Source organism: Aquisphaera insulae, assembly GCF_011064615.1.
Classification (GTDB): domain Bacteria; phylum Planctomycetota; class Planctomycetia; order Isosphaerales; family Isosphaeraceae; genus Aquisphaera; species Aquisphaera insulae.
Genome location: NZ_JAALJH010000077.1, coordinates 1 through 45,400 on the forward strand (window position 1 = coordinate 1; position 45,400 = coordinate 45,400).

A 45,400-nucleotide genomic window follows, 5' to 3' on the forward strand; every position below is an offset into this window, starting at 1 on the left:
CGATCGAATTCACCCCCCTGAATCCCCCCTTCGTAAGGGGGGAAGTAAATGCGGGCCGGCTTCCCTGTCGGCGGTAAGAACCCTATTACGGTGAGCTTCTTCCTTGCCGAGGTAATATACTCGCGTGAGCCACCGTCCCCGCAGGATCCCGATCATGCCGAGCCCCGCCAACGACTGGATCGAACGCCTGCCGGACGACCGGCTGATCGCCGAATTCTCGCTCTGGTCGGCGGATCTCCTGCGGCTGGAGGCGGAGATTGCCCGCGTGGAGCCGCACGCGGATCTCTTCCACGTCGACGTGGCCGACGGCCACTTCTCGCGCGCCCTCCTCTTCTTCCCGGATCTGGTCGCGGGGGTGCGTCGTGCCACCGGTCGGCCGATCCACGTCCATCTCATGGTGGCCGACGACGTCTTGCTCGACCAGGCGGAGCAATTCGCGGCCGCGGGGGCCGACCTGATCAGCGTCCACGCCGAGAACGCCGCCGCGGCGGCGGCGTTGGACCTCCTCGATGACCGAGGGGTCGCGGCCGGCCTGGTCCTGAACGTCGAGACGCCGGTCGCGGCGGCCTGGCCGTTCCTCGACCGGATTCGGTTCCTCACGCTCCTCGGCACGCCGATCGGCGTGAAGGGCAGGGGGCTCGATTCGCGGTCGATCATTCGCATGATCGAGGCCGGGGTCCTGATCGCGCCGTCGCGGGGCAAGTGCCGTAGGCTCCTCGCCGCGGACGGCGGGATCCGCGAGGAGACGGTTCCGCTCCTCCGCAGGGCCGGGGCCGATTCGGTGGTGATGGGGTCGCTGGCGTTCGCGGCCCCATCGCTCGAGGATCGCATGAACTGGTTGAAGGGCCTGTGACCCGCGAGCCCGAAGGTGCGGGGGTCAGGGCCTGCTTGCCACCCGTCGTCCGAATCGCCGACGTGCCGCGAGCGTCGCCGCGGCGATGAGCGCCAGGGCGATCGAGCTCGGCTCGGGGATGACCGAGATGGCCCCGAAGAGGCCATGGCGCTCGTCGTCGATCCCGGCGGCGAAATAGAGCGTGTTCGGGTCGCCGTTGAGGCCGCCGGTCCCGAACGCCAGGCCCCAGAGGCCGGTGTTCGCGATCGGCTTGCCGTCGGGGCCGGTGAGCTGGCCGAGGTAGGCCCCCGTCGTCGGGTCGAAGGCGCTGATGTGGCCGTCCTCCTCGTTGCCGACCAGGAGATCGCCGCCGAACTGGCCGAACGACTTGGGGGCCAGCGCCATCCCCCAGGGCGAATCGAGCGGCCCGCCGTCGGTGTTGGAGGTCAGCCTCTTGATGAGGTTGCCGTTGAGGTCGAACTCGTTGATCACGCCCCCCCCGGTGGCCTCGTTCTCGTAGGTCACGAAGAGCTTCCCGCCGATGTTCTGGATGTTGTAGACGGTGAAACCGCTGGGCAGGTTGGGATCGGTGAAGGAGCCGGCCAGGGAGGTGGCGCCGAACGTGCCGTTGAAGACGTCGATCTTGTTGTTGCGTGCATCCGCGGCGTAAAGGAAGCTGCTCCCCCCGTTGGTGGCCAGCGCCAGGCCCGTGTAGACGGCCCCCGAGGGGGACACGCCGATCTGGGCGACCGTGCCGGCGGTCGGGTTCCAGCCCGAGATCGTCCCGTTCAGGTCGGCGAAGAGGAAGAGGGCCTTGCCGCCGTTCGCGAGCACGAAGTCGTTCGACGTGTTGAAGACCTGCCCCGTCGGGCCGTTCGGACCGCCGACGATGGTCGGCGTGGTGACGACGAGCGGCCTCGCGGTGCCGTCGCCCGTGTAGAGCGTCGAGGTGCTGGTCCCCTGGTTCGAGACCCAGAACGGACCGCCCGTGAAGGACGAGATCCCCCACGGGTTCTTCAGGTTGGGATCCGTCGTCAGGGCCATCCCGGGGATGTCCGAGACGAGGTTCGTCTGGATGTAGGAGCCGGCCCGTGCGGCCAGCGGCACCGGCCCGAAGGCCGACACGATCGCGATCGTCACCAGGGCTGGGAATTCGAACCGCCATCGCCAGGGGCTTTCGGCATGCCGCATGAGGATCGTCTCCATCGAAAGTCGAGTTGTCGAAGGGGTGCTCGCCACGGGCCGGTGATCCGGCCGCAAACCAGGACGGCTTCCGACGCGGCAGCCCGCCAGCAATCCCCGGGCTTGGGCCGGCACCACGCCCCATCCCCCGACCACACGGCTTGCCGCCAGACGACTTGCGACCGAATTGGCCGAACGGTCTGGACCCCGCCCCGGTGCCTCGGTATGTTCTGTCTCGACGCGGACGTGGCCGCAGTCGTCCAGGTATCCCGCAGTCGTCTCGGCGTTCGCCGTCGATCGGGCCGAGCCCAGACTTTCATGTCAATACAAGTGCAAGTGGGGCCGGTGCCACGGACGGCACCCAGGGGCAAGGATGCCCCGGGCCCCCTTGACTCTCCTCCATCCCTCCCGCCACTTCCGCCGGGCCCGCCCGGCCGGACTCGCCGGCGCCATTCCTCGCGATTTCCGTCGAGAGCCCTTTCCTCCTCGATGCCGTGCACCTTATAATTGCTGCTGAGATTGAATCTCAGTCTGTTGAGCGGCAATCATCGAGCGTCCCAGTCGAGACGAGGCCAGGAATGAAGGCATCGGGGCATACCGCGGGGGCGGGAGTCATGGCCGAGGTGGTTCCTCTGGGCTCGCTTCGCGCCGGCGAGCGCGGGCTGGTGGGGGAGATCCTCGGCCGTTGCGACCAGGTGCATCGGCTCCGGGAGCTGGGCATGCACGACGGGGCCCATGTCCAGATGATCCGGCCGGGCAGCCCGTGCATCATCGGCCTGAGGGGCCAGCGCCTGGGGTTCCGGATGGACGAATGCGCCTGCGTGCTGGTCCGCCCGATCCACGCCGCATCCTGATCCGGGACGGCACCCGCTCGCGGCGGCCCTGATTCACGAAGTCTTTCCCCCGGTCCCCTTCATGCCGCCCGCCACGCCACGTAGCCGCTGGACGATCGCGCTGATCGGCAACCCGAACACGGGCAAGTCCACCCTCTTCGGGGCGCTTTCGGGCGTGCCCCAGCGGGTGGGAAACTATCCCGGGGTCACGGTCGAGAAGACCCTCGGGACGATCCTCCACGAGGGCATGAACTGGACCCTGGTGGACCTGCCGGGGACCTACAGCCTGGCCCCCCGGTCGCCCGACGAGATGGTCGCCGTCGACGTCCTCCTCGGCCGGCTCGACGACCTGCCCGCGCCGGACGTCGTCCTCTGCGTGGTCGCGGCCAACAGCCTGGAGCGGAATCTCTACCTGCTCAGCCAGGTTCTGGAGCTGGGCCGGCCCGTCGTCGTCGCCCTGACCATGGGCGACATCGCCGAGTCCCAGGGCGTGCGGATGGACATTCCCGCGCTGGCGGAGCGGCTGGGCGTGCCGGTGGTCCAGCTCCAGGCCCATCGCGGGATCGGCCTGGACGAGCTGAAAGAGGCGCTGGCGAAGGCCGGCGAGGAGCCCGGCCCGGCCGTCGAGGGGCTCTTCCCCACCCCCTTCCGGCAGGAGACCGAGCAGCTCGATCGGCTCCTCGCCGGTCATCGCACGCTCGCGGGCGAGCATGGCTTGCCGCGATACCTGGTCGAGCGACTCCTCCTGGATACCGGCGGCTACCTCGAACGCCGGCTCTACGGCGACGGCGACGGCGAGGCCCACGCGGTCCATGCCGCGCTCGCCGACGCCAGGGGACGTCTCGCCGCCGCGGGTTGCACGGTCCCCGCGGTGGAGACCGGTGCCCGGTATGCGTGGATCGCCCGGATCGTCGACGGGATCCTGAGCCACCCGGATGCCCCGGTCGCGACCTGGGGCGATCGGCTCGACGCGATCCTCACCCATCGGCTCTGGGGGTTGCTGGTCCTGGCGGCGGTGCTGCTCCTGATGTTCAGCGCCGTGTTCTCTTGGGCGACGGTGCCGATGGACGCGATCGACGCGGGGATCGGCTGGATCTCCGGCCAGGTCCAGGAGCGGCTCCCCGACGGGCCGCTCGTCAGCCTCCTCACCGACGGGATCATCGGCGGGATCGGCGCGGTGGTGGTCTTCCTCCCCCAGATCTTCATCCTCTTCTTCCTGCTGACCAGCCTGGAGGAATGCGGGTATCTCTCGCGGGCCGCCTACCTGATGGACCGGCTGATGGTCAAGGTCGGGCTCTCCGGCAAGTCGTTCATCCCGCTCCTGTCGTCCTTCGCGTGCGCGATCCCCGGCGTGATGGCGACCCGGGTGATCGAGGACCGGCGGGATCGACTGACGACGATCCTGATCGCCCCGCTCATGAGCTGCAGCGCACGGCTGCCGGTCTACACCCTGATGATCGCGGCGTTCATCCCCGACCGCCGGTTCCTGGGGGGCCTGCTCGGGCTCCAGGGGCTGGTGCTCTTCGCGATGTACGCCCTGGGCGTCCTCGTCGCGGCGATCGCGGCCCTCCTGCTCAAGAGGACGCTGCTGAAGGGCGAGGCGCCGTCGTTCCTGATGGAGATGCCGGTCTACAAGTGGCCCTCGCCGCGGGTCGTCTTCCAGAGGATGTTCGAGCGCGGCTGGGACTTCCTCAGGAACGCGGGGACCATCATCTTCGCCGTCTCGATCGTCATGTGGGGGATGCTCTATTACCCGCGACTGTCCCCGGAGCGGATGGCCCCGCTCGCGGCCGAGCAGTCCCGGCTGGAGTCCGAGCGGGAGCGGGCGCGGGCGGCCGGAGATGCGGAGGAGGAGAAGTCCGCGGCCGAATCCCTGGCGACCCTGGCCAACCACATCGAGGGCGAGCAGAAGCGTCAGAGCGTCCTCGGGCGGCTCGGGCACCTGATCGAGCCGGCGGTGAAGCCGCTGGGCTGGGACTGGCGGATCGGCAGCGGCGTGATCGCGTCGTTCCCCGCCCGCGAGGTCGTCGTCGCCACGATGGGCGTGATCTTCGACGTCGGCGAGGACGTCGAGGAGGACGCGGGCACCCGGCGGCTGGGCGAGGCCCTCAGGTCGGCGACCTGGCCCTCCGGCAAGCCGCTCTTCGACGTCCCCGTCGCGCTCTCGGTCATGGTCTTCTTCGCGCTCTGTGCCCAGTGCGTGTCCACCCTAGCCGTGATCGGCCGCGAGACCGGGACGTGGACCTGGCCGGCCTTCACGTTCGTCTACATGACGGCCGCGGCGTACGTCGCGTCCCTGATCGCCTATCAGGGCGGGACCTGGCTGGGACTCTGACAGGCCGACTCGCCCGCTCGCCCCGGAGGAAATCTCGTGGAATTCGGCTGGCAGGACCTCGTCGCGATCGCCATCGTCCTCGCCGCGGCCGGCTACCTGGCCAATCTGGCCGGGTCCGCCGTCCGCCGGGGAAAGTCGGGGAGCTGCGGGGGCGGATGCGCGAAGTGCTCGACGGGCACGCCCCAGGTGGTCACCATCGGCGGGGCGGCGCCGCGCGAGACCTGATTCCGGGATCGGTGGTCGGTGGGATTCCGCGCGCGGCCGTGGTAGCCTCCTGTTGCGGGCGACGGGAACGACGAGCGGTTTCCTGATGGGGCGAGCGCGTGGCGGGCGAACGATCCTGGTTCATCTCGGAAGACTGGCTGGCCGTCTGGCTGGGTGCGGTCCTGGTCCTGCTGGCGATGCCGGCGGCGGCGGGGCATGACCTCCTGGGCTGGATCGCGGCCCCGCAGGTCTGGTTGGATCCGACGGCGGCGATCAAACCGGTGTCGAAGGCGTATGCGGGGGTGGCACCGGCGCTCTCCGCCCTGCTGACGTTCTCCTTCGTCGCCACGCTGGTCGGGGTCGGGGCGAAGGTGCTGGGGTACGACCCGCGGAGGTTCCTGCCGCGCTTCGCGGTCCTCTACGCCCTGAGCGCGCTCTGCTGGGTCGCGGGGCACAATGCCTACATCGCGGCGACGCCCAACCAGCGGCCGGGGTTCGGGATCTCGTGGTCGCTCGGCCTCACGGGAGAGGCGGGCTTCCTGGTGGCGCTCGGGGCCGGCCTGGCGGTGAGCAACCTGCTGCCGGGGCTGGCGGCGTGGCTCTCCGCCGCCGCCCGGCCGGAGTGGTTCATCAAGACCGCGATCGTGATCTTCGGCGCGGCGATGGGGGCGAAGGCGGCCGACGCCGCGGGGCTGATGTCGGCGATCATGTTCCGCGGCCTGGCGGCGATCATCGAGGCCTACCTGATCTACTGGGCCCTCGTCTACCTGCTGGCGCGGACCGTCTTCGGCTTCAGCCGGGAGTGGGCGGCGCCGCTCGCCTCCGGGATCTCGATCTGCGGCGTCTCCGCGGCCATCACCACCGGGGCCGCGATCCGCGCCCGGCCGGTCGTGCCGATCATGGTCTCGTCCCTGGTGGTCGTCTTCAGCGTGGTCGAGCTGCTGATCCTGCCGCTGGCGGCGCGGGAGTTCCTCTGGCGCGAGCCGCTCGTCGCCGCCGCCTGGATGGGCCTGGCCGTCAAGACCGACGGCGCGGCCCTCGCCTCCGGCACGATCACCGAGTCCCTCATCCGCGCCAAGGCCCAGGGGGCGGGGCTGGTCTGGGATCCCGGCTGGATGCTCAACACCACGGCCACGGTGAAGATCTTCATCGACGTCTTCATCGGCGTCTGGGCCCTGGTGCTGGCGGTCGTCTGGGCCTACGGGATCGACCGCAAGCCCGGGGCGGGCGTCCCGCTTCGCGACATCCTCCGCCGCTTCCCCGCGTTCGTGATCGGCTACTTCGCCCTCTTCCTCGCGACGCTCCTGATCGCCCTCAGGTGGCCGGGGACGATCGCCGGCCTGAAGGCCGCGACGGCCGAGGTCGACCCGCTCCGCGGGCTCTTCTTCGCGCTCACGTTCTTCACCATCGGCCTGGCCACCAACCTGCGCAAGCTCTGGGCCGAGGGGATCGGCCGGCTGGCGGTCGTCTACGCGGTCAGCCTCTTCGGCTTCATCCTCTGGATCGGCCTGGCGATCTCGTGGCTCTTCTTCCACGGCGCCATGCCCCCGACCACCCCGGGGGGACACGGAGGCTGACATGAACGACCACCGACCGCAGCCTGTGGTTGAGCCCGCACCGACGCTGGCCGACGAGCTGGCGAAGATCGAACACGAGCCCCTGCTGCCGATCGAGAAGGCCCTCATCGCCGGCAGCCTGACCCTCGGCCTGGTGCTGCTGGGGATCCTGCTCTGGATCAGCGCGACGTTCTACCCGGTCCGGTAGCGACGAAGGAAGATCGGGCGGGACGCGGCTCACGCGTCCCTCAAAGCTTGCTCCAGGTCTCCACGCAGGTCGTCCGCGTCCTCGATCCCGACGCTCAGGCGGATCAGGCCGTCGTCCACGCCCCGGGCGGAGCGGATGTCGGCGGGGATGCTCGCGTGGGTCATGGTCGCGGGATGGCAGACCAGGGACTCGACGCCGCCGAGGCTCTCGGCGAGGCTGAACAGCCTGGTCCGCGTCAGGAATCGGCGGGCGGCGGGGCCGCCCCCCTCGACCCGGATGCTGATCATGCCGCCGAAGTCCTTCATCTGGCGGGCGGCGAGGGCGTGGCCGGGGTCGTCGGGCAGGCCGGGATAGTAGACGCGCTCGACCCGCGGATGCTCCAGCAGCCAGGCCGCGAGTGCCCGGGCGTTGGCGCAGTGCCGATCCATCCGTACGGCCAGGGTCTTCAGCCCTCGGAGCGTGAGCCAGGCGTCGAACGGGCCGGGGACGCCCCCCGCGGCGTTCTGGTAGAACTTGATCGGCTCGATCAGGTCGCGGCGGCCGGCCACGGCACCGCCGACCACGTCGGAGTGGCCGCCGATGTACTTCGTCGTCGAGTGCACGACGAGGTCCGCCCCCAGCGCGATCGGCTGCTGGAGGTAGGGCGAGGCGAACGTGTTGTCCACGGCCAGGATCGCCCCCCCGCGGTGGGCCGCCTCGGCAATCGCGGCGATGTCCAGGATCCGGAGCAGGGGATTCGTCGGCGACTCGATCCAGACGAGCTTCGTCCGCGGCGTCAGGAGCGCGGCGAATGCTTCCGGGCGCGGGTCGTCCGTGTAACGCGCGACGATGCCGAGCGGCCGGTAGACCTTCTCGAGCAGGCGATACGTGCCGCCGTAGAGGTCGCTGGCGGCGACGACCTCGTCGCCGGGCTTCAGGAGCGAGAGCACCGCCGACGTCGCGGCCAGGCCCGAGGCGAAGGCGAGCCCCCGCTCGGCCCCCTCCAGCGAGGCCAGGCAGGTCTCGAGCGCCGCACGCGTCGGGTTGCCGCTCCGCGAGTACTCGAAGCCCCTGTGCTCGCCGGGGGCGGACTGGGTGAAGGTGGAGGTCGCGTAGATCGGCACGACGGTGGCCCCGGTCGCGGGGTCCGCGTCCTGGCCGTCGTGGATGGCACGGGTGGAGAAGCCGGCCCGGCGATGGTCTGCGCTCATCGGTCGCCTCATGGGGGACGGTAGGGAACCAGCGTTCCGCGATGCGATTCCTCAGGACGCGTCGAGCTGCTTCCAGTACTGGACCAGGTCGATGCGGGTGACGATGTCCCGGACCGCCCCCTCCTCGGTCGCGAGGACGCCCGTGTTGCCTGCCAGGAGCAGGCGGTAGGCCTCGTCCAGGTGGGTCGTCGTCTCGAGCTGGGGCAGGGGCCGGGCCATGACCTGGCCGACCGTGACGCCCGACGGCTTGCGCCGGTCGTGGAGGATCCGGGCCAGGGTGACCTCCTGGATCGACCCCACGGAGAGGCCGTCGCGGAGGACCGGGAGCTGAGAGATCCCGGAAGACTGCATCAGCTCCACGGCGGCGGCGACCGTGGCCTCGGGGTCGATCGTCGTGAGCGGGCGGGGCCCGCGGGACTCGATGAGGTCGGCGATCGAGCCGGGGCGGGCGGGCTCGACGACCAGGTGGTTCTCCGCCAGCCACTGGTCGTCGTAGAACTTGCTCAGGTAATTGCGGCCGGTGTCCGGGCAGATGACCACGATCAGGTCGTCGGGCCCGAGCCTTCGGGCGAAGCGGACGGCCGCGGCGATGGCGGTGCCGCTCGAGCCGCCGAGGAGGATCCCCTCCCTCCGCGCCACGGTCCGCGCCGTCTCGAAGGCCTCGGCGTCGCCCACGCGGACCCACTCGTCGACGACGTGGCTGTTGAGCGTCTTGGGCACGAAGTCCTCGCCGATCCCCTCCACCTTCCAGGGCCGGGGCGAGTCGCCGGATAGGATCGAGCCCTCGGGGTCGGCGCCGACGATCTTCACCCGCGGGTTCCGCTCCTTGAGATAGCGGCCCACGCCCGAGAGCGTGCCGCCGGTGCCGGCGCCGGCGACGACCGCGGTGACCTTGCCGCCGGTCTGGTCCCAGATCTCCGGGCCGGTCGTGTGGTAATGGGCCCCCGGATTGGCGAGGTTGGCGAACTGGTTGGGGCGCCAGGCGTCGGGGATCTCCCGGGCCAGGCGATCGGCGACGCCGTTGTAGCTCTCCGGCGAATCGGGAGGGACCGAGGTGGGGGTGATCACGATCTCGGCCCCGTAGGCGGAGAGGAGGCGGATCTTCTCGCCGCTCATCTTGTCGGGCATGACGAAGATGGTGCGATATCCCTTGACCGCGGCCGCCATGGCCAGGCCGACCCCCGTGTTCCCGGCCGTGGCCTCGATGATCGTGCCCCCCGGCCGGAGCCAGCCCTGCTGCTCCGCCTCCTCGATCATGGCGATCGCGACCCGATCCTTGATGCTGCCGCCGGGATTGAACGCCTCGACCTTGAGGAGGATCGGGACGCGGCTCGGGGGATCGAGCCGGCGGAGCGGGATCAGCGGCGTCTTGCCGACGAAGTCAAGAATGGTCCCCGGCATCTCGGCGTCTCCTTGCCAGGCCGCGACGTGAATGAGGACGGCCCGGGCGCCCGCCCGATGCCGAGCACGCTCGTCTCCGACAAGTCAGGATTTACCAGATCCGCGGGGATTCCACCAGTTGAGCCGGCATCGTGGCTCGCTCAGATCACCCAGTCCGGGGCCGTGGCCCGCTTCGCCAGGTCGGCGACCGAGGTCCGGGTGAGGACCCGGGTCTCGGAATCCCGGAGCTGGTCCCAGATGCTGGCCAGATAAGGCGCGGCGGGACTCTGGGGATTGCGCGGAGTGATCGCGTAGCCGTCCATCACGCTGAGGATGTCTCCCAGGGTGATCTCCTCCGGCGGCTTCGCCAATCGGTAGCCGCCGGAAGACCCCCGGGTGCTCTGCACGATCCCCGCGGCCTTCAGCTTCAGCAGGATCTGGGTCAGGAATGGCTCGGGAATCCCCCGCGATCCGGCGATCTCGCGGATCGGCATCGGCCCGTCCTCCTGATTCCGCAGGGCCAATGCGACCACCGCCAGGCACGCATACTCCGCCTTGGCCGAGATTCTCACCGATTGCTCTCCCCGCCGGGCTCCATCCGCCGGCTCGTCAGTTCCAGGACGGCTGCGTCATCCTCTGAAACCACGAGGGCGCCAGCGCCGCCCGCGCCTGCTCGTAGGCCAGCCGATAGATCTCAGCCCACGCGCCGGATACAGCCAGGCTGCCGCCCGGCCCCACCATCAACCCGCAGGCCATCGGGGCCGCCACCACCGGCGCGGCGACTTCCAGGCTCCCACGCGACGACTCGACCAGGCTGGATGTCCCGTAAACTCGATTCGACATGGCTGGCGATCCCGAACTTGGAGGTTGATGGCGTTTGTCCCCTGAATCATTACTATCCCCATCGACTCTGTCAAGTTGAGACTTCAGTTTCTCGATCAAGATAATAGTGAATGCTCGCAAACCATTTTCCACGATGACTTTGGACGCGGACCGATGACCCGAGGGACGCACCGCCACTTCGCACCGAGAGACCGTTACCACGTCCCGGGGCCACAAACAGCGACATGCACGCTTGGATGCGTCTTCAACGAATCCTCACGCGTTCACTGAGCCCTGTGCAGCAATGGCGACTGCGTGGGCCAGCACGGGCGACCGTCTCGCAGGTCGGACCGCGGCAGAGGAGAGCTCAACGCCACTCGTGGATCGAGATGATGCGACAGGGAGGAACGACGGTCGCTGAGGACCGAGAGGAATGCCGAGAGCTCTGGAAAGGGGACGGGGACTTTCACGGCGGATCCGGGGGGGTCTTGCTTGATGAGTCTCGTGTCTTGTCGCGGCAAGTCTGTGGTGTTGGCTACGGGAGAGGGTTGGCCACGCGACAGGTTTGGCTACGGGACCGTCAGGAACGCCTGTCCTCCGAAATCACCCGTTCCGTCGATGCCGGCGATGAGCCATCGACTCGACGGACGACACGCGGCCAGCACGCATGCATACGGATGCCGTCTCGCGCCGAATCCCGATCATCCTGATCAGGTAGGTCATGTTACATCAAAGATTCTTTATTTTTATGTTGCAAACATAGCTGGCCCGTGCATAATGATCTGCGTTGGGGGCCGTGAGCATGGCCCCGGGAGATCCAGCCGGTTACCAGCACGATCGGGGAGCAATCGAGATGACCAGCGCCATGATGATGGAGCGGATGGGGATGGGGATGCCCGGCATGGGGATGGGGATGCCCGGCATGGGCGGCGGGCCGATGGCCGGCGCCGGCGCGATGGCGACCGCCCCGCAGATGATGATGGTCCCGCGGTGCACGATCAAGATGGAGAAGTGCAAGGGCGGGATGAAGATGACCTGCTCGAGCGACGACGCGATGACGGCCAGCATGATGCAGAACCTCTGCACGATGATGGCCGGCGGCATGTGCTCGTGCTGCATGATGATGAACGGCATGATGATGTGCTGCTGCAACATGATGATGGGGATGTGCAAGTGCGAGACGACCGAGAACGGCGTCTGCATCACCTGCACCAGCGGCGACGAGGCCTGCTGCAAGATGATCCAGGCCTGCTGCGACAGCATGATGGCGATGTGCGACGCCGGCTGCACCTGCTGCGTCTGCATGAACGGCATGCCGGTCTGCTGCGGTTGCTGAGGCGAGTCGACCCGATCAACGACGATGCGGAACTGCCGGCCCTGCCCCACCCTCGGATGGGAGCAGGGCCTTTTCGTTACGGTACGTCACCGGGATTCGGGCACGAACCGGCCCGTGGATTGCATGGTCTGGTCCGGGAAAAGTCGCGACTTGAGTCCTGGCGAACGCTATAACGGACGAACGGAGGGGGACGCGCCGATCCGAATTGCTGTAGCATCCCTGCACTGACGCGACAGCCTCGACCTCGTCCCAAATGCCATGAACAGGAATACGGATATCCGCAAGATCGCCTTCATCGGGAACTACCTGCCCAGGAAATGCGGCATCGCGACGTTCACGCACGACGTTTGCACCTCGGTGGCCACCCAGTTCCCCGGCTCGGATTGCTTCGTGATGCCGGTCAATGACCTTCCGGAGGGCTACGATTACCCCCGGGAGGTCCGGTTCGAGATCGAGGAGCAGGAGCTCGAGTCGTACCTCCGCGCGGCGGACTTCCTGAACTTCACCAACGCGGACATCGCCTGCCTCCAGCACGAGTTCGGCATCTTCGGCGGCCCGGCGGGCAGCCACGTGGTCCGGCTCCTGCGCAACCTGCGGATGCCCATCGTCACCACGCTCCATACCGTGCTCGGCGATCCGAGTCCGGAGCAGCGGAGGGTCTTCGGCCAGGTAGTCGATCTGTCGGCCCGGGTCGTCGTGATGACGGAGCGGGCCCGGCGGTTCCTCCGCGAGATCTACGGCGTCCCGGAGTCGAAGATCGACCTGATCGCCCACGGCATCCCCGATATGCCCTTCGTGGATCCGGCCTTCTACAAGGACCAGTTCGGGGTCGAGGGGAAGTTCGTCGCGCTGACGTTCGGCCTGCTCTCGCCCAACAAGGGGATCGAGCACATGCTCCGGGCGATGCCCTCGATCCTCCGGGAGTTCCCCGACTTCGTCTACATCGTCCTGGGTGCGACCCATCCCAACCTCATCCGCGAGCAGGGGGAGCGATACCGGATCAGCCTCGAGCGGCTGGCCACCTCGCTGGGCATCAAGTCGAACGTCAGCTTCTACAACCGGTTCGTGGAGATCGACGAGCTGCTCGAGTTCCTGGGCGTGGCCGACATCTACATCACGCCGTATCTGAACGTCGCCCAGATCACCTCGGGCACGCTCGCCTATGCGTTCGGGTGCGGCAAGGCGGTCGTGTCGACGCCGTACTGGCACGCCGAGGAGCTGCTCGCCGAGGGTCGCGGGGTCCTCGTCCCGTTCGCCGATCCGGAGGCGATTTCGACCGAGATCCGCAACCTGCTCCGCGACGACACCCGGCGGCATGCCATGCGGAAGAAGGGCTACATGCTGGGCCGGGAGATGATCTGGAGCCAGGTCTCGCACCAGTACATGGATTCCTTCCAGCGCGCCCGCCGGGCCCGGCTCGACGTCCCGATCCGTCCGCTCGCGGTCCGGACGCTCGCCGACGAGCCGATGGAGTTGCCCGGGTGGCGGCTCGATCACCTCATCCGCATGACGGACTCTGCCGGGCTGATCCAGCACGCCACCTACACCATCCCCAGGCTCGCCGACGGCTACTGCACCGACGACAACGCCCGGGCGCTGCTGCTGACGCTCTACCTCGAACGCCTGGGGATGGGCTCGGCCCAGGTCCGGCGGCTGGCCTCGACCTACTCGGCGTTCCTGAATTTCGCCTTCGTGCGCGAGACGCGGCGGTTCCGGAATTTCATGGGCTTCGACCGGAGCTGGCTCGAAGCGGCCGGATCGGAAGACAGCCACGGCCGGGCCCTCTGGGCGCTCGGCGCCTGTGTCCGATGGTCCAAGCGGCGCGAGCACCAGTTCTGGGCTTCCGAGCTCTTCGACCTGGGGCTCGAAGGATTGCTCGAGGCGGCCTCGCCGCGGGCCTGGGCCTTCGGCCTGCTCGGCATCGGCCACTATCTCGATCGGCTCAGCGGCGCCCGCCAGGCCAGCCAGGCCCGCGATACACTCCTCGAGAGGCTCATCCGCTGCGTCGAGCGGGTCGCCACGCCGGATTGGTTCTGGTTCGAGGACGTCCTCAGCTACGACAATGCGAGGCTCTCCCAGGCGCTCCTCGCCGGCGGCCAGTCCGCGGGCAACGATCGCGCCGTCGACCTCGGCCTGAGGTCCCTGGAATGGCTCGTCGGCGAGCAGAAGGCGCCGGCCGGCCATTTCCGCCCCATCGGCTGCCACGGCTTCCATCCCCGGGGCGGAGAACGGGCCCAGTTCGACCAGCAGCCGGTCGAGGCGTGCGCCACGATCTCCGCGTGCCTCCAGGCCTACCACGTGACCGAGGACGCCTCCTGGCTCAACGAGGCCCGCCTGGCGTTCGAGTGGTTCCTCGGGAGCAACGACCTGGGCCTCGAGCTCTACGACGCGATCACCGGCGGCTGCGGGGACGGCCTCCAGGAAGACCGGGTGAATCAGAACCAAGGGGCGGAGTCCACCCTCTCCTACCTCCTGTCCCTGGCCGAGATGAAGCTCCTCGAGAGCACCCTGGCGCCGTATCGCCAGGGCCAGAACGCCTAGCCGCGCTGCCGGAGTGCATTCCCGATGGATGGCGACGACGCGACGAACGTGCCCCTTGCCGCCGGGCTCGTGGAGGGGAGTCATGCCGCCGACGACGGGCAAGGCGGCCCCGCCTCGCCCCGTGTCCGGCGCACCGGGATCATCCTCAAGCCGAACAACAGCCGCGTCGTGATCCGCCCCTTCCAGCCCGCCAGCGAGCAGCGCGTAGAGCGGATCCTCGCCCGCGTCGCGGCCCTCTCGGAGCCCGAGGTCGCCGCCCTCCTGGACGAGGTGATGCAGGAATTCTGGAACCGGCACCAGAAGATCCGCCCGTACTTCCTCAAGCGGTTCGAGGACGTCCGCGGCTTCCTCCTGACCGACCAGCGCCTCTCCGAGAATCGCAGGCTGCTCATCGGGGCGTATTTCACCCAGGAGTACTCGCTCGAATCGGCCGCCCTGTTCAACCCGTCGATGATCTGGCATCCGGACCAGTCCGGCCTCCCCGAGGGCTCGCGGCGGTTCATCCTCAGCCTCCGGGCGACCGGCGAGGGGCACATCTCGTCGATCACCTTCCGGAGCGGCGTGGTGGACGGCAACACCGCGATCCACATGGACGAGCCCACCCGCTACGTCACGGCGCCCGACGTCTGGCCGAACACCCTCTACGACAAGCGGCTCTACGCGCGGAAGCTGGCGGAGCTCGGCGTCGAGGGCCCGTTCGTGGGCCAGGTCCTGGATGCCCTGGGCGACCAGTTCACCGCCGAGGAGATCGAGCGGACCGCGGGCCGGCTGCTGAAGGGGAGCCGGCCCCGCCATCACGAGCTCGAGCCGGTCGCCCATCACATGATCACGCTCGTGAAGGCGAATTACGAGGTGTCGTTCGCCCCGGAGCTGACCGTCTCCGAGCGGATCCTCTTCCCGACCTCGCCGACGGAGACCAACGGCATCGAGGACGCCCGCTTCGTGGCCTTCACCGACGACGACGGCTCGGTCCGCTATTACGCCACCTACACGGCCTTCGACGGCAAGGTCATCCTCCCCCAGATCCTCGAGACCGAGGACTTCTTGCGCTTCAAGGCGAGCACCCTGAACGGGCCCGAGGTCAGGAACAAGGGGCTGGCGCTCTTCCCCCGCAAGGTGAACGGCCTCTATGCCATGCTCTCGCGCCAGGACAACGAGCACATCTTCCTGATGTACTCCGACATGCTCCATTTCTGGTACACCAAGGAGCTGATCGCCCGCCCGACCTACGGCTGGGAGTTCGTCCAACTGGGCAACTGCGGCTCACCCATCGAGACCGAGGCCGGCTGGCTGGTCCTCACCCACGGCGTCGGCCCGATGCGCAAATACGCGATGGGGGCGTTCCTCCTGGACCTCGACGACCCGAGCCGGCTGATCGGCCGGCTCGCCGAGCCGCTGCTCGAGCCCAACGCCAACGAGCGCGAGGGCTACGTGCCGAACGTCGTCTATAGCTGCGGCGCCGTCGTCCACAACGGCGACCTGATCATCCCCTACGCCATGTCCGACTTCGCCAGCACCTTCGGCGTGGTCCCCCTGGCCGACGTGCTGGCGGCGATGGTGCGCGTTTAGTGCTCTGGCCACTCAGAAGTCGGATGCGGGACAGACAGGAATGTCTGTCCCCCGGATTTAAAGCCAGGCGCATTCAAGATTTCGGAGGACAGGCATTCCTGCCTGTCCTGTAGGCCAGCCCGAGAATCAAGTTGTGATAAAGCACTTGCCCGCCCGGACACGCGTCGGTTGCAGAGCGCATCGAGCCGACCGCGGGCTCACCCTGCGAGGGTGAATCACAGACCCAGCTCGCCGAACACTTCGTCCTTCGAAAACTCGACAACCCCCGTGCAGGTGTCGGCGGCTCCGTAGTAGACCAGGTAGGTCGGCCCCGTGTCGACGATCCCCGTCGGGAAGACGACGTTGGGGACGAACCCCCGGCGCTCGAATTCGGCGGTCGGCTCGAAGACCGAATGCGGGGTCCGGCGGAGGATCCGTGAGGGGTGGTCGGCGTCGAGGAGGAGGAGGCCGGTGGAGTACGTGCCGACCTCGCCGGGGACCTCGCTCCGCCGGCTGCCGTGGTAGATCTCGAGCCAGCCCTCGTCCACCCGGACCGGCGGCGGCCCGGCGCCGACGCGGCCGGTCTCCCAGTCGGCACCGCCGCCGTGGAGGACGTCGTGCTTCCCCCAGTGCACCAGGTCCGGCGAGCGGGCGATCCACATCTCCGGCCGGCAGAACGCCGAGGCCGGCGTCGGGCGATGCAGCGCGACGTATCCCCCCGCCACCCTCTCCGGGAAGAGGACGACGTCCTTGTTCTCGCTGCAGAAGATCGTGCCCAGTCGGGTGAAGCCGCGGAAGTCGTCCGTGACCGCCAGGGCCGTCGCCGCCCCGTGCCGCGAGACCGCGACATACGTGAAATAGGTGCGGCCGCCCAGGATGGTGATCCGCGGATCCTCGACGCCGTATTCCTCGAGCTCCGAAGCCGGGTCGAAGCGCGTCCCGCTCACCTCGACGACGCCCCGTCCGTCGCCGCAGCGGACGACCCGCAGGTGCGACGTGAAGGTCAGGCGGATCAGGCCGTCCGACTTCCGCCGGACCACCCGGGGGTCGACCGGCTCGAGCTCGGCGTCGGGCACCCAGTCGATCTCGATCGCCCCGGCCGGCGTCCATCGCGGCAGGCCGGTGAACCCCGGGCGAGTTTCGCGGGGGCGCTCGGCCACCCGGACGAGCAGGACGACCTCATCGCCGGCGAGCACCGCGCCCGGGTTGAAGACGCCGACGACCTCGAGGTCCTCGCGGGTCGGCGGGATGTCGGGGAGGTCCAGGAGCTTCTTCTCGTAGAGCCGGGTGAGCACCATCGTGACGTCTCCCTCCGGGCGGCCGGTCGGCGGAAGGGCGAGCGGGCGGGCCCGGCATGACCGGACATTCCATTGTCCGCGCCGGTCGATTGAGGGTCAATTCGGCGCGGCGAATGGGGTAGAATCTCGGTGTCCCGCGATATCCCGCCCGAAGCCGAGGCCCACCGCGCCATGACCCTGGACCTACCGAAGACGCCCGTGATCGGCGTCGTGATGGGGAGCACGTCGGACTGGGAGACCATGCGGCACGCGGCCGAGGTCCTCGATTCGCTCGGGATCCCGGCCGAGACGAAGGTCGTCTCCGCACATCGGACGCCCGATCGGCTGTTCCGGTACGCCCGCGAGGCCGAAGGGCGGGGCCTCGAGCTGATCATCGCCGGCGCCGGCGGTGCCGCCCACCTGCCCGGGATGCTCGCGGCGATCACGATCCTGCCGGTCCTGGGCGTGCCGGTCCAGAGCAAGGCCCTGAACGGGATGGACTCGCTCCTCTCGATCGTCCAGATGCCCCGCGGGATCCCGGTCGGGACGCTCGCCATCGGCGCGGCCGGGGCCCTCAACGCCGGGCTCCTCGCCGCGGCGATCCTGGCGCGCAAGTATCCGGCGATTCGCGAGGCCCTCGCCAGTTACCGCCGCGCCCAGACCGACGCCGTGGGGGAATCGCCCGCATGAACGCCATCGCGGAGAAGGTCCTCACGCCCCCGGCGACCCTCGCCGTCATCGGCAGCGGACAGCTCGGCAGGATGTTCGTCCAGGCGGCCCAGCGGATGGGCTATCGCGCCGGCGTGCTGAGCACGACCGAGGACGCGCCGGCCGCGCAGGTCGCCAACTGGACCGTGATCGGCCCGCCGGACCAGTTGTCGGCCCTCCGGATGGTTTCGGAACGGGCCGAGGCGATCACGGTCGAGTTCGAGAACGTCAGCGCCCCGGCCCTCCGCTGGCTGGCGAAGCGGCGGACCGTCCGACCGGGCTGGAGTACCGTCTGGACGAGCCAGAATCGCCTCCGCGAGAAGGCGTTCCTGACCCGGTTCGGCATCCCCCACGCGCCCTGGCGGCCGGTCCGGACGGTGGAGGAACTGGAGTCGGCGGGCCGGGCCCTCGGGCTTCCCCTGATCCTCAAGACGGCGAGCTCCGGCTACGACGGCAAGGGGCAGGTCCTGGTCCATGAGGCCGGCGACCTCCCCACGGCCTGGGTCGGGCTCGGCAACGTGCCGTGCGTCGCCGAGGGCTGGGTCGAGTTCGCCGCGGAGGTGTCCGTCGTCGTCGCCCGCGGGGCTGACGGCCAGTCCGTGGCCTATCCGGTCGGCCTCAATCAGCACGAGCGGCACATCCTCGATACGACCGTGATGCCCGCCCCCGTCGGCCCGATCGTCACCCAGGACGCCCGGACGACGGCGCTGGCCGTAGCGCAGGCGCTCGGCACCGTGGGGGTCCTCTGCGTCGAGTTCTTCCTCCGGCGGGACGGCACGCTCCTGGTCAACGAGATCGCCCCGCGGCCGCACAACTCGGGACACCTGACGATCGAGGCGGCGGTCACCAGCCAGTTCGAGCAGCAGGTCCGGGCCCTCTGCGGCCTGCCCCTGGGCCGGGAGGAGCTCACGTGCCCGGCGGCGATGGCCAACCTCCTGGGGGACGTCTGGCTGGCGGCCGGGGGCGAGCCGCGGTGGGAGGCCGCGCTCCGGGGCGATCCGGGCGTGAAGGTCCACCTCTACGGCAAACGCAAGCCCGCCCCCGGGCGGAAGATGGGCCATCTGACGGTCGTCGACCCGGATCCCGGGGCGGCCCTGGCTCGCGTCCGCGCCGCGCGTGAGGCCCTGATCCGGTAGAAGACGCGTCCGGAGACGCCCTCCATGCAGTTCGCGCACCCGGGATGGCTCTGGCTGGTGGTGCTGGTGCCGATTCCGTTGCTCCTGGAACGGGCGCGGCCCCGGATCGCCTGGCCGACCCTCGATGGGTTCCGGGACGCACCGCACCCGGCCCAGGGCGGAAGACCCCGCGTGAGCTCGGGCCGCCTCGGGCTGCGGTTCCTGCCCCCGCTGCTTCGCGGCCTGGCGATCGCCTCGATCGGCCTGGCACTGGCGCGGCCGCAGACCGTCGGGGGCGTGGAGCGGATCGCGGGGCAGGGGGTGGCGATCGTCGTGGCCCTCGACCAGAGCTCGAGCATGAAGACCGAGGATTTCCCGGCCGATCGGGGGACGCGGACGATCAGCCGACTCGAGGCCGCGAAACAGACCCTGATGAGGTTCGTGGAGGGGCGCCCGGACGACGTCATCGGCCTGGTCCTGTTCGCCAACCTGCCGGACCTCGCCTGCCCGCCGGAGCTCGACCATCGGTGGCTGGTGGAGACGATCCCGACGATCTCGATCGCCCGGCCCGGCGACGACGGCACGAACATCGGCGATGCGATCGCGTGGTCGCTGGACGCCCTCCGGATCACGGCCCCGAGGAGGAAGGTCTTGGTCCTCCTGACCGACGGGAACAACCAGCCCGCCGGGCGAAAGCCCCTCGACCCGGAGCACGGGGCCGGCCTCGCCAGCCAGCTCGGGATGACCATCCATACCATCGCCATCGGCCGGCCCGGCGGGGTCGTCCGGAGGACCGACGAGCAGACGGGCCGTCCCCTCATCGCCGAGACCGAGGGGCCGAATCTGCCCCTCCTGGAGCGGATCGCCGAGCTCGCCGGCGGCAAGTGCTTCATCGCGACCGACGCCGACTCCCTCGACCGGATCTTCGCCGAGATCAACCGGCTCGAGAAAAGCCTCATCAAGGCCCGCGTCCTGACCCGATACGACGAGCATTTCGCCCCCTGGGCCGCCGCCGCCGTGGCGCTACTGGCCCTCGATCGACTGCTGGTCGCGACCTGGCTGAAGCGGCGACCTTGACGGGAAGCGAGCGCGCGGGGGATCATGCTTGCGGTCGCAGGCTCTTCCGCATCTCGCACGAACCTGGGAAGCCCTGACGATGATTGTGGTCGCGACCGATTACGACGGCGTCACGAATTCCCTGGCTCGCGTGGGCGCTCAATTCGTCACGGATGCCGGGAATGTCAGGGCCTCGTGGCCGACGCTGTGGCTCCATCCCCGTCCGGCCTCCAACCTCCCCGACGGCAAAGAGATTCTCAACGGCCTGCAAGGCAATCCCGGCGTCGCGCTGATCCTGCTGGGACATGGGCACCAGCCCGGTCATCCCCAGGAAGGATACGAGGGTCAGGACCGGCAGCAAGCCGTCGGTCCCGCAGCCATTCTGGCCCTCCAGAATCGCCTCGTTGTCGCCCTCTGTTGCCACTCGCTCACGGTCATGGCGAAGGCCAGCTCGTCGCACGGGGCGACCATCCTGGGATTCAGGAGGAAGTTCTATCCCCACTGTTCGTGGGACCCCAACATAGAGCGGAGCATCAACGCGTGCATTCACGCCGGGCTCGATGTCTTGCTGCGAGGTAAGACGGTCAAGGAGGCTCGCGACGAAACGAGACGCGCGTTCACCTTGCTTGCCCGGCACCTTTCAAGGTCGAAGGTGATCCAGCAGCAGGTTTTTTCTGGCTTCATGTCGCATAATGCGAGGGGGCATGACTTTCTCGGTGTTGGTAGCTCGACGCTCTGAGTAAGATTGAGGAACGGAAGTCGCGGCGGCTCGGGCCCTCTTCTGAAGCCATACGGGCTGAAGAAGCCGTTCTTTCATGGGAGCCTGACGTGCCTGATTTGCATGGGAAACTCGAACGAATCAGGGATCGTGTCGTCCAGAATCTGGAGGCATGGGAGAAGGCCAGCCCCGATCCCAACCAGGTCTTCGTCGCCTGCGCCGGGGGTGAGGGCGAGGGGAATACGAAATCGATCCACGAGATCGTGGAGGACGTGCGGAACGGAACCCCCGATGGTGAGGAGTTGCTCGACACGTTGCTCGACAACATGCTCCAGCAGGCCATGGATACCGAAATATCCGCCAGCCACCAGGAATTCGACGCGGACGCCTTCGACGCGGAGCTGCGGTCACCGTACGGCAACTGAAGCCATGCGAGATCCCGCGACGGGACGGCTTCCGGCTCCGGGAGATGGCAAGCGATGGGCTCCACTCGTCGAGCGCAATTCGAAACCATGCTCCGGGTCATCGCCGACACCACGGCGGAGGCCGCCGGTCCCGACGAGGCGGATGACTTCGAGGTTGGGGACGACGATCAAGCCCTGATCCGCGACGCGATGAGCTATCTCGAGTCGCATCCGGAGATCGCCGGCGGCGATCCGGACGGGCTATTCACCTATGAACATCCCATCCTGGCCGCCGCGGCCAGGGCGCTGGAGGAGGCCCGGTCGCTGGGCGTCGAGGCGGCCGGCGACGGCTCGGACCTTTCCGACCTCGCCATCGTGGATTGGATCCGCGTCGGGATCGCAAGGTTCCGTTCGATGAGGAACGATCCGGCCCTGGTCCTCCTGCAAGAGGCCGTCCCGCACGACCACTACGAACTCCAGGGCCCGACGCTTCGCCTCGCCCTCGTCGGCGATGCCGGGCATCGCGGGACGGCACAGACCCGCGTCCTCGACAGGATCGGCGACCGCCACGCGGCTGATCCCTTCGACATGATCGTGCACCTGGGCGACACCTACTTCGGCGGCACCCCCGAGGAATTCCTGCTCTCGTTCCTGGAGCCCTTTCGCTCCCGGTTTACCTGCCCGATCGTGACGCTTTGCGGAAACCACGACCTCTACTACGGATGCCGGGGCTATCTTTCCGCGCTCCGTGTCCTCGGTCAGAAAGGACGATACTTCGCGATCGAATCTCCCGACTGGCGGATCGCCTGCCTCGACACGGCGTTCGGAGCCCTGGACTTCCGCATGAACGACGGCGTGCTCGACCCGGCCCAGCTCGAATGGCTAAGGTCGCTCGGGGACGGTAAACCGGCGAAGCCCCTCATCCTCATGAGTCATCATTACATCCGCTCACACTGGCATTCGCCGATCGAGTCCCTCCGGGAACAGCTTGGCGACTGGGCCAGGGACAACGTGTTCGCCTGGTACTGGGGGCATGAACACCACCTCGCCGCTTACAGCAAGGGCCAGTACGGTTTCTGGGGAGCCTGCGTGGGCAACGGAGCCTTCCTCGAGAAGTGGTCTCCCGCCCAAACCGGCCCTACCCCCTCCGACGAGCCAACCTGGCATGCTCCGGAAGGATGTAACTGCTACGGCAACAAGGGTCGGCACGCTTGGCCACACGGTTTCCTGGAGCTGGAACTGACCCCGGCTCGCATTCGCGAGAGTTATCACTTCGAACGCAACGAGCCCTACCGACGTACCATCCCCTAGAGCTTTGTCACCGCTTGATTTTCGGGTTGGCAGCGGGACAGGCAGGAATGCCCGTCCCCCGAAGTCTCCAACGCACCTGGCTTTAAGCCCGGGGGGCAGACATTCCTGTCCGTCCCGCAACCCGAATCCCGAGTGTTGACGGAGCACGAGGCTCCTTGCCCCTCGATCCGGATTGACGGACCCGCCCGACGGGTGATAACCGACTCCGCTGCGAAAGTCGTCGATCACCACGGCGTGGATTCGTCAGGACTGGGATTGAACCTCCCACTGATTATCATAGAACTGCCGGACTGCGGTCGTCGTATGGGACGAACGCGAGCCGCCAGGGGGAAGCATGGACATCACCTATCGCTATGATCCGCACGCAAGCGTTCATCCACGTCCGTCGCGGACGGCGGAGGACGTGATCCACAACCTGCAGGAAGGTCATCTGCGCTATCGCACGATGATCGACCGGGTGGAGAGGGAGCTCGTCAACGAGGAGCGGCAGGCGCCGATCGTCATCGAGGCGAGCCCGCTCTCGCTGGGCTTCTCCGCCCTGGGGGCCCAGGTGCAGGCCCCGCATGCGTTGTTCCTGGGCTGCTCCGACGCCCGGGCGCCGATCGAGCGGATCTTCGACCAGCCGTCGAACGGGATCTTCGTCGTCCGGGTCGCCGGCAACGTCCTGGGGACGGAGTGCCTGGGGTCGATCCACTACGCGGTCATGAACCTCCGGAGCAGCTTGCGGCTGCTAGTGGTCCTGGGGCATACCGCGTGCGGGGCGGTCTCCGCGGCCGTGGATTCGTATCTCTCGCCGCACGACTACCCGGAGATCGGCTACACCTTCGCGCTCCGCTCGCTCGTCGATCGGCTCCACATCGCGGTGCGGGGCGCGGCCAGGTCGCTGGCGCGCGTCTGCGGGGTCGACGTGAAGCAGCATCCCGAGTATCGAGCCGCCCTCATCGATACGGCCGTCTATCTCAACGCCGCGCTCACGGCCTTCGACGTCAGCAGCGAGATCAACGCCATCCGAGGCGCCCACGTGCGGGTGGTCTACGGTGTCTTCGACCTGGCGGATCAGCATGTCCGGGCGCTGCCGGTGGACTCCCAGGAGTCCAACGAGAAGATCTTCGGGGAATTCCCGGCCAGCAGCGACGCGTTCACCGAGCTCGGGGACCTGATCGCCTCCTCGCTCAAGGAGGCGGGGCGGATCTGAGCCGCCGGCTCGACAGGCGGGATGCGGCTCCGGTCTAATGGGTGGATCGGTCCCGGTGCCTTCGGCCGACCCCGGTTCGGGACCATTCCGAGGTGATCGTCGATCCGTGGATTTCGCCCGCCCGCTCTGGCTCTGGCTCCTCCTGGTCCCGATCCCGATCGGCCTGCTGCTGAGGCGGGAGGGCCGGGCGCGAGCCCGTGCCTGGATCTCGCTCGTCCAGCGGGGGAGGCCGCCGGGCCTGTGGTCCTGGAGCGTCGTGCTGGCGATGGTCCTGCTGGTGATCGCGCTGGCCCGGCCCAGGTTCGGGTCGCCGATCGGGCCGTCGCCGCCGCCCGGTCACGACGTGGTGCTGCTCGTCGATGTCAGCCGGAGCATGGCCGCGGAGGACGCCGTCCCGAGCCGCCTCGGCGTCGCCGTGGAGTCCGCCGGGACCCTGGTCGCGGCCCTGGCGGCGGAGCCGGCGAGCCGGGCGGCCGTGGTGGCATTTGCCGGCCGGGGCGTGCTCCGCTACCCCATGACCGAGAACCTCGGGGCCGTGACCGACGTCCTGGGTCGGCTTCGGCCCGGCTCGGTCCAGCCGGGGAGCTCGGACCTGGGGGCCGGACTTCGCGCGGCCGTCGACGCGTTCGGGAAGGATGAGCATCTGGACGGGCGCTCGATCGTCGTCTTCTCCGACGGCGAGGACCATGTCGGACGCTGGCCGGAGGCCGTCGCGTCGCTGGTCGGCTCGGGCGTCGTCGTCCACACCGTGGCGATCGGCGACGCCGACCTGGGCCATCCCGTCCCGGGCGGCGAGTCCGGGGCGCCCCTGCGGTTCGAAGGCAAGCCGGTCGAGTCTCGTCGCGTCGACGAGCCGCTGGTGGCGATCGCCAAGGAAACCGGCGGTGCGGCCGTCCCGCTCGGGCTCGCCTCGATGGACATGAGCTCGCTCTATCGCGAGCGGATCGCCCCGGCGGCCCTGGCTCGTCGCCGGGCCACGCATCCGCCGGAGCGGGAGGAGCGGTTCCCCTTCTTCCTGGCCACGGCGATGGGCCTGGTCCTGTCGGCGAGCTGGCCGCCGGGGAGGGTGGGACCGCTGCGGTGGGCCTGGAGGCGGCTGGCGGGGGCCGTCCTGATCGCGACGCTGGTCGTCACCGGCCTCGGCGCCGGCGAGGCGCCGGGCCGCCTCGCGAGGGATCGCGTCGCGACCGGGGAACGCTCCTATCGAGCGGGCCGGTTCGACGCGGCGCTCTCGGATTTCGAAGCCGCCATTGGGCTGGCACCGCGCGAGGCCGTGCCGCGCTTCGACGCCGCCGCGGCCCTGTTCCAGCTCCGCCGGTTTCCGGAGGCGTCAGGTCGGTATCAGGAAGCCCGCGAGCTGGCCGACGAGAGGCTCCGCGTGAAGATCGACTTCGCGCTGGGAAACACGGCGCTCGCGCTGGGCGACCTGACCGGTGCGGTCGAGAGTTACGATCGCTGCGTTTCCTCCGTCGTTCGTGGTCCCGGCCTGGACGGCGTCCGGGCGGACGCCGCGGAGAACCGTCGGTTCGCGCTCGAGCAGGCGCCGCCGTCGGTCTCGGCGACCTCGGACCAGGACGAGCCGAGCGATCCGCCCCGAGGAAGCGGACGCAGGCCCCCGAACAGGCCAAACGGCGAAGACGAGGCCGACGGCGACGATCCCGGCGCGGGTAAATCGGGTCCCGATGGGCAGGACCCGGGCCGGCAGGGAGAACAGCCCGGCAGGGCACCGAACCGGCGACGACGCGTGGGGGGAGCAGGCGGGAGCAGCAAGGACGCCTCGGCGCGGGCAGGGGAGACGCCCGACGACGTGCTCGACCAGGCCGTGGATGAGATCCGCAACGCGCTCGACCATCGCCTGCCCGACGAGGCGCCGGCCGTCGAGGCCGCGGAAAACCGCAAGGACTGGTGAGCGTATGACGCGCCTCGATCGGTCACGCCTCGGCCATGTCGGGCTCGTGATCGCTCTGCTCGCGACCGGCCAGCCGCCGGGGGCGGCGGCCGATGAGGGTCCCCCGCTACAGCTCCGGATCGAGGCGGAGAGGGGTCCCCATTACGTCGGCCAGGGGATCGAGCTCGGGGTCGCGGTGACGGGCAGGGATGAGCGCCCCGTGCTGGAGCTGCCGCCGCTACGTGACGCGCGGATCCTGTCGGCCGGGAATTCGGTGCGAGCCGTGAGCTCGTCGTCGATCGGCCGCCTCGAGACGGGCGAGAATCTCTTCCTGACTCGTCTTCGGGTGATCCCGGCGAAGGCCGGCCCGCTCGAGATCCCGGCGATCGTCGCTCGGCTCGGCGAGCGGGTCGGGAAGACGCAGGCGATTCGTCTCAAGGTCGAGCCCGTCCCCGCCGAGGGACGCCCCGCGACGTTCCTCGGCGGGGTCGGAGACTTCCGCGTCGAGGCGACCGCGTCGGCCGCGAGCGTGAGGCTCGGCCAGCCGATCACGCTCAGGATCGCGATCCAGGGGCCCGCGGCCTGGGGGAGCCGACTTGCGCCCGACCTAAGCAAGCTGGCGGAGCTGACGGTCGCTCCCCGGGTCGAGGAGCTGCCGCAGGAGAACGTCGACGATCCGCCGTCCCGGGTCTTCGCGTATCGAATCCGGCCGACGAAACCGGGTGACGCCGTGCTGCCGCCGGTCGCGGTCTCCGCCTTCGATCCCGGCTCGGGCCGGTATTTCACGAAGGTCACGAGGAGCCTGCCATTCCACGCCGTGGCGGTCCCCGTCCTCGAGTCGACGGCGGTCGAGTCGCGGGTCGAGCCGCGGGCCGGCGGCGGGTTAACGCGGTTCATGGTCCTGCTCGCGGCCGTGACGGGGCCGGTCGTCGTCGGACTCGCGGTCTGGCTCCAGCGACGAAGGGAGGAGGCCGGCCGGGACCTCGAGAGCCGGCGTTCGTTGGCCCGCCGGGGCGCCCGATCGTACGCGAGCCGGCTCGGCTCCGGCGATGTCCCGCCCGCCGACCGATTCGCGGCCGAGCTGATGGAACGGCTGACGGCCCATGCCTCGATGGCATCGGACCGGCCGGCGGGCGCGCTCACGCCGGGCGAGGCCCGCGCGGTCTTCCGTTCGCTGACCGGCTCCGCGGAGCAATCGGAACGGGCCGGTAGGCTGGTCGAGTGGTGCGACCTGGCCCTCTTTTCCGACCGAGAAGCGGTCGATGGTCTGGCGCAGGCCCGCATCGAGGCCGCGGCGCTCTTCAAGGAGCTGGGGAGGCCGAGAGTGGGCCTCCCGCGGTTCCTCGGGGGGCGGCGATCGCCGCGATGATCGGACGGGCCGTCTCAGCGGACGGCCATCTCTCGGGAACGGCCGCCGACGTTGTTGTAGATCTCGCGGGCGGCCGGCGTGTCGGAGCGGGACCTGGCAACCTCGAAGCCCTCGACCTTGAGGGACGGGATGACCTTGTTGATCAGGTTCTCGATCAGGGTGAGGGGCTCGCCCTGGTCGGGGCCGACGAACAGGTAGGCGATCCCGTCCTTCCCCATCCGGCCGGTGCGGCCGATGCGGTGGACGTAATTCTCCGGGTCGTCGGGGATGTCGTAGTTGACGACGTGGCTGATGCCCTCGACGTCGATGCCGCGGCCGACGACGTCGGTGGCGACCAGGACGGGGACGCTCCCGGTCCGGAAGCCCTTCATGACGCGGTCGCGGGCGGTCTGGGCGAGGTCGCCGTGGATCGAGGCCACCCCCGGGATCACGCGGCGGAGCCGCTCGGCGAGGCGGTCCGCCCCGCGCTTGGTCCGGGTGAAGACGATGCACTGACGCGGCTTGTCCCGCTTCAGGAGGTGGACCAGGAGCTCGACCTTGCGGTCGTGGTTCACCGAGATGTAGTACTGCTGGATCGACTCGACCGAGGGCTCGTCCGTGGACAGGTTCACCTCGACCGGCTCGTACATGTAGCGGCCGGCCAGCTTGCGGACGTCGTCGCTGATGGTGGCCGACAGGAGCAGGGTCTGATGGGGGTCGGGGACCTTCCGCAGGATCCGCTCGATGTCGGGCCGGAACCCGATGTCGAGCATGCGGTCGGCCTCGTCCAGGACGACGTGGACGATGTCGCCGAGGTAGAGCGTGCGACGTTCCATGTGGTCCATGACGCGGCCGGGGGTGCCGACCACGATCTCGACCCCGCGGCTGAGTGCGCGGAGCTGGCGCTCGATCGGCTCGCCGCCGTAGATCCCGCAGATGGCGATGTCATCGCGGCCGTCGGCCAGCTTCTGGAGCTCGACGACGATCTGCTGGACGAGCTCGCGGGTGGGGGCCAGGATGATCGCCTGCGGGCCCTGGGAGCGGGCCTCCATCATCTCGATCAGGGGGATGCCGAACGCGGCCGTCTTTCCGGTGCCCGTCTTGGCCTGCCCGATGACGTCGAATCCGTCGAGCGCCCGGGGGATGAACTCGGACTGGATGGGCGAGGGCTTGACATAGCGGGCGCGGGCCAGGGCCTTGAGCATGGTGCTGCTCAGCCCCATCGAACGGAATCCCGGGGCGGGTTCCTCCGTTACACTTCGACTCAAAAAATCCTCCGAAATGCTGATCTCGCGGTTGGGTGGGTGGGCCGAGGCGCCTGCCGCGGCCCGGGTGTCGTTGGCGAATCTTGCTCGTTTGAACTTCCATGATAGTATCAGTTTTTCGCGGCCCGTCAAAGGGACTCCGCTCGCGGCCGCCGAGATTGGAGGTCCCCGGGCCGATGCCGGCCCTCGCCGAGGGAGGGACCAAGCCGACCCGGCGCGGAAAGCCGGTTCGGCGCTTGCGACCACGCCGTCCGGCGCGCTAGTGTCATAGAGGGTCGAGCCATCGGTCTTCAGCCCCGCGACGCCAGGTCGAGCCGCGGGGCGCCGGCTCGGCCCGCCTCGACGGACCCGGACAGGCCGGCGGCCCGCGGTGGGCCTCCGGAGCCTCGGGGCGACCACCCCGATCGGAGGAGAGAATCGTGGCCGACGCACCGACGACACCCCCGGACCTTCAGCAGAAGTACCGCCAGTTCCTGGATTTGCTCCCGCTCACCATCGCCCTGGCGGGGCTGCCCCCCAGCGAGGGCCGGCTCTTCGGCGAGGACCAGATCGAGGGCCGAGGGATGACCATCAAGATGGCCTATCGCCAGGCCCGCACCATCGCGAAGGATTGCTTGAGCGGATCGTAAGACCGTTGCCGGTCGTGTGTCGTCGGGGCGTCGAATCCGGCCCGCGCGAGTTGCACGCGGGGCAGGGGGGGGGCCGATAAGTATCGCGTGACAGGCGGCTCCTGCGGACGGGCGAAACGGCCCTCTCCCGCGGGGACCGCCACATCGGGTTCCCCACGCGAAAGGCTCGCCCCGAGATGACCATGACGCAACCATCGTCGACACGCCCGCGACGGATTCGAGCCGCCTTCATCGGCTTCGGACTGGACACGATCGACGATCACCAGCGGCTCACCCGCGGCGATCAGTCGCTCGTGTTCGGCGGCTCGGAGGAGACCCACGCCGCGCTCCGGGAGACCGTCCTGATGATGGAGCTGGAGCTGGACCGCAACAACCAGCGGCTCGGCGATCTCAGCCCGCTCGAGCTCGCCGAGCTCGCCTGGCGGATCGACTCGCCGGAGCTGCACGAGATCGCCCTCCGGCTCGAGGCCGGGATCGAGCAGCAAGGTCGCTGCTTCGAGGACCTGACCGCCGAGGAACTCACGGAGCTGAGCGCGACGGCGGAGCCCCTGGCCGGCTAGGGGAGGCCCCGACGCCGTCCTCATCGGGCGGATGGGGCAGGGCTCTCGATCTCGACCGACCGACCGCGGCCGTGCCGGCGCCGATGAGCCCGCACGACGCGGTCGGTCGGTCGCTTTTTTGTTCCGACCCGGCCCGGACCCCGGGGCGGGATCGTGCGCGTCAGAACAGCTCAAGCCTGCTGCGGGGGCACGCCGATCAGCTAAACGTGGCGGAACGCATCGATCCCTAAGGTGGCCGATCGCCGAGGAGGGCGTGATGACGAGCCAGGGCTGGCGCGGGAGGATCCTGCGACGCCGGCGACCGGGCTGGGCGCTTCTCGCCCTTTCCGGCCTCCTCGCGGGTGGGGCGCCCCCCGGGGAAGAGCCGCCACCCAGGGAATTTCCGCTCCCCCGTGCCGCCCGCGACGCGGCCGTCCGGGCGGCGACCCAGGACCCGCCGGCGAACGTCCGCGACGAGGCCGCGCCGCGGCCCCCCCTGTCGACGCCGGAGATCGAGCTGATCGATTCCGAGGTGCGGACCGCCCAGCCCGCCGTGCCCGGCGCCAGGCTCGCGCTCGAGGCCGGCAAGAACGCGCCGGAGGGGACGCGATTCCGATGGATCCAGACCGAGGGCCCCCCGGTCTCGATCGGCGACTCGACCCGCCCGTCGATCCAGGTGACGATCCCCGCCGGGGCCGACCGCCTGGCCTTCCTGCTGATCGCCGCCAACGACCAGGAGGTTCGGGCGGCGAGGGTCATCGTCCCCATCAAGGGCTCGCCGACCAATTCCTGGGGGAGCGGACCTTCCGCGGCCGTGAAGGCCGATGCGGGCGATGACCAGATCGGCCTCGTCGGTCACCGCGTGACGCTCAACGGCTCGAGGAGTACCCCGAGCCGCGGCCGGGCCGTCCGCTGGCTCCAGGTCGCCGGCCCGCCGGTGGTCTCGCCCCAGGCCGACGGCGACTTCTTCTCGTTCGTGGCGACGACTCCCGATGTCTACAAGTTCCTCCTGATCGTCGCGGCGGGGGGCGAGCTGTCCGAGCCCGACGAGGTGGCCGTGGTGGTCGGATCGCCCCCCGGCCCGCCCCCGGCCGCGGCGATGCCCGCCCCGCCGACCCTGAATCAGGTCCTGTCCTCGGCCCTCCCCGATCTTCCCCGGGGCGATACCCTCAGCTCCCCCATCGCGGACATCATGGAGGTCATCGCCGAGCGGGCCAACCTTTACGAATCCTACGCCGCGATCCAGTCCGAGCTGTCCCGCCGGCTGGACGTCATCATGCCCCGCGACCCCCAGATTCGCACCGCGTGGAACGAGAAGGTCTTCGCCCCGGTGACCCAGGCGATGACCCATCAGCTCCTCGCGGCCGGCCTCGATTTCACCCAGCCCCAGTCGCTCAATCAGCCCCTGACCCCGCGCCACAAGGAACTCGTCCGGGAGCAGTTCCAGAACCTCGCGCGGGCGTTCCGCGCCGGTGCCGCGACCCGCTGAGGCGCAGCACCCCTCGTGCCCTGTGAACACCGAGAATTCGGGACGCAGGACAGGCAGGAATGCCTGTCCCCCGGGTTGAGAGCCAGGCGAATCGGAGAGTCCGGAGGACCGGCATCCCTGCCCGTCCCGTTGCCAACCCCAATATTGAACTGTGGCGAAGCCCGAGTTCGGTGCGGCAGGATACGCACCGGTCTGAATCCCAAGGAAGGGAATGCGATGTCTCTTTCTCGATATAGAAGATCGGTCGCCATCCTGACGCTGGCGGCCGCAATTCCACACTGGAATGCCCCCCCCGCCGGGGCCGACGATCGACCTGCGGCCTCCGCCCTCGGGGCCGCCCTGGCGGTCACCCGCTCGACCGGCGCGGCGACCGTCGCGGTCTTCACCTCCCGGGGGGATGCCCCTTCCCGGCAGCTCTGGGATGAATTCGATCGCGGGGCGTGGGCCCGGGCCAACCGGGGGCTCGTCCAGGTCGTCAACATCGTCATCGAGGATGAGCCGGGCCTGGCGAAGACCGCCGGGGTGATCAAGGTCCCGGCCGCGAGGGTCTATACCAGGTCGGCCCAGGGCGTCAGCCACCTGGCGACGATCGGCGATTGCTCGACCGCCCGGGCGCTCGAGGAGCGGCTAATGTCGCTGCAGATCGGGATCGAGCCGCCGGCGAAGGCCGACGCCAGGATCGATCGCGCCTCTCACAACCAGGATATCCGCGCGACGCCCCAGGGGGGCTGGCCCGCGGTGCAGACGCCCCAGCCCGTCGCCACTAGCCCGGTCCCGACGACCCAGCAGTTCGTGACGATGCCGTCCCAGCCGACCGTCGCGACCACGACCACCGCCAACGTGATCCAGGTCCCGAGCCAGCCGCTCCTGATCCAGCAGCCGGCGCCCCAGGTCTTCATGGCCCCGCAGCAGGCCCCGGTCGTCTACGTCCCGCAGGGCTCCGCCGGGGGACCGATGATGATGGCCTCTCCCGCGCCGGCGCCGACCGCGAACATGCTGCTCTCGGTCCCCTCGCCCCAGCCCTCGCTCGCCGTCGCCGCACCCCAGCCGTCGGTCGCCGTCGCCGCCCCGGCCCCGACCGTGGCCGCCGCACCGACGACGGCCGTCGCCGTCGGCGCGGCCCCGACCGCGACGACCGTGGCGACCATGACCAACCATTCGCTCTCGCTCCCCAGCTCGAGCAACCGGACCCGCGTCCGGGTCCGGGGACCGGGCCTGGTGGCCTCGTCGCTGGCCCGATTCGGAGAGCGGCTGACCAAGCTCGGGCAGGCGAAGATCGAGACGATCCACGAGACGACCCTGGAGGCTCCTTCCATCCAGTCCTCCGCCCCCGGTACGACGACCATCTCGACGACGTCGACCGCCCCGGTCAGTCAGCCCCCGAGCACGGTCATCGTGCCGATCCAGCAGCAGGGCCCCCCGGACGTGGGCCGTCCTCCCTGCCCGCCGTCGGCGCCCAACTATCCGGTCCCGAGCTCACAGGACAACGGCGGCCACCACGGGCATTGAGGATCGAGGCCGACGCGGCCGTCGATTCTCCCCCGTCGACCCCATGCGACCACGGCTCGACCCCGCCTGCTCCCCCCCGGGAAGCAGGCGGGGTCGCCGCGCTTCCCGGATAGCCGATCACTTCACGCGCTCGAATGTGGCATTATCGGCGGAGAAATGGACTGTCGCCGGGCCGTAATGTAGTATAGCTTGCCAAATTTACCCTGCTTCCATCAGGATTTCGATCACGTGTCCGCGGGTTGGATGGATTCACCCGTCCCGTCACCAGGGATCCGATTCCTCCGAGGGCATCATGACGAGAACCGGAATCATCCTTCGAGGGCACGTCGCCGCCCTCGCTTGCACGCTCCTGGGGCTCTCCTGGAGCGCAGAAAGCCGCGCCGACGGCTTCCTCTTCCATCACGGCCACACGGTGGTGAGCCAGTCCGTGGGGATTGCGGCGGCACCGACCCAGGTGCAGTTCGTCCAGATGGCGACGCCCGTCGTCAGCTCGCCCGCGACCTTCCACCTGCAGGTCGCCCCGGCCCAGTTGCAGGTCGCGGCCCCGACCCAGCTCCAGGTGGGCTCGACCCTCCAGCTCCAGTCGGCCCCCGCGCCGCAGTTGCAGATGATCTCGGTGCCCCAGCTCCAGGCGTCCCAGGCGGTCGATCTCCAGCGGTCCGGCGTGACGACGATCAGCTTCACGGTCCCCCAGGTGCAGGCGACGACCGGGACGGCGGTGCAGGGGACCTTCCTGCAGCAGTCGAGCCTCGGCGAGCTTCAGATCGCCCAGCAGCACGTGCTGCTCCAGCAATTGCACGCCTCGGGCTGGTTCAAGGCCCTCAAGGACCAGCTCCTGAAGCGGTTGGCGGAGGTCTACGGGAACAACCTGCCGGCGCGAAACCTGGTGGCGAAGTTCCTCCTCGACGAGGCCGTGAAGTTCCTCCAGAACACGCCGTTCGGGCCGTTCATCCCCCTCCTCCAGCCGATCCTGAACGACCTCATCGACACGATCATCAAGGAGCAGCCGACCCCTCCAACGCCCCCGCCGCCGGCCGTTACCCCGGACCAGAACGGGACGGTCATCCCGGGCAATCTGCTCCCCGTCGACGGCGGCAAGAGGTCGTTCCTGATCACGATCCAGGAGGTCTCCGGCCCGGGCGGAAATGACACCCCCAACGGCCCCACGCCGCCGAAGCCGCCCGTGGATCCGCAGACTCCGACGGGCATCACTCCGGATTCCCAATCGCCCAGCGAGCACGCGGCAAGCGTCCCCTGATCGCTCGCGCGATCGCCGTCGGGCGTTAGCTACTCCTCGTCGCCCCCGGGGCCTTACGCCGCGGGGGCGATCTCATTTCCAGTCGCCTGCGCCCCACTCATCCGGCCGGATCAGGGCTCGCGCTTCACGGTCACCACGAATCGCATGTTCGGCTCGGGCTGGACGTTCTCGCTCTCCGGCTTGTAGAGGGCGCCATCCCTGGGGCACTCCGAGGGATCACGCCGATAGGTGTAGATCAGCTCGAGCCTCACGGGTTCCTTGGATGCCGGCATTTCGAAGGTGCTTTGCTGGAGCTCGGCGCCCCCCGGCAGTCCCTCCCCGGGCCGGACGTATTCGCGGAGCTCCACCAGCTCCTTCGGTGCCCCCGCGGCCCCGGCGTCCTTCACCACCGGCTTCCACTCGTACCTGGTCCCGCCCTGGCGAGGAAGCCGGACGATGAAGCGGTCGCCGCGGACCGAGACCGTGGCCCCATTCTCCTTCGCCGTGATCTTCGTGAGCCGCGGCTTCGCGCCCTCGTCCTGGGCGCCGCCAACGACCTGCGATCCCTCGAACAGGGCCAGGCAAAGCGAGGCGAGGCAGGCTGCACGGGTGGGACGATTCATTGGCGTGGCTCCCGAGGGCTCGGATGGATCGAATACCCGTGAATTATCGATCCGGAACCGCCTCCCTCAAGATGCATGGAGCGGACGACGAGGATTTCCGCCGGATTGGAGCGGTCCGTTGCCAAACGAAGACGCCAGGTCACCGGGGAGGGCCGGCGCCTGGCGCTATTGTGGATCGAGGGGCTGCTCTGGCTGGTCCGCGGGCCGATCAGGGTGCCAGAGCCGGGATGACCCAGGCCGCGCCGAAGCAGACCCGGTTGGTCGTGTAGGAAATCCTCATGAATCCGCCCTCGCCCCAGTCCGAACCCCACGAGTTGCGGATGATCCAGTAGCCGGGATCGGTCCCGCTGGCGTCCTGCCAGCCGATGAGCAGGATGGCGTGATTGACGTTCCCCGGGTCATTCTCCTGGAAGATCCCGCCGGAGTAATTGCTGAACCGGGGGGTGGCATTGACGGCGATCGCCAGCGGGCCGTATTCGCAGAGGGCCGCCTTGATGGCGGGGATGCCCGGCACCTCGCGATCCGTCGTCACGTAGCCCCACTTGTCCACGGTGAAGCGAGGGGCCGACGACTTCGAGGTGATCTGCCTGCCGATATACCGGTTGAGGCTCTCGGAGGGGATCTTGTTGGTCAGCATGTAGTCGAAGGCCCACCAGCCGCCGTTGCAGGAATAGTTGGCGGGATCCGCGAAACTGAGCAGCTCCTCCTCGGCGATGTTCACATATTTCCGGAAGCGGATCGCATAGGCATGCTCATAGGCCCCCGCCGTCCCGAACGCCCAGCAGCAACCGCAGGTGTTTTCCAGCTCGTACTTGCCGGATGCGGCGTTGAAGCTCATGCCCTGGTTCCGCTCGTCGAGGTCGGGGCGAGGGCTGCCGTTCTCCAGCTTGCCGTCGATCGCCATGATGACCTTGGCCTTCCGCCAGTCGCCGGACGGCTGGGTCTCGTCCGGCTCGTCGGCCCCCCGGGTGCGTCGGGTGGCCTGGAGGAGGGCCTTCTGCTCGCCGCCGGACCTCGTCGCATTGGCCTTGAGGCCCTCGATCGGGGGGCGAAGGCCCGTCCACCGCTTCAATCCCCGGCGGACCGCGGCGTCGAGCGTGCCCTCGTCGAGACTCTTGGAGAGCGAGGGCAGGTCGTCGCCGGTCTTTGTGAACGCCGAGCGAACCGCCGGCGAGGTCGCCTGCAAGTCCCGGAGGCCCTCCTGCAGGGCCGACGAGAAGATGCGGTTCACCTTACGGCTCCCCGCGACGGCCAGCAAGGCCGGCGGAGCGTCCGCCTGGGCGACCTTCTGGAGCGCCTGCTGGGCATCCCTCGGGGCCGCCTTGAGCGAGACCTTGGGCTCGCCCGCATCCTGGGCCGCCAATCGTCCGGGCCCTGTTCCCCACATTGCGGCCACGGTGAGCCCCGCGGCGGACAGAATCGCGTACCAACGCGTCCCTCGAATCACGATGGACCCCCTCCCCTTAGGGATGACCGAACGGACACGGTTCCAGCCCCCGCCACGCCCCTGCCGCGGACCCCGGACATGGACCGGAGTCGATGAAATCCGGGCTTCGAAGGCGAGATGAGCCCATCAAGCATAACTTGTCATTGAAACCAGACAAGGGAGGCAACATGGAAAAACTAAGTCGACCCTGCGCGTTGTCCTCATTTTCCGACCTCTCCTGCAACGGAGTCGACGAGGTCCGGGCCGAACGCCCCGACCGGGTGCGGCCGGCCGGGTGGCCGATTCGCTCGAATCCGGCTGGAATCCCGGGGCGTGTGGTATGTTTCCGGAGAGTCAGAAGCCCCTCCAGCCAAAAACCCGTCGCGATCGGTTCTCGACGTCTCACGGAAGGGCACCGAGAAGCTCGGCCTCTCGAAACGAGGGTGTTCCATGCGCCGCTTTTCTTATCAAGGCTGGTACGCCGCGGGCATCCTGGCTCCGGCGATGGCAGGGATGCTGGTGGCGAGCGCGGCCGCCGGCGAACACCATCACGGAACGAAATATGAGCTGGTGAAGGGCTACATCCTCCAGTCGGCGCCCGCCTGCACCGCCCAGGTCGTGCAGGCCGCGCCGATCACGATCGCGGCGCCCAACCCGCAGTCGGTCGCCTCCTCGCCCCAGACGGTCGCCGCCTCGCCGCAGACCACGGCGAGCCCGCAGATCGCCTCGCCCCGGACACCGGAAGTCGCCACCACGCCGAGGACCGTTACCGTCCAGCTCGTCCAGGCGCCGGCACCCGTCCAGACCGTCCAGCTCGTCCAGGCACAGGCGCCGGCACCCGTGCAGACCGTCCAGTTCGTCCAGGCGCCGGCACCGGTCCAGACTGTTCAGCTCGTCCAGGCACCGGCACCGGCACCCGTGCAGACCGTCCAGCTCGTCCAGGCGCCGGCGCCGGTTCAGACCGTCCAACTCGTTCAGGCACCGGCACCGGTTCAGACCGTCCAGTTCGTCCAGCAGGTCGCGGCGCCCGTGCAGACGGTCGCCACGCCCGTAGACGTTCTTGTCCCGGTGCAGAAGCACGGCCTCTTCCACTTCTGCCGATGACCCCGGGGGCTCTTCCCGAGCCCCTGGCTTGCTTTCCCGAATGCTGCCACCCCAGCCCCGGGCGAGCGAGCGGCCTCCGCAACGGTGGAGGCCGCCGTCCGCCCGTGTGACGTCTGAAGGCGATCGACGGGGCAGACTCTGGCCATGGCGACCGAAATCGATCGGATCTCTCCGACCCGGTGTCCGCCCGCTCGTCCGGTCATGTTCCAGCGCTGGGCGGAGCTGCTCTTCCTGCACTGGACGCTCCCCGTCGACGCCATCCGCCCGCTCGTCCCGCATGGGCTCGAGATCGACACATACGAGGGCCGAGCCTACGTCGGCCTCGTCCCCTTCACCATGTCCGGCATCCGCTACGCCCGGGCGCCATCGATCCCCGGGACGACGCAGTTTCACGAGGTGAACGTCCGCACGTATGTCCATCGCGAGGGCCGGGATCCGGGCGTCTGGTTCTTCAGCCTGGACGCGGCGAATCCGCTGGCCGTCCTGGTGGCGAGGCGAGCGTGGGGCCTGCCCTATCATCGGGCGAGGATGAGCCTGACGATCGAAGGCGATCGCGTGGCCTACCGCTCGGATCGCCTCTGGCCGGGCCCGACGCCGGCGGGCTGCGACCTGGCCTACCACGTCGAGGGCCGCCCTTCGGCGGCGGAACCCGGGACGCTCGAGCATTTCCTCGCCGAGAGGTACATCCTCTATGCCGACCGGCGTGGGAGGCTCCGGCAGGGCCGCGTCCACCATCCGCCCTATCCGCTCCAGCCGGCACGCGTCCTGCGGCTGGAGGAGACTCTCCTCGCCGCCGCCGGGCTGGCCCGTCCCCCGGGGGTCGAGCCGATCGCCCACTATGCGCGGGAGGTCCGGGTCCGCGTCTTCCCCCTGCGGGCCGAGGCCTGAGTCGGGGGAAGATTCCCGGCAACCCGGCGAATATCGAAACGAACCGCCCCGCGCCGGGGTAATACCCGATGTCCGGGAAGACGGAGGCGGCGCGGGTCCGCCAGGGCGTGCAGGCTATCGCATGACAATGGACGACCCCGCGCTCGTGAAGGCGATCCGATCGGGCGACGCCCAGGCGACCCGCCTGCTGGTGGAGCGTTTCCACGGGATCGTCTTCGGCCTCTGCTACCGGATGCTCTGCCACCGCCAGGACGCCGAGGACGTGACGCAGGAGACCTTCCTGCGAGCCATCCGGGCGATCTTCGGCTTCGACCCCGAGCGGCCGATCCGCCCGTGGCTGCTGGAGATCGCCGCCAACCGCTGCCGGACGACGCTGGCGGTCCGGGCCCGACGGCCCAGGCTCGCGCCGGTCTCCGAGGCGAGCGGGCACCCGGACCGGAAGGCGGGGGTCAGCGACCCCGACGACCTCGGGGCCGAGCTGGCGGCCGCCATCGACCGACTCCGGCCCGAGTATCGCATGGTGTTCCTCCTCTACCACGAACACGACCTGGCCTACGACGAGATCGCCCGCAGCCTGAAGCGGCCGGTCGGGACGATCAAGATCTGGCTCCACCGCGCCCGGGCGGAGCTCGCCGAGGACCTGACACGACGAGGGATCGGCCGATGAGTCGCGGCTCGACTCGGACCTGCGAGCGACCAGCCGGAAGGGAACCCCTCATGGATTGCCCGGAATTCGACCGCCGATGGGATGTCCTGCTCGACGCCGAGACCGCGGCCGGCGCCGCGGGAGCGGGCGAGCCCGACATCGATCACGACCTGGCCGGACACGCCGCGAGCTGCCGGCGGTGCGGCCCGATCCAGGCCCGCAACCTGACCCTCCGGCGGGCCCTCCGGATCTGGACCGCGACCTGCCCGGCCCCGCACCCGTCGGCGGCGATGGTCGACCGGATCATTGCCTCCGCCTCCGCCACGCCGAGCTGGTCGGAACGTGGCCGCATGCTCCCGCGCCGCTGGCTCGACCTGGGCGTCGCGTCGGCCATCGCCGCGTCGCTCTTCGTCGGCGTCTCCCTGGTCCCCCGCCCCTCGCCCCCCGCCCCCGGGCCGTCGCCGCGAGGACCGCACCTGGCCGAGGCCCTGGCGGGGGCGACGTCCGCGACCTGGGGGCTGGCCCGAGCCACGACCGGCGAGGCCGCCGAGTTCGGCCGCCGGGTCCTCGAGGCCGCCGGCGGCGGCGAGGATCGGGGCGGTCCGGACTCGACCGGGGATCTCGCGGTCCTGCCCGAATTCCCGGACCTTTCCTCCGCCTCGGCGGAGCCGATCGAGAATCAAGGCCTCGGCTGGTTGCAGGACGTCGGGGAAGGGCTCTCGACGAGCGTCCGGCCTCTCTCCACCACCGCGGAGCGGGCCTTCGGCTTCCTCCGCGTCCGCGCCGCCGGCCGGCCGGCCGCGCCCTCCTCTTCGACCTCTACCAAAGGAGCCTGACCCGAATGCGCCGCCGCTGCGATCTCCCCCACGTCGGCCCGCGAGCGAGCCTCGCGGCCGCCTTCATCGCCGGCCTCTGCCTGTTCGTCTTCCCGCCGACCGAGATCCTCGCCCAGGATGTGCCGGCCGCGCGTGGGTCGTCGAAACTGCTGGAGCTGATCCCGCCCGACAGCGGGCTGGTGCTCACGGTCGACGACCTCCGGGCCCAGTGGCAGGACCTCGCGGCCACGAAGATCTTCGACTCCCTCTCGAAGACGCAGCTCGTCCAGGGCTGGCTCCGCTCCGACAAGCTCCAGGAGCTCCAGGCGTTCCGGGGACAGGTCGAGCAGATCCTCCAGCTCACCCTCGAGGAGCTTCGCGACGACATCCTGGGGGACGCCCTGGTCCTGTCCCTCCACCTCCCCCCCGAGGCGACCGATCCCAACCTGGCCCGCGGGCTGGTCGTCCTCAAGGCGAAGGCCCCGGAGAAGCTGTCCAGGGTCATCGAGGCGATGAATGAGGGGCAGCGGAACAACGGCGAGATCGCGGCCGTCGCCCGCCGCAAGCACGGCGACGTCGAGTTCTCCGTCCGAGAGTTCCCGTCCGGGTCGGGAAAGCTCGACGAGGCGTACGTCTCGTGGCCCGACGGCGTCTTCGCGCTCTCCAATTCCGAGGCCCTCATCCGCGAGGCGATCGATCGCAAGGCCGGCAAGTCCGTCGGCTCGTCGTCCAAGGGCGACAAGCCGGCGCTCGACCGATTCCGCGAGGTCGATCGGCGACTGCCCGATCGGGCGCTCGTCCGCGCCTTCCTCGATGCCCGGATCGTGGAGCGATTGCTCCGCAATGCCCCGCGTCCCGAATCGCCGGGCGAGACCGCCCTGCGGAAGTTCATTGAGGCGCATGACGCCGCGGGCGCGACCCTGAGCGTGAACGCCCGGGGGCTCTCGATCCGGGTCGCGGAGTCGTTCGACGCGAAGAAGCTCGCCGCGATCGCCGGCCGCCTGCCCGGCGCCTCGAAGCCGGCACGGATCGGGCCGCTCCCGGAGGGCTCGCTCGCGGTCGCGGCCTTTCAGGTCGATTTCGCCGGCCTCTACGAGGTCTTCCGGCGAGCGCTCCCGGCGGCCGAGCTCGCCCGGGTTGAGAAGATCGAAGCCGTGGGCCGGGGCGTCCTCCTGGGCCACGACGTCCGCACGGACGTCCTGCCCCGGATCGGCCCGCAGGTCACCCTGGCGGCCCGCGAGCCGGCGAGCTGGGACCTCGCCGGCAAGGCGGACCCGGTCCTCGCCGGCAAGTCTCCGCTCCCGCTCTCGGTCTCCCTGGAGCTGGGCTCGAGAGAGGTCGTGGACGCGATCGACAACGCCATCCAGACCGCCCTGGCCGCGGTCTCCCTCGAGCCCCGGAACCCCGGCGGTAAGCCATGGGCCGCGGTCTCGGAAGCGTCCGGGATCAAGGTCCGGACCCTCTTCCCGACGATCCCCGCCGCCTACGCCGCGGACCGAGCCGGCCTTCGGCTCGTGATCGGGAGCTCCGCCGAGGCCGTCGAGCGGGTCCTCGCCGCGACCGCCTCGGCCGGCTCGGCCACCGGCCGTTTCCACCGGCTCCAGTCGGCGGAGTTCCCCTCCGCCCACTCGTTCGCCTGCGTGGACCTCGCGGCCGTCCATGCCGCGATCGCCGCCCACGGCGACGCCATTTCGGCCCGGCTGGCCACGGGGACCCATCCGAGGCAGTCGGCCGCCGCGGATCTGGCGCGGATCGATGAAATCCTCGGCCTGCTCGACTCGGCGTCCTGGGCCGCTCGGTTCGACGCCGATCCGGCCGCCCTGATCCAGGAGCTCCGCCTGGTCCCGCGGCCCTGATCGCCGCCACCTCGTCGGGAACCGTCGGGACCCGCCGATCGCGGCACGTCGTATGCATGGCAGGCACGCGTGGTAAAGTCGGCCAGCCCACCGTACGCCGAGGTGCCTGCCATGAGCGTCGCCGTCCAGCCCGGGTCCGATGAGGCCGATACCGGCGAGTTCCCGACGTTGCCAGGTCCGGTGCGAGCTCGGACCGAGGTCAGGTTCGCCGGCGCGACTCATCCGGGGAAGGTGCGAGACCGGAACGAGGACCAGTACCTGATCGCCAAGCTGGCCAAGTCGATGCGGATCTGCGGCTCGAGCCTCCCCGACGCCGAGACCCTGAAGTTCTCCGACGAGGAGGGTTACCTCGTCGTCGTGGCCGACGGCATGGGGGGGGTCGCCGGCGGCAAGGAGGCGAGTGCCCTGGCGATCCGGACCGTCGAGTCCTTCGTCCTCGACGCCCTCAAGTGGTTCCTCCACGGCGAGGGCCACGAGCAGTCGACCCTGAGCGCGGAGCTCCGCCACGCCCTCCAGCGTGCCGACCACGACATCCTCCAGAAGGCCGATCGGGAGCCTCGACTGCACGGGATGGGGACCACGCTGACGGTCGCCTATAGCGTGGGCGAGGACATCTTCATCGCCCACGCGGGGGACTCGCGCGCCTACCTCTTCCGGGACGATCACCTCGAGCGGATCACCTCGGATCACACGCTCGTCCAGCTCCTGGTGGACCACGGGGCCCTGTCGCCCGAGGACGCCAGGGAGCACCCGAGGCGCCACGTCATCACCAACGTCGTCGGCGGCCCGAGCCCCGGGGTGCAGGTGGACATCCAGCGGCGGAAATTGAATGATGGTGACCTCCTGCTGCTCTGCACCGACGGGCTGACCGAGGAAGTCCCCGAGTCCGAGATCTCCACCATGCTCGCCCGCGCGACCGACCTGAACGCGACCGTCCACGGCCTCATCGACGCCGCCCTGACCAAGGGGGCGAAGGACAACGTGACCGCCGTCCTGGCCCGCTATCAGATGAAATGAAGACGGCACAAGACGGATTCCAGGGGCTGACTCGTCCTGAAGTTCCAGGAGGTGAGTTCCGGGCCGCTTGGCAGTCGGCACAGAGCTGCACAGTGGAGTGGCCCTGGTGGAAGCGCAGCGACACCACGGTGAGGCGAGCTGTTGCGCCAGACGGACTTTGCTTCGGGGCCACGGCGGTCCCGTGGTGTTCCACCACGGCCACGCCGAGGCTCTGCGTGGCTACCAGAAGTGCCCGGAGTTGCCGTCGCGATCAGAGATCGTGTCCCCCCTGGAATGCATCTTGAGCGATGAAGAAGAGCCGCCTGGAAGCCTTCAGCGACGGCGTCGTCGCCATCCTGATCACCATCATGGTCTTCGACATCAAGGCCCCCGCCGGCGACGGCGCGGAGGCCCTCTGGTCGGTCATGCCGCGGATCCTGACCTACGTCCTGAGCTACGTCTACCTGGGCATCTACTGGAATAACCACCACCACATGCTCCAGATGGTCGACCGCGTCGACGGCGCCAGCCTGTGGGCCAACCTCCACCTCCTCTTCTGGCTCTCGTTCTTTCCCTTCGCCACGAGCTGGCTGGCGTCGAGCGGCTTCGCGCGGTTGCCCGCCGCCTCGTACGGCGTCATCCTCCTGATGGCCGCCATCGCCTACACGATCCTCCAGTCGGCCCTGATTCGCTGCGAGGGCCGCGATTCCTGCCTCCGCGAGGCGGTCGGGGACGACCTCAAGGGGAAGCTCTCGATCGTCGGCTACCTCGCCGGCATCCTGGCCGCATTCGTCAGCCCGTGGATCTCCCTCGCGTTCTACGTTGCCGTCGCCCTCCTCTGGCTGATCCCCGATCGACGGATCGAGTCCAGGATCGATTCCCACGCCCGGTCGGCCGGCACGCACCTCTCAAACGAAGAGTGACCGCAGCGTGGATCGGGGAATCTCCAGGCTTCAAGCTGGGGCATTCCGAACAGGACTTCCGGATATCGGGCGGGCGGCCTCGCTCCCGAGAAATCGGCACCGTCCCAAATCCTGAGGGCGGTTCAGGACACTCCTGGCCGCTACGCAGGGTCTCCGGGTGGCCGTGGTGGAACACCATGGGACCGCCTCGTCCCCGGAGCAAAGTCCGTCCGGCGCAACAGCTCGCCTCACCGTGGTGTCGCTGCGCGTCCACCACGGCCACCCCACTGCCGCTTTGTGCCACCTGTCAAACGCCCCACGCCCTGCCTCCCAGCAATTTGAGACGGTGCCGAGACATCCGGATGACCCGCTCGCCCTCCGCCCGGCGCACGGTGCTCCGATCGGCTCGAGGCGATCACTCGGGCTTGCGGCCGAGGTAGGCGAACCGCGACAGCCGCCGATCGCTGGTCAGGCGGTGGACGGTGGCGAGGAACCGCTGGAGGCCGGCGAACGTCTCCTCGCCTTCCAGCCGGATCAGCTCGGCGGAACAGAGCTGCCGCGCCGCGTGCCAGCGGTGCGAAACCTCGACCTCGTTGTCCGTGACGTCCTCGGCCCGCACCAGCTCGAATCCCGCCTGGCCGATCAACCGCTCGTTGACGCCGGGAGGGCAGAACTCGAAGTAGCCCGTCGAGCTGCGGGTGGCCAGTTCCTCGTTGGTGACCAGGCCGGTCATCACGACCGGGTCGGTGTAGAGCATTCGGCCGCCCGGCCGAAGGACGCGACACCACTCCCCGAGTATCCGCCCCCGGTCGGGCAGATGGCACATCGCGTCCATGCAGACGATGGCGTCGAACGAACGATCGGGGAACGGCAGCGGCTCGCGGACGTCGGCCCGGCGGAAGTGGACCCTGTCCTCCAGGCCGGCCTGTCGGGCGAGGGTCAGGCCGGCCTGGATGCCCGCCTGATTGACGTCCACCCCCGTGACGCGGCAGCCGGCCTCGCGCGCCAGGAAGAGGGCCGGGCCACCCGAGCCGCAGCCGACATCCAGGACGTGGTCGGCGGCGGCCAGTTTCAAAAGCTGGAAGAACCGCCGGTACTCGATGCCGGTCACCCAACTGCTCTGGCCGAAGTCCTCGCCGTAGGTGTCGCGGCGGACCTGAGTCAGGACATCCTCCGCGAAGTTCCCGTAAGCCGTGCCGTACAGGTCCACAGTCGGAGGCATGGTTTTCTCCGCACCGATGAGCGATCGTCCTGCCCGAGGGGCCGATTGTATCAGCCCGGCGTGACGACGGCAGATAGCCGGGCCCAGGATAGGTGTCAGGGCCCAGGAAAGGCGACGGGCACCGACATCAGCACATTGGCATCGTCCCGACACGGTGAGAATTCGGCTCCCGAGGGGTGACAGCCGGCATGGCCCTGCAAGCCTGGGTGACCACGATCGTCAGATCGTGGCTCGGACGGGCGAAGCCTCCAGCCTCGCACGTCAGTGCGATCCGCGGGGCAGGCCGTCGCTCGCTCGAAGGCGGTCCCGGTCGCGATCAACGGCGAGACGCTCGGAGAACTGCCTGTCGCCGACATCTTCGACTGAGTTCCGGGACATCGCAGCGGCCGAGTGCAGGTTCTCCAGACACAGGACAAGAGGGATCCTGCGTTAATCTGCTAATCACCGATCATGAACCAGTATGACCCCGTTGGCATTCAGTGTCGGCGGCCCCGGCATGCACCAGATAGGGTCGACCCTATCTGACAGGGGGCAGTCAGACGGTTCGAGGAACGAAGTGCCGCTCAGCGACGTTCTTCAGGATCGCCCGCCCCGACACGCTATCGTCACCGGGGGACGGGGCGAGGCCATCGAGTTCCAGAGGTCGCAAGCCGTCGACGCAACTGCCGTAGTCCTCGAAGATGACGACATGGAACCAATCCTCGTAGAGCAGACCGCATCCTGAGAGGTCATCGGCTGAGGCTGGGGAAGTGCCGCACCAGTCCATGAGCCCGCAGTAGAAGAGGGTTCGGCGGCCAGTCGAGTGAGGCCAACAGGTTGCCAGGATGCGACCGCAGGCGAAACGGCCATCAGAGAGTCGGAAGGAGAAGAACTGCCCAGGGAGCAGGTTGGCGGTCGATCTCGGCACGAACGGATAGCTGATCGGCCTGTCCGATGACATCAAATCCCTCGCAGCCTTACGACCTAGCCCAGCGGCCCCCCGGCTGGCCGAGCGAACGTCATTATACTTGACCCCTTATCCGCCCCTCAATAAGGCTCCTGACCCCTTATCCGCCCCAATAAGGCTCCTGACCCCTTATCCGCCCCACAATAAGGCTCCTGACCCCTTATCCGCCCCACGGTTGAGAAGCTTATGAATGGTCACTTGTCATCTATTCCTGAGTATAACATCAAGAAAGGGAAAGCCCGGGCTGAGTATGCAAGTGGCAGCGGCAATTGAAGCTCCATGCCCTCCAAAAGAGGCTCATCCGGCCGAAGCGCGCGCCGA

At 69.1% G+C, this 45,400-nt stretch carries 41 protein-coding genes; 30 read left to right on the top strand and 11 right to left on the bottom strand.

Annotated elements, in window-relative coordinates:
• Positions 1-154 precede the first annotated feature (154 nt).
• A complete protein-coding gene (locus tag G6O54_RS28390) occupies positions 155-853 on the top strand; it encodes a ribulose-phosphate 3-epimerase (protein ID WP_165231135.1) in 699 nt (232 codons plus the stop codon).
• Between the two features lie 24 nt (positions 854-877).
• On the opposite strand, the gene G6O54_RS28395 is transcribed toward G6O54_RS28390, so the two are convergent.
• A complete protein-coding gene (locus G6O54_RS28395) occupies positions 878-2,023 on the bottom strand; it encodes a TIGR03118 family protein (protein ID WP_165231138.1) in 1,146 nt (381 codons plus the stop codon).
• A gap of 569 nt (positions 2,024-2,592) precedes the next feature.
• Between G6O54_RS28395 and G6O54_RS28400 the strand changes: the two genes are divergently transcribed.
• The 5 genes from G6O54_RS28400 to G6O54_RS28420 all read left to right on the top strand — a co-directional run bounded on the left by G6O54_RS28400 (position 2,593) and on the right by G6O54_RS28420 (position 7,150).
• Positions 2,593-2,868 (top strand): FeoA family protein, encoded by a 276-nt coding sequence (locus G6O54_RS28400; protein WP_165231141.1) that lies wholly within the window; start codon positions 2,593-2,595, stop codon positions 2,866-2,868.
• Between the two features lie 61 nt (positions 2,869-2,929).
• Complete coding sequence (gene feoB / locus G6O54_RS28405; protein WP_165231144.1) at positions 2,930-5,182, top strand: ferrous iron transport protein B; 2,253 nt, start codon at positions 2,930-2,932, stop codon at positions 5,180-5,182.
• 36 nt (positions 5,183-5,218) lie between these two features.
• Entirely contained in the window at positions 5,219-5,407 is a 189-nt protein-coding gene (locus tag G6O54_RS28410) for a FeoB-associated Cys-rich membrane protein (protein ID WP_165231146.1), read from the top strand.
• Between the two features lie 98 nt (positions 5,408-5,505).
• Positions 5,506-6,963, top strand: coding sequence for a putative sulfate exporter family transporter (locus G6O54_RS28415; protein WP_250847141.1), 1,458 nt, complete (start codon positions 5,506-5,508; stop codon positions 6,961-6,963).
• 1 nt (position 6,964) lies between these two features.
• On the top strand, positions 6,965-7,150 hold the full coding sequence (locus tag G6O54_RS28420; RefSeq protein ID WP_165231149.1) for a hypothetical protein: 186 nt from the start codon (positions 6,965-6,967) through the stop codon (positions 7,148-7,150).
• Between the two features lie 29 nt (positions 7,151-7,179).
• Here G6O54_RS28420 and G6O54_RS28425 read toward each other — a convergent pair whose 3' ends face one another.
• The 4 genes from G6O54_RS28425 to G6O54_RS28440 form a co-directional block, all read right to left on the bottom strand.
• The gene (locus G6O54_RS28425) at positions 7,180-8,340 is read right to left on the bottom strand and encodes a cystathionine gamma-synthase (protein ID WP_165231152.1); all 1,161 of its coding nucleotides are present in this window, start codon (positions 8,338-8,340) and stop codon (positions 7,180-7,182) included.
• Between the two features lie 51 nt (positions 8,341-8,391).
• Complete coding sequence (locus G6O54_RS38590; protein WP_165231155.1) at positions 8,392-9,741, bottom strand: pyridoxal-phosphate dependent enzyme; 1,350 nt, start codon at positions 9,739-9,741, stop codon at positions 8,392-8,394.
• 140 nt (positions 9,742-9,881) lie between these two features.
• A complete protein-coding gene (locus G6O54_RS28435) occupies positions 9,882-10,292 on the bottom strand; it encodes an RrF2 family transcriptional regulator (protein WP_165231158.1) in 411 nt (136 codons plus the stop codon).
• A gap of 37 nt (positions 10,293-10,329) precedes the next feature.
• Positions 10,330-10,563 carry a hypothetical protein gene (locus tag G6O54_RS28440; protein ID WP_165231161.1) on the bottom strand — a complete coding sequence of 78 codons (234 nt, stop codon included), beginning with the start codon at positions 10,561-10,563 and terminating at the stop codon, positions 10,330-10,332.
• Between the two features lie 832 nt (positions 10,564-11,395).
• On the opposite strand from G6O54_RS28440, the gene G6O54_RS28445 reads away from it, so the two are divergent.
• The 3 genes from G6O54_RS28445 to G6O54_RS28455 all read left to right on the top strand — a co-directional run bounded on the left by G6O54_RS28445 (position 11,396) and on the right by G6O54_RS28455 (position 15,988).
• On the top strand, positions 11,396-11,878 hold the full coding sequence (locus G6O54_RS28445; RefSeq protein WP_165231164.1) for a hypothetical protein: 483 nt from the start codon (positions 11,396-11,398) through the stop codon (positions 11,876-11,878).
• A gap of 258 nt (positions 11,879-12,136) precedes the next feature.
• Positions 12,137-14,419 carry a glycosyltransferase family 4 protein gene (locus G6O54_RS28450; protein ID WP_165231167.1) on the top strand — a complete coding sequence of 761 codons (2,283 nt, stop codon included), beginning with the start codon at positions 12,137-12,139 and terminating at the stop codon, positions 14,417-14,419.
• A 24-nt stretch (positions 14,420-14,443) separates the two neighbouring features.
• A complete protein-coding gene (locus tag G6O54_RS28455; protein WP_165231170.1) occupies positions 14,444-15,988 on the top strand; it encodes a glycoside hydrolase family 130 protein in 1,545 nt (514 codons plus the stop codon).
• 215 nt (positions 15,989-16,203) lie between these two features.
• Here the strand turns inward: G6O54_RS28455 and G6O54_RS28460 are convergent, their stop codons facing one another.
• Positions 16,204-17,265: a glycoside hydrolase family 130 protein gene (locus tag G6O54_RS28460; RefSeq protein ID WP_165231173.1), complete on the bottom strand. Its 1,062-nt coding sequence runs from the start codon at positions 17,263-17,265 to the stop codon at positions 16,204-16,206.
• A gap of 171 nt (positions 17,266-17,436) precedes the next feature.
• Here G6O54_RS28460 and purE point away from each other — a divergent pair, with 171 nt between their 5' ends.
• The 9 genes from purE (at position 17,437) to G6O54_RS28505 (ending at position 27,008) form a co-directional block, all read left to right on the top strand.
• Complete coding sequence (purE, locus tag G6O54_RS28465) at positions 17,437-17,934, top strand: 5-(carboxyamino)imidazole ribonucleotide mutase (protein WP_165231176.1); 498 nt, start codon at positions 17,437-17,439, stop codon at positions 17,932-17,934.
• A complete protein-coding gene (locus G6O54_RS28470) occupies positions 17,931-19,088 on the top strand; it encodes a 5-(carboxyamino)imidazole ribonucleotide synthase (protein WP_165231179.1) in 1,158 nt (385 codons plus the stop codon). Before purE ends, G6O54_RS28470 begins: the two co-directional genes overlap by 4 nt.
• Positions 19,089-19,112: 24 nt before the next feature.
• Positions 19,113-20,144: a vWA domain-containing protein gene (locus G6O54_RS28475; protein WP_165231182.1), complete on the top strand. Its 1,032-nt coding sequence runs from the start codon at positions 19,113-19,115 to the stop codon at positions 20,142-20,144.
• Between the two features lie 79 nt (positions 20,145-20,223).
• The gene (locus G6O54_RS28480) at positions 20,224-20,862 is read left to right on the top strand and encodes a hypothetical protein (RefSeq protein ID WP_165231185.1); all 639 of its coding nucleotides are present in this window, start codon (positions 20,224-20,226) and stop codon (positions 20,860-20,862) included.
• An 89-nt stretch (positions 20,863-20,951) separates the two neighbouring features.
• Positions 20,952-21,266: a hypothetical protein gene (locus G6O54_RS28485; protein WP_165231188.1), complete on the top strand. Its 315-nt coding sequence runs from the start codon at positions 20,952-20,954 to the stop codon at positions 21,264-21,266.
• A gap of 54 nt (positions 21,267-21,320) precedes the next feature.
• Positions 21,321-22,556, top strand: a complete 1,236-nt coding sequence (locus tag G6O54_RS28490) for a metallophosphoesterase family protein (protein WP_165231191.1) — start codon at positions 21,321-21,323, stop codon at positions 22,554-22,556.
• Between the two features lie 334 nt (positions 22,557-22,890).
• On the top strand, positions 22,891-23,751 hold the full coding sequence (locus tag G6O54_RS28495) for a carbonic anhydrase (RefSeq protein WP_165231194.1): 861 nt from the start codon (positions 22,891-22,893) through the stop codon (positions 23,749-23,751).
• Between the two features lie 106 nt (positions 23,752-23,857).
• A complete protein-coding gene (locus G6O54_RS28500) occupies positions 23,858-25,660 on the top strand; it encodes a vWA domain-containing protein (protein WP_165231197.1) in 1,803 nt (600 codons plus the stop codon).
• Between the two features lie 4 nt (positions 25,661-25,664).
• Positions 25,665-27,008 carry a BatD family protein gene (locus tag G6O54_RS28505; protein ID WP_165231200.1) on the top strand — a complete coding sequence of 448 codons (1,344 nt, stop codon included), beginning with the start codon at positions 25,665-25,667 and terminating at the stop codon, positions 27,006-27,008.
• A 14-nt stretch (positions 27,009-27,022) separates the two neighbouring features.
• Here the strand turns inward: G6O54_RS28505 and G6O54_RS28510 are convergent, their stop codons facing one another.
• On the bottom strand, positions 27,023-28,210 hold the full coding sequence (locus tag G6O54_RS28510; RefSeq protein ID WP_165231203.1) for a DEAD/DEAH box helicase: 1,188 nt from the start codon (positions 28,208-28,210) through the stop codon (positions 27,023-27,025).
• 461 nt (positions 28,211-28,671) lie between these two features.
• Between G6O54_RS28510 and G6O54_RS28515 the strand changes: the two genes are divergently transcribed.
• From G6O54_RS28515 to G6O54_RS28535, 5 genes are all read left to right on the top strand, one after another.
• Positions 28,672-28,881 (top strand): hypothetical protein, encoded by a 210-nt coding sequence (locus G6O54_RS28515; protein ID WP_165231206.1) that lies wholly within the window; start codon positions 28,672-28,674, stop codon positions 28,879-28,881.
• A 182-nt stretch (positions 28,882-29,063) separates the two neighbouring features.
• Positions 29,064-29,441 carry a hypothetical protein gene (locus G6O54_RS28520; RefSeq protein WP_250847143.1) on the top strand — a complete coding sequence of 126 codons (378 nt, stop codon included), beginning with the start codon at positions 29,064-29,066 and terminating at the stop codon, positions 29,439-29,441.
• A gap of 256 nt (positions 29,442-29,697) precedes the next feature.
• A complete protein-coding gene (locus G6O54_RS28525) occupies positions 29,698-30,909 on the top strand; it encodes a hypothetical protein (RefSeq protein WP_165231212.1) in 1,212 nt (403 codons plus the stop codon).
• 216 nt (positions 30,910-31,125) lie between these two features.
• Positions 31,126-32,418 (top strand): polyadenylate binding domain-containing protein, encoded by a 1,293-nt coding sequence (locus G6O54_RS28530; protein WP_165231215.1) that lies wholly within the window; start codon positions 31,126-31,128, stop codon positions 32,416-32,418.
• A 292-nt stretch (positions 32,419-32,710) separates the two neighbouring features.
• The gene (locus tag G6O54_RS28535) at positions 32,711-33,676 is read left to right on the top strand and encodes a hypothetical protein (protein ID WP_165231218.1); all 966 of its coding nucleotides are present in this window, start codon (positions 32,711-32,713) and stop codon (positions 33,674-33,676) included.
• Positions 33,677-33,786: 110 nt separating this feature from the next.
• On the opposite strand, the gene G6O54_RS28540 is transcribed toward G6O54_RS28535, so the two are convergent.
• Complete coding sequence (locus G6O54_RS28540) at positions 33,787-34,278, bottom strand: hypothetical protein (protein ID WP_165231221.1); 492 nt, start codon at positions 34,276-34,278, stop codon at positions 33,787-33,789.
• A gap of 208 nt (positions 34,279-34,486) precedes the next feature.
• Positions 34,487-35,725, bottom strand: a complete 1,239-nt coding sequence (locus G6O54_RS28545; protein WP_165231224.1) for a C1 family peptidase — start codon at positions 35,723-35,725, stop codon at positions 34,487-34,489.
• Positions 35,726-36,154: 429 nt separating this feature from the next.
• On the opposite strand from G6O54_RS28545, the gene G6O54_RS28550 reads away from it, so the two are divergent.
• The 7 genes from G6O54_RS28550 to G6O54_RS28580 all read left to right on the top strand — a co-directional run bounded on the left by G6O54_RS28550 (position 36,155) and on the right by G6O54_RS28580 (position 42,932).
• Complete coding sequence (locus G6O54_RS28550) at positions 36,155-36,808, top strand: hypothetical protein (RefSeq protein ID WP_165231227.1); 654 nt, start codon at positions 36,155-36,157, stop codon at positions 36,806-36,808.
• 144 nt (positions 36,809-36,952) lie between these two features.
• Positions 36,953-37,696, top strand: coding sequence for a YqjF family protein (locus tag G6O54_RS28555; RefSeq protein ID WP_165231230.1), 744 nt, complete (start codon positions 36,953-36,955; stop codon positions 37,694-37,696).
• 121 nt (positions 37,697-37,817) lie between these two features.
• Positions 37,818-38,363, top strand: a complete 546-nt coding sequence (locus G6O54_RS28560) for an RNA polymerase sigma factor (protein ID WP_250847144.1) — start codon at positions 37,818-37,820, stop codon at positions 38,361-38,363.
• 50 nt (positions 38,364-38,413) lie between these two features.
• Entirely contained in the window at positions 38,414-39,178 is a 765-nt protein-coding gene (locus G6O54_RS28565; RefSeq protein WP_165231233.1) for a hypothetical protein, read from the top strand.
• A 5-nt stretch (positions 39,179-39,183) separates the two neighbouring features.
• Positions 39,184-41,013, top strand: a complete 1,830-nt coding sequence (locus tag G6O54_RS28570) for a hypothetical protein (protein ID WP_165231236.1) — start codon at positions 39,184-39,186, stop codon at positions 41,011-41,013.
• A 111-nt stretch (positions 41,014-41,124) separates the two neighbouring features.
• Positions 41,125-42,030, top strand: coding sequence for a PP2C family protein-serine/threonine phosphatase (locus G6O54_RS28575; RefSeq protein WP_165231239.1), 906 nt, complete (start codon positions 41,125-41,127; stop codon positions 42,028-42,030).
• A gap of 287 nt (positions 42,031-42,317) precedes the next feature.
• Positions 42,318-42,932, top strand: a complete 615-nt coding sequence (locus G6O54_RS28580; RefSeq protein ID WP_165231242.1) for a TMEM175 family protein — start codon at positions 42,318-42,320, stop codon at positions 42,930-42,932.
• Between the two features lie 394 nt (positions 42,933-43,326).
• On the opposite strand, the gene G6O54_RS28585 is transcribed toward G6O54_RS28580, so the two are convergent.
• Entirely contained in the window at positions 43,327-44,133 is an 807-nt protein-coding gene (locus G6O54_RS28585) for an SAM-dependent methyltransferase (protein WP_165231245.1), read from the bottom strand.
• 535 nt (positions 44,134-44,668) lie between these two features.
• Positions 44,669-45,073 (bottom strand): hypothetical protein, encoded by a 405-nt coding sequence (locus G6O54_RS28590; protein ID WP_165231132.1) that lies wholly within the window; start codon positions 45,071-45,073, stop codon positions 44,669-44,671.
• Positions 45,074-45,400: the final 327 nt, after the last annotated feature.

Coding starts and splice junctions, on each gene's coding strand:
- G6O54_RS28445 (WP_165231164.1), top strand. CDS start 11,396: ATGACCAGCGCCATGATGATGGAGCGGATGGGGATGGGGATGCCCGGC.
- G6O54_RS28420 (WP_165231149.1), top strand. CDS start 6,965: ATGAACGACCACCGACCGCAGCCTGTGGTTGAGCCCGCACCGACGCTG.
- G6O54_RS28525 (WP_165231212.1), top strand. CDS start 29,698: ATGACGAGCCAGGGCTGGCGCGGGAGGATCCTGCGACGCCGGCGACCG.
- G6O54_RS28425 (WP_165231152.1), bottom strand. CDS start 8,340: ATGAGCGCAGACCATCGCCGGGCCGGCTTCTCCACCCGTGCCATCCAC.
- G6O54_RS28575 (WP_165231239.1), top strand. CDS start 41,125: ATGAGCGTCGCCGTCCAGCCCGGGTCCGATGAGGCCGATACCGGCGAG.
- feoB (WP_165231144.1), top strand. CDS start 2,930: ATGCCGCCCGCCACGCCACGTAGCCGCTGGACGATCGCGCTGATCGGC.
- G6O54_RS28390 (WP_165231135.1), top strand. CDS start 155: ATGCCGAGCCCCGCCAACGACTGGATCGAACGCCTGCCGGACGACCGG.
- G6O54_RS28455 (WP_165231170.1), top strand. CDS start 14,444: ATGGATGGCGACGACGCGACGAACGTGCCCCTTGCCGCCGGGCTCGTG.
- G6O54_RS28470 (WP_165231179.1), top strand. CDS start 17,931: ATGAACGCCATCGCGGAGAAGGTCCTCACGCCCCCGGCGACCCTCGCC.
- G6O54_RS28395 (WP_165231138.1), bottom strand. CDS start 2,023: ATGCGGCATGCCGAAAGCCCCTGGCGATGGCGGTTCGAATTCCCAGCC.
- G6O54_RS28535 (WP_165231218.1), top strand. CDS start 32,711: ATGACGAGAACCGGAATCATCCTTCGAGGGCACGTCGCCGCCCTCGCT.
- G6O54_RS28520 (WP_250847143.1), top strand. CDS start 29,064: ATGACGCAACCATCGTCGACACGCCCGCGACGGATTCGAGCCGCCTTC.
- G6O54_RS28550 (WP_165231227.1), top strand. CDS start 36,155: ATGCGCCGCTTTTCTTATCAAGGCTGGTACGCCGCGGGCATCCTGGCT.
- G6O54_RS28590 (WP_165231132.1), bottom strand. CDS start 45,073: ATGTCATCGGACAGGCCGATCAGCTATCCGTTCGTGCCGAGATCGACC.
- G6O54_RS28570 (WP_165231236.1), top strand. CDS start 39,184: ATGCGCCGCCGCTGCGATCTCCCCCACGTCGGCCCGCGAGCGAGCCTC.
- G6O54_RS28580 (WP_165231242.1), top strand. CDS start 42,318: ATGAAGAAGAGCCGCCTGGAAGCCTTCAGCGACGGCGTCGTCGCCATC.
- G6O54_RS28480 (WP_165231185.1), top strand. CDS start 20,224: ATGATTGTGGTCGCGACCGATTACGACGGCGTCACGAATTCCCTGGCT.
- G6O54_RS28400 (WP_165231141.1), top strand. CDS start 2,593: ATGAAGGCATCGGGGCATACCGCGGGGGCGGGAGTCATGGCCGAGGTG.
- G6O54_RS28505 (WP_165231200.1), top strand. CDS start 25,665: ATGACGCGCCTCGATCGGTCACGCCTCGGCCATGTCGGGCTCGTGATC.
- G6O54_RS28495 (WP_165231194.1), top strand. CDS start 22,891: ATGGACATCACCTATCGCTATGATCCGCACGCAAGCGTTCATCCACGT.
- G6O54_RS28510 (WP_165231203.1), bottom strand. CDS start 28,210: ATGGGGCTGAGCAGCACCATGCTCAAGGCCCTGGCCCGCGCCCGCTAT.
- G6O54_RS28450 (WP_165231167.1), top strand. CDS start 12,137: ATGAACAGGAATACGGATATCCGCAAGATCGCCTTCATCGGGAACTAC.
- G6O54_RS28460 (WP_165231173.1), bottom strand. CDS start 17,265: ATGGTGCTCACCCGGCTCTACGAGAAGAAGCTCCTGGACCTCCCCGAC.
- G6O54_RS28565 (WP_165231233.1), top strand. CDS start 38,414: ATGGATTGCCCGGAATTCGACCGCCGATGGGATGTCCTGCTCGACGCC.
- purE (WP_165231176.1), top strand. CDS start 17,437: ATGACCCTGGACCTACCGAAGACGCCCGTGATCGGCGTCGTGATGGGG.
- G6O54_RS28440 (WP_165231161.1), bottom strand. CDS start 10,563: ATGTCGAATCGAGTTTACGGGACATCCAGCCTGGTCGAGTCGTCGCGT.
- G6O54_RS28475 (WP_165231182.1), top strand. CDS start 19,113: ATGCAGTTCGCGCACCCGGGATGGCTCTGGCTGGTGGTGCTGGTGCCG.
- G6O54_RS28540 (WP_165231221.1), bottom strand. CDS start 34,278: ATGAATCGTCCCACCCGTGCAGCCTGCCTCGCCTCGCTTTGCCTGGCC.
- G6O54_RS28555 (WP_165231230.1), top strand. CDS start 36,953: ATGGCGACCGAAATCGATCGGATCTCTCCGACCCGGTGTCCGCCCGCT.
- G6O54_RS28490 (WP_165231191.1), top strand. CDS start 21,321: ATGGGCTCCACTCGTCGAGCGCAATTCGAAACCATGCTCCGGGTCATC.
- G6O54_RS28530 (WP_165231215.1), top strand. CDS start 31,126: ATGTCTCTTTCTCGATATAGAAGATCGGTCGCCATCCTGACGCTGGCG.
- G6O54_RS28560 (WP_250847144.1), top strand. CDS start 37,818: ATGACAATGGACGACCCCGCGCTCGTGAAGGCGATCCGATCGGGCGAC.
- G6O54_RS38590 (WP_165231155.1), bottom strand. CDS start 9,741: ATGCCGGGGACCATTCTTGACTTCGTCGGCAAGACGCCGCTGATCCCG.
- G6O54_RS28585 (WP_165231245.1), bottom strand. CDS start 44,133: ATGCCTCCGACTGTGGACCTGTACGGCACGGCTTACGGGAACTTCGCG.